Raw genomic sequence first — 57,671 nt, 5'->3', positions numbered from 1 at the left:
CATGCCGCCGACGGGCCGGGTGGCGCCGGCGGTGTGGCCCGCGCCGACGGCCCGGGCGGTGGAGGCCCGGGCCGTCGAGGCGCGGGCGGTGGAGGCCGAGCGGGCGGCGCCGGTGGCGGGGAGCGAGGCTCGGAAGAGCTGGGGGAGCGGCCGGTAGGGAGGTTCCCCGGCCGGGGGCGCGGCGGCCCCGGCCGGGGTCAGGCGGCCGGGGCGGTGTCCGGGCCGTCGGTGCCCGGGCCGTCGGGGTCCTCGGGGATTCCGGGGCCGTCGGGGGCGGTGGCCGGCGGTTCGGGGGTGTCGATCTGGACGCCCGGGGTGAGGTGGAAGCGTTCCGGGGCTTCGGCCCGGGGGCGTTCGGCCGGGGGCATCGCCGCCCGCCGCTCCAGCCAGGCGCGCAGGCGGGTCAGCGAGTTGCGGTTGCGCTCGGAGGGATCGCCGCCCGATTCGCGCAGCAGCACGCAGGCCGGACGGTCGCCGTCCGCCGGTACCTGGCCGACCACGGTGAAGGCGGTGCCCGGCGGGAACGCCGCCTGGGCCGGGCCGTCGGTCGGATCGAAGACGGACGTGCGCCGGCCGGTGGCCGACCAGACGAGGAACTCGACGGACGAGCCGGGGAGTTCGGCCCCCGGCGCGGTGAGCCCGGCCAGCGGTGCCGGTTCCCGGAACTGGCGGCCGGTCGGGTAGTGCGCCAGCACGGACTCCGGGTCGAGACCGGCCCCGGCGCCGAGCAGCACCGCGCCGTGGTGGCTCGGCAGCCGGCGCAGACCGGAGCCGAGGCAGCGCAGGAACGGCCGCAGCTCCGCGTCCCCGGACCGCGCGGCCGCGATCAGGGCCGCACGGGTCGCGGGCACGCCGGCGTCGGTGTGGTGGAGCAGGACGGCGGCCAGGTCGGGCTTGAAGTCGTCCTGCGAGGTGGAGCGCAGACCGGGGAGCCGGGTGGCGAGCAGTTCGACCCGGCCGGTGCAGCGGTGGTAGTGGTCGCCGAGCTGCGCCCGGACGGTGTCGCGCTCGGCGGGACTGCTCGCGGTGACCGGGGCCGGGCTGTCGTCGAGGCCGAAGTACCGGGCCGGGGCCGGTTCCGGGACGGCAGCCGGTGCCTCGGCGGCCGTGACCGGCGGTGTGGCCGGCGGTGCGGTCTGCGGCGCGGCCTTCGGCTCGGCTGTCGGCTCGGACGGCTCCTCCGGTCCGACGGGCCCGGACGGGGGCTCGGGCTCCGGTCCGACGGGCGGTGCGGACGGTGCGGTCGGTGCGGGCGGGGGGACTTCGGGGGTCCGGCGGGGCGGCGGCGCGCCGTCCGGCCCGCCCGTCCGGCCGCCGAAGTCGGGGCCGGAACCGGCGGTGGCGCTTCCGGCCGAGGGCGGTGCGCCGGGGCCGGTGGCGGGATCGGTGGCCGGGTCGGCGCTCGCCAGGGGGACCCGCCGGGTCGGCGCTCCGGCCGCCCCGGCGACGCCGCCGGCGGCACTGCCGGTGGCGGGCGCGGCGGTGGCCCGGACGGGCGTGGGCAGGGGCAGCGGAACCGGTTCGGCCCCGGCCCCGGGGTCCAGGCCGGCCCCGGTCCCGGGATCCGCGGGGACCTGGAGCCGGGCCCGGGGATCGGCCTGGGACGCGTACGGGGTCTCCTCCCCGGGTTCGGCGGAGGGGTCGCCGACGGCGGGCGTCCGGGGCGGCAGCGGCGGTTCGGCCCCGGACGCGGCCTCGGGCTCGGGAACGGGCGGCATCCGGTGCCGGAGCGGGCCTTCGGCCTGCGACTCGAAGCGGCTCCCGGCCCCGACCCCGGCCCCGACCCCGGTCCCAGCCCCGGTCCCGGTTCCGGCCTCGAGCCCGGCTCCGGCCCCGGGCGCACCCCCGGTGTCCGGCACGGGCGGCACCCGGTGACCGGTCGGCAGTTCGCCGCGCGAGGCGGTCCGCGACCCGCCGTGGGCGACCGGCGCGGGCACGGCCGGTGCCCGGTGCGCGGAAGAAGCGGCGGCGCCCGGTCCCAGGGCGGCGGGCGCCTGTGCCCCCGGTCCGCCGACCGCGGCGGCGGACCGAGCGGCCGTGGGTGCGGCCGTGGCCGCCGCGGCCACCGGCGCCGGGCGCCGGGCCGCGTCCGTGCCGCCGATGCCGTACGACACCGGCGCCACGGCGGGCGGGCCGCCCGCCGGCTGCTCGGCGCCGAGCCACTCCAGCTCGTACGTCCGGGCGACGAACCGTCCGACGCGTTCGGCGGTGGGCTCCAGCAGCCCGTGCACGAGCAGGCCGAAGCCCTCGGCGCCGACCGCGGGCAGCCGGTCGAGGAGGGCGCCCAGTTCCTCGAAGGCGTCGGCGGGCACCGGGCGGTCCCGTTCCCCGACGATCAGCAGCGGGCGGCTCGGCTCGGGCCGGCGGAAGCGCGGGGTGAGCACGTGCGGCGGTTCGGGGCGGAGCCAGAGCCCGGCCGGGACGGCCTCCAGGGCCCAGTACGGGAACGCCTGGAACACCCCGGGCCCGGCGGTCCGCCAGTCGGCGCCGCCGTTGCGCCAGGCGGCGGGCGTGGTGGGGCAGCCGGGGGCGGAGGAGAGGCGCAGCAGGAACGGCTCCCACCCGATCCGGCCCTCGCGGTCCAGCACCCGCGAGGTGGGGCCGCCGTGGCCGAGGACGGGCAGGCCGATCGCGGCCTGCACCGGCCGGGCGGTACGGGCGGTCAGCGCGCCGATGAGCGCGGAGAGTTCGTCGGGGGCCGCCCACGGGGCGCTGATCAGGGGGCGGTCGGAGCCGAGCGGCAGCGAGAGCACGGCCTCGGCGAAGTCCTCGGGCAGCAGGACGGGCCGGGTCGGGGTGCCGATCACGATGACGGCGGTGCCGGGCGGGGCGGCCGCCAGCCGCAGGTCGGGCAGCGGGGTGGTGGCCGGGTCGGCCGGGTCGGTGAGCCAGAAGCCGGCCGGCAGCCGCAGGACGCGCACGGCGGCCGCCCGGCCCCGGGCGGCGGCGGGGGCGGGAACGGCCGGGGGTTCGACGAAGGCGGTCGGTCGGCTGCGCCGCGGTTCCACGGGGGCGACGGCGCCGATCGTGCCGGCCACCCGCCGGGGCTGCTCGCCGGGTTCGCACCGCCACCAGGAGGAGCGTGCGACCGCGCCCTCGGGGTCGTTGACGGTGAGGTGGCCGGCCGCGGTGATCTCGACCAGGCCGTCCGGGGCGACGACCGGTACCCCGGAGCGTTCGGCGACGACCTCGGCCGGGCGGCGGCCGTTGGGGGCCAGGGCGGCCAGTCCGGAGGCGGCGAGCACCAGGTGGGTGGCGCCCCGGGCGCGGGTGATCACGCCGAGGTCGGTCATCCGGTCGCGCAGGACCTTGGCCGAGTCCGGTGCGGCGGCGATCACCACGACGGCGTCGGGGACGGGCCGCAGGGCGCCGATCGCCGCCTTCAGCTCGCTCGGACGGGCGGTGGCGGAGGCGATCACGAAGTGCGGGCCGACCTCGCGGAGCACCGACGGGCCCGGCTCCGCGGTGCGGGCGGGCGCCGGCACCGGGAGGGGCGCGGTGGGGCCGGGCGCGGCGGGAGTGTCCCCGGCGGGCAGCGCGCGCTGCGGCCCGCGCCGCAGTCCGAAGCGGCGGCGGGGCTCGGCCGGGGGTGCGGGGTCGCCGGAGCGCGCACCGGTGCGGGAGAGGCTCATCGTCCAGGACTACGGCCCCGGCCGGGCGCCCGGTTCACCCGGGGGCCCGGCCGGGGCCGTGGTCGGTCGGTCCGACGGCCGTCAGGCCCGCGCCGACGGGTCCGCCGCCCCGGCCGGCTCAGGCTCCGGGTCCGGCTCCGGGTCGGGCATGAGACCGGTCTGCACCTGGACCGTCCGGCGCCGGGTGATGTGCAGGCCGCGGCCGGGCGGCAGCACCCGTGGCTTGACGCTGCCGAACAGCGTGCCCTCGCTGGGCGGGCAGGAGAGCAGGGTGACGGGCGTGTTGATGTCCTGCAGCCGGCGCAGCAGCTGGTCGCTGTAGGCCCGGCCGATGCCGTTCGCGGAGCGGGCGACGATCAGGTGCAGGCCGAGTTCGGCGCCCTGCGCCAGGTGTTCCAGGAGCGGGCCGAACGGGCCGGCGCCCATCTGACCGGGGACGAGGTCGTAGTCGTCGACGACGACGAACAGCTCCGGCCCCGTCCACCAGTCGCGCAGCCGCATCCGGGCCGGGCTGATCTCCTCGCCGGGCAGCCTGGCCTCCATGGCCCGGGCCGCGCCGGTGACGACCTGCTTGAGCACGTCCACCGAGACGGCGTAGCCGAGCCGGTACTCCTCCGGGACGCTGTCGTAGAGCCCGCGCCGGAAGTCGACCAGCATGATCCTGGCCTCGGACGGGGTGTAGGCGGAGGTGATGCCGTCGACCAGCAGGCGCAGCAGGTTGGTCTTGCCGCTCTCGCTGTCGCCGACCACCAGCAGGTGCGGCGACTCCTCGAAGTCGTGCCAGAGCGGCGAGATCGCGGTGTCCTCCAGGCCGAGGGCGACCCGCAGGCGGCCCGTGGGCGCGGGCAGCGAGGAGGCGTCCAGCAGCAGCGGCAGCATCCGCACCTCGGGTGCGCGGGGGCCGCTCCAGTGCTCGTTGAGGGCGTCGACGAGGTCCGCGATGCCGTCGGCGAGGTCCTCGGAGCCGCCCTGGCCGTCGATCCGGGGGAGGGCGCTGAGGAAGTGCAGCCGTTCCTTGGTGAGGCCCCGGCCGGGGCTGTGCGGGACGGTCTCGGCGGCCCGCATATTGATCATGGAGTCGATGGGGTCGCCGAGCCGCAGCTCGAACCGGGTGCCGAACTGGTCGCGCACGCCGGTGGACATCTCGCCCCAGCGGGCCGCCGCGACGACCAGGTGGACGCCGTAGTTGAGGCCCCGGGAGGCGATCGGGGTCAGCGCGGCCACCAGGTCCGCGAACTCCTGGCGCAGGGTGCCCCAGCCGTCGACGACCAGGAACACGTCACCGTGCCGGTCGTCGGCGAGCTCCGGGTCGCCGGCGGCCCGGCGCCGGCGGAAGGTCGCCATGGAGTCGACGCCCAGCTGGGCGAAGCGCAGTTCGCGGCGCGCGATGACGGCGTTGACCTCGGCGATGGTGCGCCCGACCCGCTCCGGGTCGTGGCGCCCGGTGACGCCGCCGACGTGCGGCAGGCCGCGGAGCGAGGAGAGCGTGCCGCCGCCGAAGTCCAGGCAGTAGAACTGGACCTCCTGCGGCGTGTGGGTGAGCGCCAGCCCGGTGATCAGGGTGCGCAGCAGGGTGCTCTTGCCGCTCTGCGGGCCGCCCGCGATGCCGACGTGCCCGCCGGCGGCCGACAGGTCGGCGGTGAGCAGCTCGCGCATCTGCTGGAACGGGCGGTCCACCACGCCCACCGGCACGGTCAGCGTGCCGACGGCGGGGCGGCCGTCGGGCGCCAGCCCGTGCCGCGAGGTGGGGGTGAGCGGCGGCAGCAGCTCGTCCAGGGTGGGCGGGGTGTCCAGTGGCGGCAGCCAGACCTGGTGGGCGGGCGGACCGGCGTCGAGCATCCGGGCGGCCGCCAGGTCCAGCAGGTTCGGGGCGTCCTCCTCGGCCGCCTCCCTGGCCTCCTCGGCGGCCAGGACCTCCGGGTCGGGGTCGCGCGGGGCGACGTACTCGGTGCCGTAGGCCACGATCTGGCCGGCCACGGCGGCCTGCTGGACGGCGCCGCGCCGGCGCCGGTAGGGCCCGGAGACGTACGCGGCCTTGAACCGGGTCAGGGTGGCGATGTCGCTGCGCAGGATGCCGTTGCCGGGCTGGGAGGGCAGCTGGTAGGCGTCGGGCACGCCGAGCACGCCGCGGCTCTCCATGGCGGAGAAGGTGCGCAGGCCGACCCGGTAGGACAGGTGGGACTCCAGCGCGTGCATCCGGCCCTCGTCCAGCCGCTGCGAGGCGAGCAGCAGGTGGACGCCGAGGGAGCGGCCGAGTCGGCCGATCATGATGAACAGGTCCATGAAGTCGCGGTGCGCGGACAGCAGTTCGCTGAACTCGTCGACCACCACGAAGAGCGTCGGCAGCGGGTCGAGCTGGGTGCCGGCGGCCCGCGCGGTCTCGTAGTCGAGCAGTGAGCTGTAGTTGCCGGCCGAGCGCAGCAGCTCCTGGCGGCGGTTCATCTCGCCGTGCAGGGCGTCGCGCATCCGGTCGACCAGGGCGGCCTCGTCGGCCAGGTTGGTGATCACCGCGGAGGTGTGCGGCAACTGGTCCAGGCCGAGGAAGGTCGCGCCGCCCTTGAAGTCGACCAGGACGAAGTTGAGCGTCTCGGAGGAGTGGGTGAGCGCGAGGGCCAGCACCAGGGTGCGCAGCAGCTCGGACTTGCCGGAGCCGGTGGCGCCGATCAGCATGCCGTGCGGGCCCATCCCGCCCTGCGCGGACTCCTTGATGTCGAGCTCCACCGGCTTGCCGTCCGCGCCGACGCCGATCGGCACCCGCAGCCTCCGACTGCGCGGGCGCTCCGCCCAGCTGCGGGCGATGTCGTGCTGGTACAGGTCGTTGACGCCCAGCAGCGAGGTGAGGTCGAAGTCGGTGCTGAGCGGCTCGGAGACGTCCATCGCGTCGCCCAGCCGGTACGGGGAGAGCGTGGTGGCGTAGCGGCGGGCGGCCGCGAGGCCGAGGGCGTCCGGGCGGCCGAGCGCGGTGATCTCGTCGCGCCGGTTGCGGTCGGCGGTGACGAGGTCGAGCTGGTCCCCGGTGATCCGCAGCCGCATCCGGAACGGCGCGTGCTTCCACTCCACCGCCCCGGAGACGTCCAGCAGCACGGCGTTGCGGTAGCCGGCGAGCAGGGCGCGGCTGCCGCTGGGCAGCTTCACCCCGTCCAGGACGATCAGGGTGAACGGCTCGTCCCGGCCGGGCTGGGTCTCCGGCTCGAACGGCGGCCGGTCGGCGAACTCCGGGCCCAGCAGCTGCTCCAGCTCCAGCAGCGAGTCGGCGACCAGGCGCACCGGCCCGGCGCCGTCCGTCTCGGTGGGGTGCAGGGAGTGCGGCAGCCACTTCAGCCAGGCCCATTCCGCGCGCTGCGCGGGGGCGACGGCGGCGGCGATCCGCAGCTCGTCCGGGGCGTGGAAGAACGCCAGCTGGGCGATCATCGCCCGGGCCAGCGCACGGGCCGGGCCGGGGTCGGCGGCCTCGCCGGGCTCCGTGCCGGCGGGCGCGGGGGGCAGCTGGTCCTCGCCGTCCGCCGGGTCGGCCGCCGGTTCCGGTGCCGGGTGCTCGCAGCGCATCAGGACGTGGGCGTAGCCGCGCACGTGGACGGCGATCGGCTGGTCGGCGATCGAGCCGTAGGCGTGGATGAAGCGGCGCAGCGCGTGCGCGCAGAGCGGTTCGAGGTCCTCCACCGGCTGGGTGGCCAGCGGGGCGAGCTTGACCGCCAGCCGCTGCGAGCCGGTGGCGATCCGCACATCGCCGAAGTCGGGGTGGGCGGCGCGCCGCTCCCACAGCCGCGAGGTGCGCACCAGGGAGGCGAGCGCGGCCGGGTCGGGGTGGCGCCAGGCCAGGGCGAGCCGCTGGTTGACGATGTGGCGGCGGACCTGGCGGCGCACCTGGGAGAGGTAGCGCAGGTAGTCGCGGCGCTCGCCGCGCAGCTGGCGCTTGCGGTCGCTGGCGCCGCGGATCAGCTGCGTTACCAGCATGCCGACGGCGGACAGGCCCATCATGCCCATCGCCACGTAGGTGAGCGGCCCGCCGCCGGACTGCGGGTTGAGGAAGATCATCACCATCGAGAGCGAGCTCAGCGCCATCGGCGCCATGGCGATCATGTTGGACATGCCGCTCTGCTGCTCCGGAAGGACCGGCGGCTCCTGCAGCTGGAGCTCGCCGTCCGGCATCGCCGGTCCGGGGCGCCGGGGCGGACGATCGACCAGGACCACGCTCAACGGGGGATCTCCTCTCGCGGCGCCCGGGGCGCCGCCGGTGACGGGCAGTCCGGCGGCCCGGGCCGTGCCGCCCGCGGACCACGCCGCACTCGGGCCTACGGCCCGCGGGGGCCCGCCGGTTCACCGCGCCCGCCGGCCCGGCGACCTGCCCGGTGAACCGGCGGACGGGCGGGCCCGGCGGTCCGCCGGGTCGAAACGCCCCGGTGAACCGTCCGGCCCCCGCCGTCCGTACCTGTGACGGGAGAGCGGGCAGGCAGATTCCACAGGAGGACGCGACAGGTGAGCAGCAGCACGGTGGCGACAGGGCTGGTGCGGCTGAGGTTCCGCGCCCCCGGGACCGCCTTCGAACTCGCCCTCCCCGGCGACGTCGTCCTCGCCGACCTGCTGCCGGCGGTCCTCGGCTACGCCGGCACCGACGTCACGGAGAGCGGCACCGAGCACTCCGGCTGGATCCTCCAGCGCCTCGGCGGCGCAGCCCTCGACGAGGAGCGCACCCTGGAGGAGCTGGGGCTCGCCGACGGCGAGGAGCTCTTTCTGCGCCCGGGCCAGGGCGCGCTGCCCGAGGTGCACTTCGACGACCTGGTGGACGGCGTCCGTGCCGGTACCGCCGCCCGCGGCGACTCCTGGCGGCCCGCCGTCACCCGCCGGCTCGCGCTCGTCCTCGCCCTGGTCACCCTGGCCGGCGGACTGCTGCTGCTGGCCCTGCCCGGCCCGGAGGCGCCCCGCTGCGCCGCCGCCGCGGTGGTGGCGCTGCTGCTGCTGGCCGGCGGCACGGCGGCGACCCGGCTGATCGGCGACTCCGCGGCCGGCACGGCGCTGGCCGCCGCCGGCGTGGCCCACGCGGCGGCGGCAGCCGCCCTGGTGCCCGGCGTCACCGGCCCGGCCCGGCTGCTGGCGGGCGGTTCGGCGGCGGTCGGCGCCACCGTGCTGGCGCTGGCGCTGGTCGGCTCCGGGCCGTTCTTCGCCGGGCTGCTGGTGGCGGCCTCGCTCGCCCTCGCCGCCGGGGCGCTCGCCGCGTCCGGCGCGCCCACGACCCACATCGCGTCGGCGCTCGCCGCCGTCGCCGTGCTGTTCGGCGCGTTCGTCCCCGGTCTGGCGTTCAAGCTGGGCGGGCTGCGGCTGCCCGCGCTGCCCCGCAACGCCGACGAACTCCAGGAGGAGATCGAGCCGTTCCCGGCCGAGGACGTGCTCGCCCGCAGTCTGGTCGCGGACAGCTACCTGGCCGGGTTCTTCATCGCGGTCGGCACCGCGTGCGCGACCACGGTCTCGGTGCTGGCGTTGGCCCGGGACGGCGGCTGGGGCCCGACGGCGATGGCGGCCGACCTGGCGGTGCTGCTCCTGCTGCACGCCCGCGACATCGGCGGGCTGCGCCAGCGGCTCGCCCTGCTGCTGCCGGGCGCGCTGGGCCTCGGCCTGCTGGCCGCCCGCACGGGCTGGGACGCGGCGCCGGGCGCGCGGCTGGTCGTGTTCGTCGTGCTGCTGCTGGCGGCGACCGGCCTCTGCGCGACGGCGTGGACGGTGCCGGGCCGCCGGCTGCTGCCCTACTGGGGCCGGGCCGGGGACCTGCTGCACTCGCTGGCGGCGCTCGCGCTGCTGCCGCTCGCGCTCCAGGTGTTCGGCTTCTACGGGGCGATGCGCGGCCTGGCGGGCTGAGCCGCCCGTCGTACCCGCTTGTCGCTCCACCACCCGCCCGCCGTAGCCGCACCCCGCACCCGCACGCACCCCGCACCCGCACCCCGCACCCGCACCCCGCACCCCGCACCCCGCATCGAGGAGGACCACCGCATGCAGTCCCGACGGGACCAGGTGCAGGCCCACCTGTTCGTGATGAGCCGGGTCGCCGCCGGCGTCCTGCGCGCCGAGCCGGACGCCCCCGACACCCCCGTGGGCCGGACCAACCGGGGCGCCGCGATCGGGCTGGCCGTCGCGCTGCTGATCGGTGTCGGGGCCGGCGTCTACGGCCTGGTCAAACCCGGTGGCGCGACCGGCTGGAAGCAGCCCGGCACCCTGGTGGTGGTCAAGGAGTCCGGCGCCCGCTACGTCTACGCGGGCGGCCTGCTCCACCCCGTGCTCAACGAGGCCAGCGCGCGGCTGCTCGCCGGTGACCAGCTGAAGGTCGACCAGGTGTCGGCCCGCTCGCTGGAGGGCGCCCCGCGCGGCACCCCGGTCGGCATCGTCGGCGCGCCCGACGGCCTGCCGGCGCCGGCCGCCGCGGCCGGCGCCGACTGGCTGCTCTGCACGATGCGCACCGCGACCGCCGGGACGGCGGCGGCCAAGGCCGCCCCGCAGCTCTCGGTCGCGATCGGCACCCGGCAGACCGGCCGCCCGGCCGGTGAGCAGGGCGTCCTGGTCGCCGGTCCCGACGGCGCCGCACACCTGCTCTGGCACGGCCGCCGGTTCGCGGTGGACGCGGCCGGCGGCGCCGTCCGGGCGCTCGGCTGGTCCGCCGCCGCGCCCGCCCCGGTCACCGCCTCCTTCCTGGCCGCGTTCCCGGCCGGTCCGGAGCTGCGGGCCCCGGACGTGCCGGGCCGGGGCAAGGACGGCCCGGCGCTCTCCGGCCGCCCCACCAAGGTCGGCCAGCTGTTCACCGGCACCGGCGAGGAGCGGTACGTGCTGGCGGAGCAGGGCCTGGTGGCCGTCACCGCCACCCAGTTCGCCCTGCTCCAGGGGGATCCGCGGACCCAGCAGGAGGCGTACGGCAACGGCCAGGTGGCGCCCGCCCCGGCCGGGGCGGGCGACCTCGTCGCCCACACCGCGCCGGCCTCCGCCGCGGCGGCGTTCGCCCCCGAGGGCCTGCCGGGCCGCCCCCCGGCGCTGCTGCCGCCCCGGGCCGAGCAGGCCCTGTGCGCGGCGCTGCGGCCGGCCGCCGACGGCGGGGACCTGGACGTGTCCGTGCTGGACGCCTCGCCCGTGCTCGGCCTGCCGCCGGTGCTCCAGCCCGGGGTGCTGCCCAGCTGCACCCCGGCGGACCGGATCGCGGTGCGCCCCGGTGGCGGCGCCCTGGTCCGGGCGGTGTCCGGGGCGGGCTTCGGCGGCACCCTGTACCTGGTCACGGACACCGGCGTGAAGTACCCGCTCGCCTCGCCGGCGGTGGCCGAGCGGCTCGGCTACGCGAAGGCCGCGCCGACGGCGGTACCGGGTCGGGTGCTGTCCCTGCTGCCCACCGGTCCCAGCCTCGACCCGGGTCCGCTGGCGGGCGGCATCGTCCAGCCCGCGGTGACCGGCGAGGGCCGCTGCACGCGCTGAGCCGCGGCGGCGGCGGCCGGTGTGAACCGCCGGGCCGGGTCCTCCCGTTCACCCTGGCGGGCCGGTCCGACCGGCCCGCGGCGAATCCCGCCGGCCGGGAGCGGCCGGCGGCACCGGAGGAGGTACGCACGTGGCGCAGCAGACGACGGTCAGCCAGCAGGTCCTGCAGGACATCAGGACCCAGGTCGAGGCGAAGTACGGGGCGATGAGGGCGACCGCCACCTACATCGAGGACATCAACTCGGCCATCCGGGACAGCTTCCAGGGTGCGGCCAGCACCACCTTCCAGAACAACATCAACGCCTGGCTGGAGCAGTACGCGGCGGTCAGCCGGGACTACGACGCCTTCCACGCGAAGTTCGGCGACACCGGCCAGATCTTCGCCGCGACCGGCGACCACACCCTGACGATCGCGAACACCAGCCTGGACGGCAACCCCAGCAACCCCGGCTACATCGAGGGCGTCCTGAACCCGCCCAAGTAACAGGCCGACCTCCGCACCGACCGCTCGACCCGAAGGGAACCATCATGACCGACGGCCACATGTCACTCCACTACGCCGGTGTCGACACCGCGATCAACGATCTGGAGGCGCATGCCAAGACCATGCACGACCAGATGGAGGACCTGAGGACCTACCTCAACAGCAAGATCAACGTCGTGCTGCAGGGTGACTTCTCGGTCGCCGCGGGCACCCTCGCGACGACGCTCCACAGCGCCGACGTGGCGATGGGCGGCAAGATCGTCAACGCCCACAACGCGCTCACCGAGATCCGCACCGCCATCCGGGACGCGGACATGCGGGCCAGCACGCACTTCGACCACGTCCAGGGCTGACCGGTATGGCGGACGACGAGGACAAGGGCGACGGCGGAACCGTCAAGGTCACCGACAACTTCCTGAAGAACTTCTACGAGACGGCCATCAAGAAGTTCCTCGAGGATGTGAAGAAGGCGGAGCCGGTGCTGTCGCTGAGGGCCTACAGCGACGGGACCACACCGTTCCTGACCGGCAACAACTCCGGCAACTTCACCGCGCCGGGGACACTGGCCACCACGCTCAAGACCTATGACGCGTCGGTCGCCGCGATGCTCGGGACGGTCGTCGACCAGTTCGGGACCCTCACCGTCGACATCCAGCTCGCCGACCGGCTGCTGAACAACTCGCTGGACGAGTCGCTGGACTACGCGCAGTTCATGAAGCTGGCCGGGCGGACCCTGAACCCCGGTAAGTAGATCCGGCGGGGGAGCACCCCCGCCACCACCGCGGAGTCGGCCCGGGCACGGGCCGGCCCCGCGCCACGTCCGGTCGGGCGCGGCCGAGAGAGGGGATTCCATGGGGCACATCTGGGAAGACGCGCTGACCTTCGTCGGGTCGTCGGCCGACGCCAAGCCGACCACCCGTGAAGCGGTGCGCGACGACGAGAAGCCGTGGCTCAAGCCGGGTGACCGGAAGCACCAGGCCACCGACGGCTGGCAGGGTGTCAAGGGCGACGGCACCCAACTGACGCTCGACAGCTGGGTGGCCTGGTACTTCACCTACACCACGAGCACTTCGAAGGTCTATCACGCCAGCTACGTCGTCGGCACCAACATCCACTACCCGAACCTCGACGGTGCGGGGGCCAAGTTCGCGGGGTGGACGGGCAGCAGGGCGCCGTTGGAGCGCTTCAGCGACGGCACGATCAAGGCCAATGACAGGCTCGACACGGCCGGCCTCGTCAAGGCGGCCGACACCCTCCGCGACTTCACCTATTTCCTCGACGGCTGGATCACCAAGATCGGGACGGAGTGGGTCAAGGGCATCGGGGACGAGGACGGCGACTGGCAGGGAAGCGCGGCCAACGCCCTCCGCGCCCTTCTGCTGGCGTTCCGCAACGAGATCGACGCCGACAACCGCATGATCCGGCTGGCTGATCTCCAGTCCTATCTGAGGACGTGCCAGACCACCGTCGACGCGCAGCTCCCGGTGCTGTGGAAGGGCTTCCAGGACTGGTGGGCGTCGACGCTGGCCTGGCCGACGAACGCGGTGACCGCGGCGATCCTGGACGGCCTCAAGGGCGCGACGGTGACGGTCGACCTGATGGATCCCAAGTCCCCGGCATGGCAGCACTGGGACGACAAGACCACCCAGGAGACCAAGGACCAGACCGGCTCGATGGGCAGCATCGGCGCCGTCAACCTCCTGGAGTTCACCGTCAAGGGTGCGGCGTTCGGCGACCCCGCGACCGAGAGCTTCTGGACCCAGGTGGACAAGCGGGCCCGCCAGATCTGGGTCGACAACGTCGTGTCGATCCTCGACAAGGCGGCCAACGACGCGCTCACCGCGATCGGCAATGCCTACGGGACCGCCTCGGGGGTCGCCACGCCCCTGAAGCCGTTCCCGCTGATGATGCCCGATGCGAAGACCCCGGGGCCGGACGACCCGACGAAGGGCCCGAAGGACGGGCCTCCCGACATCAAGAACCTCGGCGGCGGGCCGGACACCAAGGAGGGCGGCCCCGACCTCAAGAACGGCGGCGGCGGCCCCAACATCAAGGACCTCCAGAACCTCGGCGGCGGAGCCGGTGGCAAGGGCGGCAGCAACACCCCGGACCTCAACCTCGGCGGAGGCGGCGGCAAGGGCGGCGGAAACACCCCGAACCTCAACCTCGGCGAGATCGGGGGCGGCAGCAACAACCCGAACCCGAACCTCAACCTCGGCGGAGGCGGCGGCAACACCCCGAGCCTCAACCTCGGCAACAGCGGCTCGGGCAACTCCGGCAGCGGCCCCAACCTCATCGGCAACCCGTTCCCCGACCTCAACTCCGGCCCGCTGCCCGACAGCCTCCTCCCCGGCGGCCCCGGCTCGAACCGGCCCGTGGTCGTGCCCCCGACCTCCATCATCACCAAGGACGGGCGGATCGTCGACGAGAGCGGCAACCCCGTCCTGGACTCCAACGGCAACCCGATGGTGGCGGGCCCGGACTACACCATCGGCCCGGACGGCATCCTGCGCGACGGCAAGGGCGAAACCGTCTCGCAGTACCGCCAGTTGCTCGCCGACCGCTACTCCGCGGCCGGTGACGACAGCGGCAGTGACAACCTGCTGTCGCCGAACAGCTTCGGCGCCGGCGGCTTCTCGTACAACACGATGGGCCTCGGTGCCGGCGGCTCGGGCGCCGGAAGCTCGCTCGGCCTCGGTGGCGGCCCGATGCTCTCCGGCATGGGCGGCGGCCTCAGCAACCGGGCGCTGGCCGCCGGCGGCGACCCGTCCGCCACCAAGGCCGTGGTCGACCAGGCCAACGCCGAGCGCGTCGCCGCCGAGCGGGCCGCCCGCGCCGCGGCGCAGGAGCAGGCCGCCCTGACCGGCCAGCGGACCGCGACCTCGTCCGGCGGGATGCCGCCGATGATGCCGCCGGGCGGCGGCATGGGCGGCGGCGCGGGCGGAGCCGGCAACGAGAAGGACCGCCGCCGGACCACCTGGCTGGCGGAGGACGAAGAGGTCTGGGGCACCGACTCCGGCGCCGTGAGCGGCGTCATCGGACGCTGAGGACGTTCAAGACGTTCAAGACGTTCAAGACGTTCAGGATGTTCAGGACGTTCAGGACACTGAGAACGCTCAGGACGTTCAGGACGCCGACCGCACCCGGGTGCCGCCCGCTCCGCCCGCCCCGGCGGACCGGGCGGCACCCGACCACGAGGAGAAAAGAGGAAGAGCGCATGAGCAACCCCTTCGCGGACCAGATCGCCCAGGCGATGGCCGAGATGCAGACCGAGCTGGCCAGGGCCGAGGAGATGCAGCAGGAGATGAACGAGCTCACCGGCTCGGTCACCTCCAAGGACCGGATGGTCACCGCGAAGGTCGGCTCGCAGGGCCAGGTCGTCTCGCTCACCTTCCACACCAACGACTACCGCGACATGGCGCCCGCCGAACTCGCCAAGATCCTCACCGACGTGCTCAACGAGGCCCGGGCCGACGTCGGCAAGCAGGTCGCCGACCGGATCTCCCGCTTCGACGGGATCGGCGAGACGCTGCGGCTCTCGATGACCGGCGGCAGCGAACTGGACGAGATCCTCGAACCGCTCTGGGCGATGCGCCCGGGCTACGACGCCGACGAGCGGAAGAAGAAGGCCGACCGCCAGGAGGAGTTCCGTGGTTAGCCCGAACACCACCTCCAAGACGGCGATGCTCAAGAAGAGCTTCGCCGAGTTCTTCGAGCTCAAGGACTTCGTCGCCAAACTCACCACCGAGGCCGATCACATCAACGCGATCAACCTCCAGGTGGGCGGCCACGACGAGGTCGGCAAGCAGTACCACGCCCAGGTCGACGACGGCACCAAGAACCTCTACGAGCTGCTGGTGCGGATCGGCTCCACCGTGGGCTCGGTCGGCGAGAACGGAGAGCTGCTCGCCGTCACCCTCGACCGGGCCGGCGACCACGCCAACGAGATCGCCAACGGCTTCTGACCCACCCGCGGCCGAAGGCCCGAACCCCCCGCACAACCGGAAACGGCAGGCAGTCCCCGTGGCCCACTCCTCGATCGAGGTCAACGAATCGACCGCGCGGTTCTTCACGATCATCACCGGCATGCCCTGGCCGGAGGTACGTGAGGGTGACCTGCGCGATGTTCGGGACGCCTACGAGCAGTTGGCCACGGAACTGCCGGAGCTGCGGGCGCTGATCGAGAAGGTGGCGATCTCCTGCGCCCGGCAGTTCAAGGGCCAGGCCGCCGTCACCTTCGCGTACCAGATGAACTCGTTCATCGGCCGCTCCAGCACCGGCGCGAAGGCGGGGGAGGACTACGTCTCGGCGGCGGCCAAGACCGCCAAGGCGCTGGCGGACTGCGCCGGCGAGGTGGCCAACACCGTCGAGTACACCAAGTGGATGGCCATCGCCCAGCTGGTGCAGCTGATGGTCGAGATCGCGCTGGCGATCTTCTGGGCGCCGTTCAGCTTCGGCACCAGCCTGTCCGGACTGGTGCTCAAGAAGCTGCTCACCAAGGTCGCGCTCACGGCCCTGATGAAGTACCTGCTCAAGACGATCGCGATGCACACCTTCTCGGGCATCGTCGGCGGTCTGCTGATGGACGGCATCATCCAGAACCTGCAGATCGGCCAGGGCAACCGCAAGGAGATCGACGGGGAGTACACCAAGCAGGCGGTGCTCTTCGGTGTCATCGGCGGCATCCTCGGCGGTCCGCTCGACCTGCTCGGGCTGGGACTGGGCAAGCTGCTGGGCCGGCTGCTCGGCAAGAGCGGTGGGCGGCTGCTCGCCGACAAGCTCAGCGACTACCTGGTCGACGGTGAGCTGAAGAGCCTCAAGGGCACGCTGAAGACCGCAGCCGAGGCCGCCGCCAAGGCCGGCGAGAAGGGCCCGCTCGGAGTGGTCGGCAAGGAGACCTCGAAGGGGCTCGCCGACCAGGCCCTGAAGAAGGCGGAGGCCAGGGCCTTCGCCCGCGACCTCGGCGGCCTGATGGAGGCGTCCGCCGAGCAGCTGCAGGCGGGTTTCGGGAAGACCACGCAGGGCTCGCTCTCCTCGACCTTCGTCAAGGAGATGGAGAAGACCTTCGTCAAGCACCTCGGCGAGCAGGTCGGCAAGAAGGAGGCCGCGGCGCTCGGCCGCGAGCTGGGCGAGGCGTTCGCCGAGAAGTGGGTCGGCAAGGCCCAGCAGACCGTCGCGGCCCGGGGCGCGGCCAGCGAGGGCCTCAAGGACGCGCTGGGCACCGTCCTCAAGCAGGAGGGCAATGCCGGCCGGACCCTGACGTCACATCAGATGGACGCGCTGGGCAAGCACCTGCCCGATCTCGCCGACGGTCTGACCCAGGGCAACAAGATGTTCAAGCTCGGCCTCGGCCTCGGCAACTACATCCAGTCCGGTACCCAGAACGTGCTCAGCGAGGGCTTCTACAACCTCATCTTCGGCGAGAACCACGAGTTCACCGTCACCGCGGGCAGCTTCGTCGGCGGCATGATGACCGCGATGATGGGCCACGTCATGCACCTCGGCTCGGCGCCGCTGATGCACCGCTACGCCGACTGGGTCCAGCAGACCCAGTTCCAGGCGGTCGGGCAGGGGGCGAGCAAGAACTTCCCGCTCTACCACCCGATCAGCTTCGCCGCGCTCGCCAGTATGGCGTCCGGCAAGCTCGTGCCCTTCCCGGTGCCCAGGATGGGCCACCCCGAAGCCTTCGAGTTCGCCAAGAGCTTCCGGATCAACTCGCTGGACGACATCCAGAAGGGCATATCGAACGCCGCGGGGGTGGACATCAAGACCCCGCCGGCCGACCGCGAGGTGGCCGAGTGGATGCAGCAACTGCTGCCCTACGTCGACCTCCTGGCGGAGGAGCGCGGCGACCACGCGCCGTCCCTGCTGGAGACGCTGACCCGGACCGTCGGCGGCAGCACCGACACCCTGGTGCCCGCCCACGACGAGCCCTCGGCCCGGAACGAGCAGGGCGGGAAGAAGGGCGGCGAGGACAAGGCCGGCGAGGAGCACGCCCCCGCGACGCCGGTCAAGGTCCAGTCGGAGGACGCCCCGGCCGTCGCGCCGAAGCCCCGGACACCGGACGCCGAGCAGAAGGCCGCGGAGCAGCGCACCCCGGAGCAGAAGCCCGGGGAGCAGAAGGCCGGGGAGCAGAAGGCGACCGAGCCCAAGGCGCCGGAGCGCAAGCCCGGGGAGGCGCCGGGCCAGGAGCAGCCGAAGAAGAGCACCCCGGGCCGGCAGCGGCCGGTGCCCCCGGTGTCGACCGAGTCCTCGGGCGACGGGCTGACGGCCCCCCGCAACCGGACCGGAGCCCAGAACGAGACCGTCGCCCCCGCACCCGGTGCGGCCGCGACCGCCAACACCACCGGCGGCCCCGGCCGTCCGGCCATCAGCTCCGCGACCACCGCCGACCACACCGCCCCGAACCACACGCCGAACCACACGCCGAACCACACCCCCGACCACGTCCCGGCGCACGACCCGAAGCCGCCCGTCGCGCCGCGCCCGCCGGCCGGCAGCGACGACACCGGGCGCCACGACGTCCAGGAGCCGACGCCGAAGGCCCCGCGGCAGACCAGCAGCCTCGCCTCGCTGCTCCTCGGCCAGGACACCACCGTCACCCGCGACTCCGACCGGACCGAGGCCCCCGCACCGCCGCCCCGGACCGGGGCCGGCGACCTCCCCTCGCAGCCCCGCACGCCCGGCCGGGACGAGACCGACCTGCCCCTGGCGCCGCACCAGCAGCCGCTCGCCGACTCCCTCACCGAACTCCGCCCGAACCCGGACACCCGGCGGGTCGAGCCGCTCGCCTACCTCCGGATCGAGGGCACGCCCGCACCGCCGCCGCTGCGCCCGTACCAGGTCCGGCGCGGCCAGTCGCTGAACGGCGACCCGGTCACCGAACTCGTCCTGCGGCTGCACCTCGACCACACCGGCGTGCCCCAGGGGCAGTCCGGGCAGGTCACCGCGCTGCGCGAGCGCGTCGGCCAGGCGGTGGACGCCGCCTACAACGGCGGGCACCGGCTCCCCGACGGCAGCCGGCTCCAGGTGCGGGTCGAGTTCGCCGACTCGGCCGCGAACGCCGACCACACCGTGCGGGTGCGCCGGGGCGCCGTCGACCAGGACGAGGCCAACTGGGGTCTGCGGGCCGACCGGGAGATGATCGGGCACGAGCTGGGGCGCGTCCTGGGCCTGGTCGAGGGCCCCCGCGAACCGCACCGCGCCCCGGGCGCCGACCGCCCCGCCGTCGACCGCCCCGCCGCCGACTGGCCGCGTCGCCTGCGCACCCTCGGCGACACCGTCGACGAGGCCTTCGCCCCCGAGAACGCCTCCGCCGACCACACTCCCGCCCCGCCGCGGATCACGGTCCAGGTCCGCGACACCGCGCTGTACGGCCAGGGCGGCGACGGCGGCATCGGCGGTTCGCTGCTGCGCCCCTCCGTCGACGCGGCGTACGCCGGACAGCTCCGCACGAACGCCAACGACACCGTCCGGCTGCCGGCCCGGGACGGCTCCGGTGCGCAGCCCCGGACGTTCTTCCCCCGGCACTGGACCGTCGACCACATCGTCTACGCGGTCGAGCAGGCGCACCTGGCCTCCCGGCGCTCCGGCACCGACGACGCCTCGCGGGTGTGGGTCGGCGAGTACGCCGGTGTGACGATCACGGGTACCCAGCGGGACGGTGTGATCACCGGCTTCCGGCCGCACCACGAGCAGGTCGACGCGCCGCCGCCGCCGTACGCCCCGCCGCGGCCGCTCCCGCCGCACCGGGGCGACCTCCCGCCCCTCCGGGACACGGTGCTCGACGGCACCGGGCCCGTCGAGCTGTCGGCGCCCGCGCACCCCGGCCGCACCGACCTCCCGCAGCCGTCGGCGCACGACACTTCGGCGCACGACACCACGACGGCCGACACCACGACGCTCCCGACCAACGACACCGCCGCTCCGCTGTACCCGGGCACCGCCTGGCAGGCCACGGGTCCGGGCGGCAGCATCGCGGATCCGCTCCGCGCGCCCCTGGCCGTGGGCGACCTGCGGCAGACCGTGCTGGCCAACGGCACGGTCCGGGTCTTCTCCGCCCAGCGGTCCCCCGGCATCGAGCCGGGCGCGCCGATCGAGGACTTCCCCTCGCGCTGGCACCGCACGCTGGGCGACACCGGCACGGTGTACTACCCGGCGTCCTGGAGCGCCACCGACGTGGCCACCCACGTGGACGCGGCGGTGCGCACCTCGCAGATGAGGAATCCGCAGCCCGACGGCACCCTCTTCGTGGTCGGCGAGTCGGACGGCGTCTGGATCGAGGCGGTGTACCACCCGGACGGCACGCTGCTGTCCCACCGCCCGTCCCCGTGGCAGACGGACGCCCAGCACACCGAGGGCGCCGAGGTCCAGGTGCCGGAGCTCGGACACGTCCGGATGCGCCGTGACCGGACGGCCGACGGTACGGAGGTCCTGCGGGTCACCGCCCGGGTCCGGCTGGTGGGCGACGAGCAGAGCGACCCGGCGGACCTCCGGCAGGCCCGGATCGCCCTGGAGAGCGATGTCGCCGGCTACCTGGCCGGCCATCAGGACTTCAGCGACACCAGGCTCGACTTCCGGCTGGAGTTCACGACCGACCAGGACGCCACCGAGGTCCGGACCGGCCCCGGTGCGGACCTCACCGTCCTGGGCGCCCTGCCCCGGCTGCGCGACGCGGCGGGCTCCTTCGACCTGGCCATGGCCCTGGAGCGGGTGGCCCAGCAGCCGCCGGAGGCGCCGTGGACGGTGTCGGGCGCGGCGCTGGTCGAGGTGTCGCGGCAGCACTTCGCCGACGCGGTGTGGGACCGCCCGACGGAGGGCCGCCACCTGCCGGGCGAGTGGAGCGCCGAGGAGGCCCGCTACGCCGCGCACCGGATCCGGGCCACGGGCCGGGCCGTCGAGGCCGGCCCGGTGCCGCCCGGTGGCACGAGCGCGCCGCAGCTGCACCACGGCGAGTTCGCCGGGGTGAAGCTCACCGTGCGGGTGGAGGACGGCCGGATCACCGACTTCTGGGGCCAGCCGGACCAGCGGATGCCGTACCAGCTGGCCGCGCCGGTGGCCGAGCAGCACCAGGTGCTCGGGACCCGCGAGGTCGTTCCTCCGACGGACGCCTTCGACCGCGCCATGGAGGCGCGGAAGACGCAGGGGTTCGAGGTGAGCCGGATCCGGCTTCCCGACGGCGACACCGAGTCCGTGATCACCGTCCGGGTGCGCCTGGACACCACGGACCTGCCACTGGTGGAGCTGCGCACCGCCGAGCGGTTCGGAGAGCTGCTCGACCGGGCCCGGGCCGGGGTGGCCGCCACCTACGACGTCGGCCAGCGGCTGCCCAACGGCGACCGGCTGCGGGCGCGGATCGAATTCGTGAACGATCCCGCCACCGCGCACCACACCGTGAAGATCCACCCGTCCTCGGACCGGGAGAACCACCGCGCATGGGGCCTGAACACCAAGGCTGATGTCATCGCCCACGAGGTCGGCCACCTGTTCGGCCTGCCCGACGAGTACCGCGAAGCGTCGTGGAGAAGCCGTCCGGTCTACCTCGACGGCGGGCTGATGGCGGCCCGGGCCCGGGAGGAAGGCCACGGCCTGATCGCGGTCGACCAGGACCACCAGTCCAGGGGCAACTACTCCGTCGGCCCGCACCAGGTCCTGCCCGCGCGCAACCTGCGGCAGCTGGGCGCCGTGATCGACCTCGCCTTCGGTGCCGACCGCGGTCCTGCCCCGGACGCCACCCACCCGCCGCGACCGCAGGTGAACGAGGACGCCCGGCGCACCGCGCTGTACGGCGACGGGCGCGGGGGCGGCCACCTGTTCCCGCCGCCGGGTTCCGACCGGCCGCGGCCGGAGCGGGTCGCGGGGTCGGAGAACCGCAACGGCACCTTCCGGGTGCTCGGCGGTCCGGCGGACGACGTGGCGACGGACCACCGGGCGACGGTGAACGGGCGGCAGGCCGGCGACCTGGCGACCGGCCGGGCCCCCCGGACCGCCGACTTCACCGCCGAGTTCACCGCCGGCCGGGCTGCCCGGACCGACGACCTCGCGACCGTCCCCGCTCCCCGGACCGGCGACCGCCACCGCACCATGTTCCCGGAGCACTGGTCGTCGGACGACGCGGTGTACGCGGCGGAGCAGGCGTACCAGCACGCGCTGCGCCGTGGCCCGGAGGCGTTCACCGAGGTCGCCCCCGGTGTTCGGACCTTCACCGGTGAGTACGGCGGGGTGCGGATCGAGGGCCGGGTCGAGAACCGGACCGAGTTCCGGCCGGAGAACCCGGCCGAGAACCGGCGCGGCGGCCAGGTCGAGGTGGTGGAGATCGTCTCCTTCCGCCCGTCCGACGACCAGAGCGGCCTGGGCGCGGCCGCCCACCTGCCGTGGCGCCCCTCCGAGGGGGCCTTCGGCCGGCGCGTCGAGGACCTGGTGCGCTACGGCGACCGGCTCACCCTCACCGGCCTGCACCACCAGCCGGTGGACGCGGCCAAGGCGGTGCACGGGATCGACATCGGGGAACCGGTGCACACCAACCCCAACGGGACCTACCGCGCCCCGGTCTGGTTCCTCGACCCCGTCGCCTCCCCGGGCTCCAGGCTGGCGGAGTTCGACTCCCGCTGGCACCGGCGCGCGGACTCCCCGGACAACATGTTCTACCCCCGGAGCTGGGACCCGCTGCGGGTCCTCGGCGCCGTCGACTCGGCCTACCGGAGCTCGACCGACCGACGCACGGTGAACGGCGCCGTCCACTGGACCGGCGTGGCCGACGGCGTCCGGATCGAGGGCATCACCCGGGACGGCCGCCATCTGATCCACCGTCCGGCGGACGACCAGCCCGGCGCTCCGGCGGCGGACGGGCACCGCTCCTACCCGCTCGCCGAACCGGCGCCGCCCGGCACCGGCGAACGCCCGGCGACGGTGGCCCGGCCGATCGCGGACCCGGTCTCGGCCGACGTGGTCAGCCCGTCCCTGCGGCCCGACGCGGGCCGGGGCCTGCCGCCGCAGTGGACCCGCGAGGAGATGATCCACGCGGCCGCCCGCGGCGATCAGATCGGATCCCAGACGCAGGTCGGGGCCGAGCTGATCCAGCAGGTGCGGTTCGGCGACGTCCTGATCACCGTGGTCCGGGACTGGCACAGCTACAAGATCATCGACTTCCGGGCCGCGGACGGGCACACCCCGCCGCCCCAGGGCTCCCGACCGCTGCCCCGGCGCGGTGCCGAGCCGGTGCCCGCCACGGACGGCGAGGGCCCGCCGCTGCACACGCCGCACGCCGGTGCCGCGAACGTCCCGGTCCTTCCGCAGGCGCACCCGAACTCCGATGTCCCCGTGCCGGCCGCGCTGCTGTCGAACACCCTGCAGTCGAACACCCTGCTGTCGAACACCCCGGTGGCGGAGGTCTCTCCCGTCGCGGCGGCGCAGGCCGGGCAGGCCGGGCAGGCCGGAGCGGCCCGGACCAACCCCTGGCACCCCACCGCGACGGACGGCACGCTGCGGGACGGCCCGCGCCGCCCGCCCGCCCTCCAGGCCGACGAGCGGCAGGAGACCCTGCCCAACGGCACCGTCCGCGTGTTCAAGGCGCGGCTGGACCCCGTGGTGGAGGCGGGCGCGCCGGTGGCGGCCTTCCCCTCCCGCTGGAGCCGCTCGCTGCTCGACCCCGGCACCGTGTACTACCCGAAGGCCTGGACCGCGGCGCACCTCGGCGAGCGGGTCACCGAGGCGCTCGGGAACACGCTGTTCACCCGGGTGGAGAACGGCGTCACCTTCAAGCTCGGCCGCGCCGACGGCGTGTGGATCGAGGGCATGTACCTCGCGGACGGCAGCTTCCTGGGCCACCGCCCGTCCCCCCACCAGTCGTTCCGGGACCCGCGGTACGACCTCGGCTCGGCACCGACCGTCGGCCGGGGCGAGGAGGTGGACCTGGCCGGCTTCGGGCCGGTCCGGGTCCGCCGCGAGCTGATGGCCGACGGCTCCGAGGTCGTCCGGCTCACCGCCCGGGTCCGGATCGAAGGCGCCGAGGGCGTCGCCCAGCCCGACCTCCTGCGCGCCCAGGCGACGCTGCACCGGGCCGCCGGCCAGCTGCTGGCGGGCCACCGGGACGGCAGCACCCGGATGGAACTCGGGCTGCGGTTCACCCGGGAGGCCGACGCCACCGAGATCCGGTTCGTCCCCGGCGAGGGCTTCTCGCTCCAGCAGGCCGTGCCCCGGCTGCACGAGGAGGCGACCGGTCCCGGACCGGCCGCCGTCCTGGCCGCCGCGCGGGAGCAGGCCCCGCCGCCGCCGCACACCGTGTCCGGCGAGACGATGCTGGACGGGGCACGGCAGCTCTTCCACCAGGCCGCCTGGGACCGTCCGACCGAGGGCCGCAACCTGCCCCGGGAGTGGACGCCCGACGAGGCCCGCCACGCCGCGAGCGTGGTCGCGCGCTCCGCGTTCCGGGCCCAGGCCGGCCCGGTGCCGCCCGGGGGCACGGCCGCGCCCACGCTGCGTCACGGCGAGTTCGCCGGGGTGCGGCTGACGGTGCGAGTGGAGGACGGCCGGATCAGCGACTTCTGGGCCCAGCCGGACCAGCGGGTCCCGGACCAGCTGGCCGCGCCCACGGCCGAGCGGCGCCGGCTGCTCGGGACCCGTGAGGTCGTCCCGCCGGTGGACCTCTTCGAGCGCGCGCTGGAGGAGCGGCGGCTCCAGCGGTTCTCGGTGAGCCGGATCAGGCTCGCCGACGGTGACACCGAGTCACTGGTGACCGTCAAGGTGTATCTGGACACCAGTGACCTGGACATGACGAAGCGGGCCACCAGGGACAGCCTCAAGGAACTGGCCAGGAACGCCCGCGCCAGGACGGCGGAGATCTACGACCTCGGCCAGCGGCTGCCCGGCGGCGACCGGCTGCGGGTGCGGATGGAGTTCGTGAAGAACGCCGGCGCCGCGCACCACACCGTGGCCGTCCACCCGACCCAGCCCCGGCCGAACGCCTCGAACTGGGGCCTGGACACCCCGGCCAAGGCAGTCGTCCACGAACTCGGCCACCTGCTCGGGCTGCCGGACGAGTACCGCGAACTCTCCCGTCCCGGCCGGGTCCGCCCGGTCCACGACGACGGCGGCATGATGGGCTCCACCTTCCGGGACCGCTTCGACCGGATCACGCTCGACTCGGACCACCAGCCCGGCACGCCGACCACCGAGGACCCGCGGCCGGTCCTGAAGGCACGCAACCTGCGGCAGCTGGGCGGCGTGATCGACAGCGCCTTCGGCACCGACCGCGGCCCGGGCCGCGACGGCACCCACCCGCCCCGGCCGACCGTGAACGAGGACGCCCGGCGCACCGCGCTGTACGGCGACGGACGCGACGGCGGCCACCTGTTCCCGCCGCCCGGCTCCGACCGGCCGCGGCCGACCCGGGTCCCGGACTCCGAGCACCGCAACGGCACCTTCCGGGTGTACGACGGCCCGGCCGCCGAGGCGACGACGGGTCAGCACCGGCTGGCCGGCGACCTCGCGACCACGCCGGCCCCCCGGACCGGCGAGCGCCACCGCACCATGTTCCCGGAGCACTGGTCCTCCGACGACGCGGTGTATGCGGCCGAACAGGCGTACCAGCACGCGCTGCGCCGGGGCGACGCGGCGTTCACCGACGTCGCCCCCGGCGTCCGGACCTTCACCGGTGAGTACGGCGGCGTGCGGATCGAGGGGCGGGTCGAGACCCGGACCGAGGTCCGGACGGCGAACCCGGCCGAGAACCGGCCCGGCGGCCCGGTCGAGGTGGTGGAGATCCTCTCCTTCCGCCCGTCCGAGGACCAGGGCGGGCTCGGCCCGGCCCCGCACCTGCCGTGGCACCCGTCCCCGGACGCCTTCGGGCAGCGGGTCGTGGACCTGGTGCGCTACGGCGACCGGCAGACCCTCAGCGGCTTCCACCACCAGCCGGCCCAGGACCGCCCCCAGGAGGGGCAGTTCTCCAAGGTGGAGGTGGCCGGCTTCCGGCGGGGCGTCAGGATCGGGAACCGCTCCTTCCACTCCAACGACAACGGGACCTACCGGGCCACCGCCTGGTTCCTCGACCCGTTCATCGCCCCGAGGGCGCACCTGGCGCAGTTCCCCTCCCGCTGGTTCCGGCACGCGGACCACCCGGGGCGGATGTTCTACCCGGCACACTGGCAGGCCGGTCATGTTCTCGACGCCGTCCAGCACGCGTACGAGAACCGGACCGCGACGCGCCTCGTGAACGGCGCCCAGCACTGGACCGGCGAGGCCGACGGCGTCCGGATCGAGGGCATCACCCGGGACGGCCGCCACCTGGTCCACCGCCCGGCGGACGTCCAGCCCGGCGCCCGGGTGCGGGGCAGGTCCGCCCCGCTCACCGAGCCCGCGGCGCCCGGCACCGGCCGTCGCCCGGCCGTCGTCGCCGACCTGGGCGCGATCGAGCTGCCCGCCGGAGAGGCCGGCGTGCTGCGCGCCGGCGCAGGCCGCGGCCTGCCCGAGGAGTGGACGGCGGCGGAGCGGCTCTACGCCGCCTACGCGGGCCGGCCGCTGGAGCCCGCGACCGCGCTCGACGGTGGCTCCAGCGTCCGGGTGCGGTTCGCCGGCGTCGAGCTCACCGTGGTGCGCGACGCGAGCGCCCGGATCGTCGACTTCGCGGTCGCGGACGGCCACACCCCGCCGCCCCAGCGGGCCGTGCCGATCCCCGAGCGCGGCACCCGGCAGACGGCCCCGCAGCCTGTCGAGACCGAGCCGCTGCCGCACTACCCCGGCTCGGACCAGGGCTCCGAGCACGACCTCGGTTCGCCGGGCGGCCACCGCCGCTCCGACGAGGACGAGGACATGGAGCTGTACCAGGACACGGACGAGGAGACGTTCTCCCGGGCCGACACCCTGGACCTGCTGTCCTCCGACGACGAGCTGATGGACTGGGAGGACGGCTCCGACGCCGGTTCCGGCCGCCGCTCCGAGGACATGGACGCGGACATGGACGCGGACCTGCTGATGGACCTGGACGAGGTACTGGCGGTGCGGCCGGTCCGGCCGGCGCACGAGGCGCCGGCGCCGGACCTCGGGTTCGCCGCCGTCCTCGACCCGGTCGAGGTCACCGCGCCCGCCGACCGGGCCCTGCACAGCAGCACCAGCACCCACCTGCGCCGCTTCCAGGCCGCCCGCGGCTTCCTGCTGGACGGCTCGCCGGCCGTCGAGGTCGTGGTGCGGGTCCACCTGGACACGACGGGGCTCCCGGCCGGCCAGGACCACACCGAGTCGCTGGCGGAGCTGCGCGCCCGGGCCCGGCGCAGCGTCGACGACTACTACAACACCGGCCACCGGCTGCCCGAGGGCGATGTCATGGTGGTGCGGCTGGAGTTCGTCGACGACCCCGACGCCGCGCACCACCGGGTCGAGGTCCTGGCCCCGGAGCCGGGGGTGCCGATCCGCGAGAACTCCGGCCTCTGGGGTCTGGACACGAACGGCACCGTCCTCGCCCACGAACTGGGCCACCTGCTCGGCCTGCCCGACGAGTACCGGGAGCGGCGCCTCCACCAGGAGACCGTCGACCAGGACGGCAACCGCACTGTGGAGCCCGGGATCCCGCCCCGGCCCTCGTACACCGACGCCGGGCTGATGGGCGGCACCCACGCGGGCAACAACCGGGTCCGTTTCGACCAGGACGCCGGGATCGTCACCGACGGCACCGACATCCGGTTCGCGCTCCAGCCGCGCAATCTGCGGGAGTTGGGGGCCGTGATCGACCAGGCGCTCGGTGCCGTGCAGCCGGTGCCGAACACGCACGACCTGCCGCACCGGGCGTCGTTCGACCTGGACGCCCGGCAGTCCTCGCTCTTCGGGGGCACCAGGAATCCTGGTGGGCACCTGCTGCCGCCGGCCGGCTCGGACCGGCCGGCGCCGGAGCGGGTGGTGCGGGTGGAGCGCAACGGCGTCGTGGTCGCCGACTTCTCGTCCGACGCGGCGCTGCCGCGGCCGCGACAGGTGGCCACCTCGTCCGCCGCCGGTGACCTGCTGAGCGCCGGTGACCTGCTGGGTGTCGGGCCGGTCTACCGCCGGATGTTCCCGCGCAACTGGACCAGTGAGGACGCGCTCTATGCGGCCGAGCAGGCGTACCTGCACGCGCTGGGCACCGACCAGGTGGTTCCGCTCGGGGGTGCCCGCTACCGCTGGACCGGCGAGTACGCGGGCGTGCGGATCGAGGGCGAGGTCCAGGGCGACCGGTTCCTGTCCTTCCGCCCGGCCGACACCCAGCCCGACGTCGACCCGCCGCTGAACGCCCCGCACCGGCCCGACCCGCTGGCCCTCACCGGGCACGACCCGGCCCGCAGCGACAACCCGGCCCAGGGCTACGGCGCCTTCGGCCAGCGCGCCGAGGACATCGTCCGCTACGGCGACCGCCAGCACCTCACCGGCCTCCACCACGAACTGAACCCCGGAAACGTCACCGACCCCGCCAACACCCTCCGGGCCCACGGCGTCCGGGTCGTCGAGACCAGCCCGCCGATCCACAACGGCACCTACCGGGCCCGGGTCGCCTTCCTCGACCCGACCGTCGCGCCCAACTCCCCGCTCGCTGACTTCCCGACCCGCTGGCGCCTGCGCGGCAACGCCGACGGCGGCAGCGGGCGCACCATGTACCCGCGGACCTGGTCGTCGGCGGACCTGCTGACCCGCGTCGACGAGGCCCACGACGGCGTCCCGGCCGAGCGCCGGGTCTACCTGGACGACGGCCGGACGTACTACTGGACCGGCGAGGCCGACGGGGTCCGGATCGAGGGACTCTCCCGCGACGGCGCCCACCTGGCCCACCGCCCGACCGACACCCAGCCGATGACCGACTGGAAGCAGAGGCGGGTGGTGAGCACCTCCCCGGACACCGGGACCTGGATGGGCGACCGCCCGCTGTCCGTCTCCCGGGTGCTGTTCGACTCCGGGCAGGAGGGCCTGCGGATCACCGTGCCCGTGCGCACCGTCGTCGAGGGCCCGGTGACGCCCCAGCACCGGGCGTTCGCCGAGGAGGCCGTCCAGCAGCGGGTCAACGACTACGTCCGGGACCGGATGCTGGAGACGGCGGGCCCGGACGGGGTGCCGCCGAGGCTGGTCGCCGTCGTCCTCGACTTCACCCCCGGCCGTCCGAAGGTCTTCTCCGAGGTGCTGGTGCGCCCCGACGCGGCGTCGGACGTGTCTGACGTCCTCGGCCCGCTGGCCTTCCAGGGCCAGGACCAGGTGTTCAACGCGATCGTCGCCGCCCTGGGCGACCTCGCCACCCCGCACGCCGACCTGGTCGCCCAGCAGGGCGCCCCCCGCGTCCCCGCCGACCTGCGCGAGCCCGGCCCGCTGCGGCCCGGCGAGCACCGGCCCGCCGAGGTGGCCGGCTGGGACCAGCAGACCGCGCTGCAACTGCGCCACCTGGACACCCGGTTCAGCCAGGAGGCGCTGACCGCCGACCCGCGGAACCTGCCCGTCACCCACAGCCTGCCCCGGGAGTGGACGGCCCGCGACGCGCGATGGGCCGCCCTCCAGGTCCTGCACGAGCACGACGGCCAGTACGGCCCGACCGCGACCGACATCGTCCGCGGCTCCTACGGCGGCGTCGACCTCGCGGTCCACGTCGAGAACGGACAGATCGTCCTCGTCACCGGCGTCGGCCACCAGCGGGACCTGCCGCAGCTGCACGTCCCGCCGCTCGGCGCGGACGCCGGGACCCAGCCCGCACCCGCACACGCACCCGTCGCACAGCGGCCGGCCGCCTCCGCCTGGCAGTCGGCCGACCTGGACGGGACGGTGGCCGGGGCCCCGCGCCGCCCGCCCACCCCCGGCCCCGGCCAGCTGCGGGTCACCCTGCCCAACGGCGCCGTCCGGGTCTTCGCGGCCCACCTCGACCCCGCGGTCGCCCCCGGCGCCCCCGCCACGCTGTTCCCCTCCCGCTGGCACCGCTCCGCGCTCGATCCCGGGACGGTGTACTACCCGGAGCACTGGAGCGAGGCGCAGCTGACCGCGCACGTCACCACCGCGCTCGACCACCCGCTCCGCACCCGCGACGAGCCCGACGGCTCCCGGGTCGTGCTCGGCCGGGCCGACGGGGTGTGGATCGAGGGCCGGTTCGGCCCCGACGGCGCCCTCTACTACCACCGCCCGGCCCCGCACCAGGGCTTCGACAACCCGGACTACCAGCCCCCCGCCTCGACGACGGCCCACCGGGGCACCGAGGTGCGGCCGACCGGCCTCGGGCCGGTCCGGGTCCGCCGCGACCTGATGTTCGACGGCTCCGAGGTCCTCCGGGTCACCGCCCGGGTCCGGCTGGTCGGCGGCGAGCACGCCACCCCCGCCGACCTGCGGCGCGCCGAGACGACGCTGCGGCAGGCCGCCGCCGAGTACCTGGAGGGCCACCAGCGCGGCAGCGACACGCCGTTGGACCTCCAGCTGGAGTTCACCCGGGACCGCGACGCCACCCCGGTCCGGCTCGTCCCCGGCCAGGACCCCACCATCGAACAGGCCCTGCCGAGGCTGCACCGGGCGGCCGGCACCGACCGGCTGGCCGAGGTGCTGGCCTCGGAGCGGCAGCCGCAGGCGCCGTCCGCCCCGGACACGGTCTCCGGTGAGACGATGCTCGACGGCCGGCGGCGGCTCTTCACGGCCGCCGTCTGGGACCGCCCGACCGAGGGCCGCAACCTGCCCCGCGAGTGGACCGCCGACGAGGCCCGCTACGCCGCCAGCGTGGTCGCCGGCTCGGCGCACCGCGCCCCGGCCGGTCCGGTGCCGCCCGGCGGCACGACCGCGCCCGAACTGGTCCACGGCAGCTTCGCCGGGGTCCGGCTGACGGTGCGGGTGGAGAACGGCCGGATCAGCGACTTCTGGGGCCAGCCGGACCAGCGGATGCCCGACCAGCTGACCAGGCGCGGACCCGAGCGGATCCAGGTGCTCGGGACCCACGAGGTCCACCCGCCCACGGACCGCCTCGAACACGCCATGGAGGACCGGCGGTTGCAGCGGTTCTCGGTGAGCCGGATCCGGTTCGCCGACGGTGACACCGAGTCCCTCGTGACCGTTCGGGTGCACCTGGACACCGCCGCGCTGGATCTGGCCGACCCCACCACCGTGCGCGGCCTCGACGACCTGGCCAACCGGGCTCGCGCCGGGCTGGCGGCCACCTACGGCGGAACCCAGCGGCTGCCGGGCGGCGACCGGCTGCGAGTCCGGGTCGAGTTCGTGAACGACCCCGGCGCCGCGCACCACATCGTGGCCGTCCACCCCGACCAGGAGCGGGCGAACCACCGCAACTGGGGCCTGGACATCCGGGCCGAGATCATCGCCCACGAGATCGGCCACACGCTCGGGCTGGCGGACGAGTACCGCGAGGGCTCCTACGACGGCCGGTCCCGGCCGGTCCACGTCGACGGCGGACTGATGGCCTCCACGACGCGGGACCGCTTCGACCGGCCCCTGGTCGACAGCGACAGCCTGGCCGACCGCCCGGGCTACACCGACCGGCGACCCGTTCTGACGGCGCGCAACCTGCGGCAGCTGGGCGCCGTGATCGACCTCGCGTTCGGCGCCGACCGCGGCCCCGCCCCGGACGGGACCCACCCGCCGAGGCCGCGGGTGAACGAGGACGCCCGGCGCACCGCGCTCTTCGGCGACCTCGACGGGACCGGCGGGCGGTTGTCGAGCGGCGGCCGCGACGGCGGCGGCCACCTGGTCCCGCCGCCCGGTTCGGACCGGCCGCGGCCGACCCGGATCCCGGGCTCGGAGAACCGCAACGGCACCTTCCGGGTGTTCGGCGGCCCGGCCGACGGCACCGCGACCGGGCAGCACCGGCTGGCCGGTGACCTCGCGGCCGGCCCGGCCGGCCGCGACCGGGGCCGCACGGTGTTCCCGGAGCACTGGACGTCCGACGACGCGGTGTATGCGGCGGAGCAGGCGTACCAGCACGCGCTGCGCCGCGGCGGCGACGCGTTCACCGAACTCGGTTCGGGTTCCTGGGCGTTCACCGGCGAGTACGGCGGCGTGCGGATCGAGGGCCGGGTCGAGTCCCGGACCGAGTTCCGGCCCGCCAACCCGGCCGAGAACCGGCGCGGCGGCACGGTCGACGTGGCGGAGATCGTCTCCTTCCGCCCGTCCGAGGACCAGAGCGGCCTCGGCGCCGCCGCGCACCTGCCCTGGCACCCCTTCCCGGACGGCTTCGGCCAGCGGGTCGAGGACCTGGTGCGCTACGGCGACCGCTACACCATGACCGGCGCGCACCACCAGCCGCCGGAGCCGCCCGGGCACCGGCCGGGGGAGCCGTCCGCGGTGGAGCTGGCCGGCCAGCGCCGGGGGATCCGGATCGGCGCCCCGTTCGGCGGGCACCCCAATGGGACCTACCGCGCGCCCGTGTGGTTCCTGGACCCGGTGGTGACGCCGTCCTCCTGGATAACGGACTTCCCCTCCCGCTGGCACCTGCGCGCGGACCACCCGACCAACACCTTCTACCCGAGGGACTGGCCGGCCGGCCGGGTCCTGGAGGCCGTCCGGACGGCGTACGAGAACCGGACCGCGACCCGCCCGGTGAACGGTGCCCAGCACTGGACCGGCGAGGCCGACGGGGTCCGGATCGAGGGCATCACCCGGGACGGCCGGCACCTCGTCCACCGCCCGGCGGACGAGCAGCCCGGCGTCGTCCTGCCGCCGGACGCGCACCGCTCCGCCCCGCTCACCGAGCCCGGGGCGCCCGCCACCGGCCGCCGCCCGGCCACCACCGACTCGATGGCGCCGGACGCGGTGCCCGCCGACCGGGTCGCCCCGAACCTGAGCGACACGGCCGGCCGGGGCCTGCCCCGGGAGTGGACGGCGGCGGAGCGCCTCTACGCGGCCCACCACGGGCGGCCGATCGGCGTCGAGGAGCCGGTCGCGGACGGGTTCCGGAGCCTGGTGCGGTTCGCCGGGGTCGAGATCACGGTGCTGCGGGACGCGGACTACCGGATCGTCGACTTCTCGGTCGCGGACGGCCACACCCCGCCGCGCCAGACCTCCGTCCCGGTGCCCGAGCGCGGCCCCGTCCGGCCGGCCGGCCCGGGCGAGGCGGCACCGGCGCCCGTGGCGCGCGCGCCGTACTTCGCCGGTTCGGACGAGGGCTCCCGGCCCACCACGCCGGGCGGCGACGACAACGCCCTGCCCAGGACACCCGGCCACGACGGGGACTCCCGGCCCACCACCCCGGGCGGCGACGACAACTCCCTTCCCCGGACGCCCGGCCACGACGAGTCCGCCTGGCCCACCACCCCGGGCCGGGACGAGGACCTGGACATGGACCTGGACAGGGACATGGACCTGTACCGGGAGTCCGACGAGGAGATGGGCTCCTACACGGACTCCACGCTCGACTACCTGTCCTCCGACCACGACATGGAGTCGGTGTACGGCTCCGACTCCGGCCGCTCCATGGACACGGACTCGCGCCGGGACACCGACAGCACCACCGACAGCACGACCGACACGGACGGCGGGGCCGACCGGGTTCGCCCGGCGCACCAGGCACCCGCCCCGGACCTGCGGATCGCCCGGGTCTTCCCGACGGTCGAGGTCGAGGCGCCCGCCGACCCGGCGCGGCACACCAGCACCAGCACCGACCTGCGCCGCTTCCAGGCCGGCCGTGCCGTCCTGCTGGACGGCTCGCCGGCGGTCGAGGTCGTGGTGCGGGTGCACCTGGACACTACGGGGCTGCCGGCCGGCCAGGACCACACCGGGTCGCTGGCGGACCTGCGCGCCCGGGCCCGGCGCAGTGTCGACGACTACTACAACACCGGCCATCGGCTGCCCGAGGGCGATGTCATGGTGGTGCGGCTGGAGTTCGTCGACGACCCCGATGCGGCGCATCACGAGGTCGAGGTCCTGGCCCCGGTGCCGGGAGAGCCGCCGATCCGCGAGCACTCCGGCCTCTGGGGTCTGGACACGAACGGCACCATCCTTGCCCACGAGCTGGGCCACCTGCTCGGCCTGCCGGACGAGTACCGGGAGCGGCGCCTCCACGAGGAGACCGTCGACGAGAACGGCGACCGCACCGTCCTGGAGCGCGGGATCCGGCCCCGGCCCTCGTACACCGACGCCGGCCTGATGGGCGGCACCCACGCGGGCAACAACCGGGTCCGGTTCGACCAGGACGCCGGGATCCTCACCGACGGCACCGACATCCGGTTCGCGCTGCAGCCGCGCAATCTGCGGGAGTTGGGCGCGGTGATCGAGCAGGCGCTCGGCCCCGTGCCCGCAGTGTCGAACGCGCACGACCTGCCGGGCCGGGCGTCGTTCGACCTGGACGCCCGGCAGTCCTCGCTGTTCGGCGGGACGCGGAATCCTGGTGGGCACCTGCTGCCGCCGGCCGGTTCGGACCGGCCGGCGCCGGAGCGGGTGGTGCGGGTGGAGCGCAACGGCGTCGTGGTCGCCGAGTTCACCTCGGACGCGGCGCTGCCGCGGCCGCGACGGGTGGCGACCTCGTCCGCCGCCGGTGACCTGCGGACGACCGGTGACCTGCGGACGACCGGTGACGTGCTGGGTGCCGGGCCGGTGCAGCGTCGGATGTTCCCGCGCAACTGGGCCAGTGAGGACGCGCTGTACGCGGCCGAGCAGGCGTACCTGCACGCGCTGGGCACCGACCAGGTGGTTCCGCTCGGGGGTGCCCGCTACCGCTGGACCGGCGAGTACGCCGGGGTGCGGATCGAGGGCGAGGTCCAGGGCGACCGGTTCCTGTCCTTCCGTCCCGCCGACACCCAGCCCGACGTCGACCCGCCGCTGAACGCCCCGCACCGGCCCGACCCGCTGGCCCTCACCGAGCACGACCCGGCCCGCAGCGACAACCCGGCCCAGGGCTACGGCGCCTTCGGCCAGCGCGCCGAGGACGTCGCCCGGTACGGCGACCGCCAGCACCTCACCGGCCTGCACCACGAACTCGACCTGGGCCTGTCCGGCCGGGAGAACGCGCTCCGGGCCCACGGCGCCCAGGTCGTCGAGACCATGCCCCCGGCCCACAACGGCACCTACCGGGCCCGGGTCGCCTTCCTCGACCCGACCGTCGCGCCCAACTCCCCGCTCGCCGACTTCCCGACCCGCTGGCGGGTCCGGGACAGCGACGACGGCCTGCGCACCATGTACCCGCGGACCTGGTCCTCGGCGGACCTGCTCCTCCGCGTCGACGAGGCGCACGACGGCGTCCCGGCCGAGCGCCGGGTCTACCTCGACGACGGGCGGACGTACTACTGGACCGGCGAGGCCGACGGCGTCCGGATCGAGGGACTCTCCCGCGACGGCGCCCACCTGGCCCACCGCCCGACCGAGGACCAGCCGACGGCACCGATGCGGGCCTGGGACGACCTCCGGGTCCGCCACACCGTCCGCGGCGAAGAGGTCGACCTCGACGGCCGGACCGTCACCGTCTCCCGGGTGCTGTTCGACTCCGGGCAGCTCGGCCTGGAGATCACCCTCCCCGTCCAGGTGACCGCCGAGGGCGGCCTGACCCGCCGGGAGCAGCTGGCCGCCCAGGGCGAACTCCAGCGCCGGGTGGACGCCTACGTCCGCGAGCGGGTCCGGGACACCGCGGACCCGGACGGCATGCCGGAGATACTGGTCGCCGTCCGCCTCGACTTCGCCGACGAGCACCAGGACCCCTACGCCCGGGTGATCGTCGACCGCGACTCGCTGCCCGACCCGGAGGACCTGGCACTGGTCGACACCGCCGAGAACCTCCGGCACCTCCTCGGCCCGCTGGCCCACTTCGACGGCGCGGACGTCTTCCACGAGACGGCCGTCCGGCTGGAGGAGGAGGCACCCACCCGGGTCGACCTCGTCGCGGACCTGCACGCCGCCGGGGGCGGCCCCCGCGTCCCCGCCGACCTGCGCGAACCCGGCCCGCTGCGGCCGGGCGAGCAGCGGCCCGCCGTCACCGCCGGCACCGACCGGGACAGCCAGCGGGCCGTGGACGCCATGGACTTCCGGTTCAGCCGGACGGCCGTCGACTTCGACCCGCGCAGCCTCCCCGCCGACCAGAGCCTGCCCCGCGAGTGGACCGCCCGCGACGCGCGATGGGCCGTCACCCAGCTCGTCGACCGGGCCGGGGTCCGCCCGACCGAGAGCAGCGTCGTCCTCGACGAATTCCGCGGCGTCCTGCTGGAGATCGACATCGTGGACGGCCGGATCACCGGCTACCGCGGCATCGGCGACCAGCGGGACCTCCCGCAGCTGCACGTCCCGCCGCAGACCCGCCCCGCCGGTCCGGCCCATGCCCCCGTCCTGCTCACGCCCGGCACCGACGGCCCGGTGCTGGAGGCCCCCGACCCGGCCGGGCTGCTGCGGACGGTCGTCGACGCGCACCCCGACGGTCTCCGTGAGCGCTACGGGTTGACCGAGCACGCCGAGCCGGCGGAGGTGCACCGGCTGATGATGGAGGACGTCGCCGACTACCTCCAGCGGACCCGGCCCGAGGACCTCCCGCGCGAGGTGGTGGCCGGCTTCCGCCCGGACCAGGAGCCGAACTCCGCGACCGCGACCGCTCTGCGCGGCCTGCGGCACGGACTGCTGGACTGGGATCCCGCGCGCGACGGCGACGGCGGACTCGGCGGGGCGCTCGCCCCGCTGCTGGCGCACACCTTCCGGGTGCGGATGGTCGTGGTCGACGAGGCGGGAGCGGTCGTCGCCGGGTTCGGTCCGCACAACACCGCCACGCACGTCGTCCTCCGCGACGACGGCCCGACGGCCACCCCGGAGCGGGAGACCGTCGCCCCGCCGCTCACCGACCAGGAGGCCCCGACGCCGCCGGCCCACCTCGACGGACCGGCCCCGCGGAGCACGGTCATCGGGGAGCGCGTCCGCGCCGACGGCGTCCGCGAGCTGACCCTCGGCCACCTCGACACCGCCGTGGCGCCCGGCGCGCCGCTGTCCCAGCTCCCGTCCCGCTGGTGGACACCCCGGGACCCCCGCGGTCCCCTGGACTACCCCGAGCACTGGGACGCCGGCACCATCGACGGCGCGGTCCGCGCGGTCGCGGACAGCCCGGCCCGGCGGCTCGACCTGGGGGACGGCCGGACCCGCTGGTCCGGCGTCCACGATGGTGTGGAGATCACCGGGATCTCCCGGGGGGAGAAGATCCTCGTCCACGGCCCGGCCGACCACCGCGACGACACCACGACCCGGGAGTGGGCGGACTCCCGCCAGCTCTTCATGTCGGAGGAGGCGGAGGTCGACCTGGGCGGCGTCCGGTTCGCCGCGTGGTGGGGACTGGTCGACAGCGGCCACGAACTGCACCTGCTCAGCCTCGCCGTCCACCACGACCCCGCCGGACTGACGCCTCAGCAGGCCGACGTCCTGCGCGACCGGCTGACGCAGCACGTCGAGCGGCTCTTCGAGAACTCGGACGACCACCGGCAGCTGCGGGCGACCCTGACCTTCACCGACCGGCCGGAGGAGGCCGACTGGCACATCGCCGGCGATCGCATCTCCCTTCCGCAGGCGCTCCACCCCGAGCACGAGCGCGGGCTGATCGACGCGGTGTTCCGCGGCACCGAGCACGTCCGGGACGGCCTGGACCGCGATTCGGCGGCCATGCTGCGGTTCCCGGACCCCGAGGATCCGCCGGCCGCCCCCGAACCGCAGCCGCCGGCGGCCCCCCGCTACGACCGCCACCTGTTCGAGCCGCAGGCCCTGGCGCACGGCGGGCTCGGTCTGCCCCGGGAGTGGACGGCCGACGAGCGCCACCACGCGGCCCAGCAGGTGCTGACGGGGAGCGAGTACCACCAGCAGCGACGCCGGAACCAGGCGATCGTCGAGGGCGAGTCCGGCGGCGTCCGGATGAGGCTGCTGGTCGACAACGGCCGGATCCTCGACTACCACGCCGCGCCCGGGCAGCGCCTCGGCGACCAGGCCTCGGCCGCGCCGGCGCCCCCGCCCGGCCGGGTGCTGCGCACGGTCGAGGTGGAGCCGCCCGACCCCACGACGCGCCGCGGTGAGTTCCTGTCCGGCCTGCAGGCCCAGCGGGTGCAGGCCTTCGAGGCCCAGCGGGTGGTGGATCACGACGGTGACACCCGGACCGTCCTGACCGTCCGGGTGCACCTCGACACCGACGGTGTGACCAGTACCGGAGTGCGGCGCACCTGGGACCTGGAACAGGTGCGGATCTCCACCGAGACGGGCGTGCGGCAGCTCTACGACCGGGGCCAGCGGCTGCCCGACGGCGACCGGCTGGAGGTGGCCGTCCGGTTCGTCGACGCGGACCAGGATCCGCACCACACCGTCGAGCTCTGGGACGGCCGCGTCGCGGAGGACTCGGGGAACTGGGGCGTGGAGAGCGACCCGCGGGTGATCGCCCACGAGATCGGCCACCTGCTCGGCCTGGACGACGAGTACCGGCGGCCGGGCACCCGCCCCCGCCCCGTCTACCCGGAGCTCGGCCTGATGAGCTCCCCGGCGCTGGACCGGTTCGGCCGGGTCTCGGTCGACGCGGCCCACCCCCGGCTGGACGACGGCACCGACCTGCCGGAGACGGCCCTGCGCCCGCACAACCTCGACCAGCTGGGCGCCGTGCTCGACCGGGCGTTCGGCACGCCCTCGCAGGTGACGCCGCCCGGCACGCTGCCGCGGCGGGCGGAGTTCGGCGAGGACGCCCGGCGGGCCTCGCTGTACGACGGGACGGACGGCCGGGGCGGGCACCTGCCCGCGCCGCCCGCGTCCGGACGCCGCCGACTGCCGCCGGTGCCCGGCTCGGAGAACCCCAACGGCACCTACCGGACCGACGTCGGCGAGCTGTCGGACGGCCGCCGCGACGGCGGCCGGTACCGGACGATGTTCCCCGACACCTGGAACGCCGACGACGCGGTGTACAACGCCAAGCAGGCGTTCCTGCACGCCCGGCGGACCGGCGGCGTCACCGGGACCGACGGCGGTCGGCAGCGGTGGACCGGTGAGTACGCCGGCGTGCGGATCGAGGGCGAGATCCGGGCCGGCGAGTTCACCTGGTTCCGGCCCTCCGACAACCAGCACGGACTCGACGCGGCCACGTTCGTCCCCCACGCCCGGCCCACCCCCTTCGGCCACCGGGTCGATGAACTGAACCGCTACGGCGACCGGCACACCCTCACCGGCTTCCACAACGACCGGCCGGGGGCGACCACCCTCGCCGGGCGCGGCCTGCACGTCGGGCCCGACCTCGCGACGCACCGCAACGGCACCCGGCGGGCGCACGCCTACTTCCTGGATCCGACCGTCGCGCCCGGCTCGCCCATGAGCCAATTCCCGTCCCGCTGGCACCGCCGCGCCGACGAGCAGGGCCACACCTTCTACCCGAAGGACTGGGGCCCCGAGGAGACCCTGGAGAGGGTGGACCGGGCCTACCGGGCCCGGACGAGCTGGACGGAGCTGCCCGACGGCAGCGTGCACTGGATCGGCCGGGCCGGGGGCGTCCGGATCGAAGGGATCGTCCGGGACGGCCAGCACCTCGTCCACCGGCCGACCGACGACCAGGCGACCGACTCGGCCGCCCACCCGCCCACGTCCACGCTCAGGGCCCCCGTCACTCCCGGTACCGGTGAGCGTCCGCCGACCCGCACCCGAGAGCAGGACGAGAACCCGGCGGAGAACACACCGCTGTTCCACGAGGATCTCGCCGAGGACGCCGGGCGCGGCCTGCCGCCCGCGTGGACCGAGACCGAGCGCCGGCACGCGGCCCGGATGGTCGCGGACGATTCGCCCGGCGGCCCGAACGACCCGGTCGACGGCGAGTTCGCCGGAGTCCGGATCCTGGTGACGCTGCGGAACGGGCGGATCACCGACTACGAGGGGGCCCCCGGCCAGACGTTCGCCCCCCAGCGGCGGCGGCCCCCGGCCGCGCGGCAGCCGGCCCAGCCGCAGCCGCCCCTGCAGGCGCTGCACCCCTCCGGGTCGCAGCAGCACGAGCAGCCGAACCAGCAGCCGAACCAGCAGCCGCACGAGCAGTTCGACGACGCGGCCTCGGACACCTCCATGGACACCCACTCGGACACCTCCATGGACGGGGCCGAGTCCTTCCTCGACCACATCACCGGCTCCCGGGAGGTCAGGCCGCCGGCGGACTTCTTCCGCCAGACCGTCTCCGCCGCCGCCCTGCGCGGCTACGAGGCCCGGCGCGGCTTCCTGGAGAACGGCGAACCCGCCACCGAACTCGTGGTGCGGATCCACCTGCTGCCGGCACTGCTGTCCGACACCCCCGGCATGGACTTCGACCGCCGCTCCACGGACTCGGAGAGCGACTACGACTACAGCGACGCCCCGACCGAGCAGTTCACGCCCGAGGAAATGGACCGGGTGATCGAGAACGCCTGGCAGGGCGTCGAGGAGGTGCTCAACATCGGCCACCGGCTGCCCAACGGCGACGTGCTGCTGGTCCGCCCCGAGTTCGTCGACCACATGGACGACGAGAACCACCACATCCACATCGTCGACCTCCACCGCACCATGCCCAGGGAGAACCACGAGGCCTGGTCCCTCGACTCCGCGCCGCACGTCGTGGCCCACGAGATCGGCCACCTGCTCGGCCTGCCCGACGAGTACCGCGAACGGCACCGCCGCAACCCCGTCCACACCGACGCCCGGCTGATGGGCTCCGACAGTGTGGAGTACGGCCGGGTCTCCGCCGACCAGCAGGCCGGGATCGGCGGCACCCGGGCACCGGGCCGCGGCACCCTGGCCCCGCGCAACCTGCGTGACCTGGGCGCCGCCGTCGACGGCGCGTTCGGCACCCAGCCGTCCCGGCTCGGCGACGGCGGCGGGCAGCCGCCACGGGCCTCCTTCGGCCCGGAGGCCCGGCAGACCTCGCTCTACGGCGACCGGCACAACCCCGGCGGCCACCTGATCCCGCCGCCCGGCTCGGACCGCCCCCGGCCGACCGGCGTGGTCGGCCGGCACTCGAACGGCGTCCTGCACGTCGAGTTCGAGGCCGCGCCGACCGGCCGCGGCGGGACCAGGCACGCCGCCGACGTCCGCCTCACCAGTGACGCCGGCGACCTGCACAGCTCCGACACGGCCGTCCGGCGGCGGATGTTCCCGCAGCACTGGACCGAGGACGACGCGCTGTACGCCGCCGAGCAGGCCTACCTCGACGCCCGCCGCCACGACCGGATCGTCCCCACCGGGGGCGGTGGCCACCGGTGGACCGGCGAGTACCAGGGTGTACGGATCGAGGGCCGGATCCGGGCCGGTGAGTTCCTCGACTTCCGGCCGTCCGACACCCAGCCCGACCAGGACGGCCAGCCGCCCCAGCCGACGCGCCACCGGCCCACGGCCAGGGCCTGGGACGGACTCTCCGACCTGTCCCCGCAGCAGCCCCACCCGGACATCCCCGCGACCGCGCCGTCGCGGCCCGCCGGCCTTCAGCGCTACGGGCAGCGCGCCCAGGACATCGCCCGCTACGGCGACCGGCAGAGCATGACCGGCCTCCACCACGAGCCCGCCCTGTTCCAGAACGGCGACCTCCCCGACTGGCAGCGCCGGCGCGGCGTCGAGGTGTTCGAACGCGGCCCGGAGGCACCCAACGGCACCTACCGGGCCCGGGTGCGCTTCCTCGACGCGACCGTCGCCCCGGACAGCCCGCTCGCCGCGTTCCGCAACCACTGGCGCGAGCCGCGGGAGACCCACGGCCGCACGATGTTCCCGCGCACCTGGACACGCCCGATGCTCCTCGACGCCGTCGAGACCGCGCACCGCTCCGCGCACACCCGGGTCCGGGTCGACGAGCGGACCTACCGCTGGATCGGCGAGGCGGCCGGCGTCCGCATCGAGGGCCTCTCCCGGGACGGCCAGCACCTGGCCTACCGGCCGTCCGACCGGCAACCCGGTCCGGTCCTCGCCCACTGGGACCCGGCCCGGGTGACGGGCGCCGGCGGGACCGTCGAGCTGCCCGTCGGCGGCGCCCGGCTCCTGGCCCGGCGGGTGCTCTTCGACTCCGGCCAGCACGGCCTCGACGTCACCGTCCCGCTCCACCTGACGGCCGACCCGGGCACGACCCCCCAGCAGGTCCGGGACTTCGTCCTCCGGGTGAACGCCGTGGCCGCGCAGGCCTGGGACCAGCACAGCCAGGGCGGGCAGCCCCTGCTCGTCAAGGTCAACGTGGTATCGGTGGCCGACCCCGCGGGCGCCGTCCGCAGCATCGGCATCCAGGCCGCCAACGCCCTGGGCCTGCACGGCCTGCTGGGCTCACTGGCCCCCGCGCCCGGCTGGAACCGCCCGGACGGCCTGTTCCCCGGCCTGTTCCGGGCCGCCTCGCCGGTGAACGCCTTCACCCACGAGGCGTTCCCGCTGCACGGCCCCACCGCGCTGCGCGAACCCGGCCCCCTGCGGCCGGACGAGCGGACCCCCGTCGGCACACCGGACCTGGACGTCGACACCCTCCGGCCGGACTTCACCGCCCGGGCCTGGAACGACCCGGCCGGCCCCGGCCTGCCGCGCGAATGGTCCACCGACGACGCCCGCAACGCCGCCGCCACCGTGCTCGTCCAGCTGCGCGCGGCCGGGCAGAACGTGCCGGACAACGGCGTCGTCCAGGGCACCGTCGCCGGGGTCGTCGTCCACGTCCGCCGCGAAGGCGGTCTGATCGCCGAGTACTGGGGCCGACCCGGTCAGCAGGACTCCCGCCAGCACTCCACCCCCGGCAACGGGGGAGTCCTCGGCCCGCGGCACACCGCCCAGATCGAAGGGGACGCCCCGGCGACCGGTTCGCCGCTGCTGCGCGCGCTCGTCGAGGACGACCCGGGAATGCTGCGGGAGCTGTTCGGCGACGAGGAGGGCGGGCGGCTCGCCGCCGACCCGGCCGCCGCCGAGCGGGCGGTCCGCGAGCTGGTGCAGCAGCGGTTCCGGGACGACCCCGAACTGGCGCGGGAGGCACACGAGTTCTATGCCGCCGGAGCCCGCCGGAACGGGTCCGGGGCGGCGGACTGGCCGGCCTTCGTCGAGGACCTGCGACGGGAAGCCGCCGCCCGGCGCGGGCAGGACGAGGGCGGTGCGACCGATCCGCGCGTGCGCGACGCCTACGACATGCTGGCGGCCAGCGTGCTGAACCTTCGGATCGAGCGCGTGGACGTCGGCGCCGACCGGGAGGTACTCGCCGAGTTCGGTCCCGCGAACGGCCGCCGGATCATGCTCGACCACAACGAGGAGGACGGCTACTCGACCATCCGCGCCGCCGAACTCCGGGAGGAGAAGGCGCGCGAGCGGAGGGAGGAGGCGAGCCGCGGCAAGCAGAGGGCCGAGGACCAGGGTCCCGCGCCGACCGACAGGAGCGAGACGGTCGGCGGGAACCCCTTGCGCGAGCACCTCGCGCAGGACACGCGGGTGGTCGAAGAGGCGGACATGCCCAAGGTCAACCGGCAGATCAACGAGTCCGTGGCCGCCGAAGCCGCCAGGAAGAAGCCGGGACAGGGCTCCGGCGCGCCGCCGTTCGTCCGGTCCCAGGACGAGACCTCCGGACCGGTGCGGAAGCCGGGCGACGAAACGGAGCCCGCGCTCCTGCCCAAGGAGGAGGAGCCGAAGGCCCCGTCCAAGAGCGAGATCGAGGAACTGCCCCCGCTCCCGCCGAAGGTCGAGCCCGTCGTGGCGCCGTCCTCACCCAGGACCGATCAGCGGACGCCGCTGCAGCCGCCGCGGACCGTCGCCGAGTCCGGCCTGCTCTCCGGTTCGCACATGGTGACCGGCATCGGCGGGCCGAACAGCGACCTGGTCGTCAACCTCGCCGCGCGGATCGCCGACGCCCTGCCCGCGGAGACCGTCAACCGGCAGGCCCTGGCCAGGACGCTCGCCGAGAGCCTCTTCGGCGACTCGGGCCTGCGCGCCCAGGTGTCCTCCCTCTCCCGGGGCGAGGTCCTGCACATCCCGGTCGGGACCGACGCCCGGCAGGGCACCATCACCATCCGCGGCGAGGTCGCGGAGCTGACGCACCGGGCGAAGGACAAGGCGAAGGCCAAGTTCGAGTACGAGGGCGGCAGCGACCGTGTGGTGACGCTCGGCACGACCACGGGTGGCCGCAAGCGGCTCGGGCTCGGCCTCCAGGGGCGGTTCGACTTCTTCAAGCTGCTCCGGGTCCAGGCCGCGGGCGGCGTCCAGGGCGACCTGATGTCCTGGGAGGGCCTGACCACCCGGGCCCGGTTCTTCTCGCGGTCCAAGACCACCGAGCTGACCGAGATGTTCCACGGTCAGCTCCGCCTGGAGGTCGGCTACCAGCCGGTCGGCCGGCGGGGGACGGAGGACCTGTCGGTCCGACTGGACCCGGCGGCCGCGAACGTCGTCACGACTCCGATCGAGGTCGGCATCCCGCAGCGGGAGACCCGGGCCTCCGCCGACGACCCCGACGCCGCGCACCTCGGCTGGCCGGACAGCTTCGACCCGGCCCGCCGGACGCAGCCGCGGCTGCACCTGTCCCACGTCATGCTGGACGTCCACGCCAAGGGCGAGCCGCGGCTGCGCGGCACGCCGGGCGAGGACGCGGGCGGGAACGTGGAGATGCCGACCCTGAACACCCCGCCCGGCCCACCGCTGCGACGGCAGGTCATGGCGGGCGTGGTCGACCTGCTCGCCCGGAGCCCCGAGGTCAGGCAGGCATTCGGGGGCAGCACCAGGACGCTGTCCGACCGGCTCGTGGCGGAATTCGGCTACCAGCGCCTCCAGCAGGACTTCAAGGGCATGACCAACGGCGAGTCCGTCGTCCTCCGGATCCCCGGGAGCGATGTGCGGATCGAGGTGAAGGCCGCCAACCGCGAACTGAACGTCCTGGCCCTCACCAAGGAGACCGAGTTCAACACCGGCGCGGGCGACATGGTCACCAGGCTCCGGCGGAAGGTCGTGAGCGGCCTCCGCCAGCTCCAGGGCGGCGGCCGGATCGGCGTCGACAACCTCAACATCGGCGGTTCCTACGGCGGCCGGAAGGGGTCGGACTCGATCCACATCTCGGGCCGGACGCTGGAGACCGCGGTCACCACCAAGACCAAGGAGCCCGGCGCGGTTCTCGACGGTGACGGCTACCTGGAGGTCGTGGTCCACAAGGGCGACCAGCAGCTGGGCGACGCCGTCGAGATCCCGGTCGGGTTCCGTACGGTGATGCCGCAGTCCGACCTGCTGACGCCGACGGAGCACGATTCGGCCGCGGCCACGGCCGCGGTGGCCAGGATCGTCGAGAACGGGCTGCCGGAGTCCACGGTCGTCCGCGACATCGGCTCCGTCGACAAGCTGCGGACCGATTTGGAGGCGGCCGGAAAGGAGTACTACGGGAGCCTCTGGCCGACCGTGCGGGACGAGGTGATGCAGCTCGTCACCCAGCCCGCGCTGGCGTCCCGGCTCAGCGCGATGACCCGCGGTGAGGCGTTCGAGCTGAACTCCTTCGACCAGGGCAAGCCGGGCGTCCTCAAGGACACGGTGCTGGGACGCAACCTCAAGGTGACCGTCACCGCCACGCTCGAGCCCGGTCCGAGGTACCTCAGGCAGAGCGCCAGTGCCGACCTCAGCCGGCAGAACGAGACCAGCACCTTCAGCTCGGAGCGCCGGCAGACCGGGAAGCACAAGGTCGGGCAGGGCGGCCTCGGCTTCCCCCTGGGCGCCGACCAGCCCTACGCCAACGTGGAACTCGGCCACCAGGACCGGGTCCGGGTCGGCACCCGCGACTCCGCCGCGGACAAGCTCTACGCGAACAGCAAGATCCGCGACGCGCAGGACATCCTCGGCGGACAGGTGAGGCTGACCCTGACCCTGGAGGGCAGGGGTGCTCCACGCCCCGTCACGGGAGACGTCAGCACCGAGTTCAGCGTGCGCGCCCCGAAGGCCGAACTGCCGCTGGAGCCGCACCTGCGGCGCCACACCGTCCTGCCGCGCAACCAGCTCAGCGCCTCCTCGGTGGTCTCGTTCAAGGACCTGCCCGACGGGCGGAGCGGGGGCACCCAGGTGCTCACCGACGTCCGCGCCGCCCTGCAGAAGCGCTTCGCCGGGCGCGGGGGCGTCTCCCGGCAACTGGAGCGCACCCTCGCCGAGGAACTCGGGCCGAGGACGCTCCAGGCCAACCTGTCCCAGCTCACCCGGGGCGGGGTGCTCAAGGTGCCCGTCAGTGGCGCCGGCTGGTCGGCCGAGGTGATCGTCCGGGCCCGGTTGCGGGAGGCCCCCGTGCTGCGCCGCGAGGTGAACGACGCCGAGATCGAGGTCGGCACGCAGAACCGGGCCGGTCACGGCGTCTCCTACGACCAGCGGGAACGCATCACCGGCACTGCCGGCCTGACCGGCAAGCCGGGTTCGGACGGCAAGAGCGTGCTGACGGTCGACTACTCCTACCGGCACGACTCGGCGACGGGCATCGCCCTGGAGACCGCGGGCACCACGGTGAACCGGGCGAAGAACGTGTCGAGGGCCGCCGTCTCCGACGCGGACGTCACGTTCGAGGTGGAGATCCGGGGCTGGACGGGCGGCCTGATCCCGAGCAGGACGAAGCTCGGCGAGATCCGGGCGGAGGCGGAGGTCATCACCCCGCAGTACAGCCCGGTGGAGACGCCGCGCGCCGTCCCGGACCGCATCTGGCAGACGCATCGGCTCGGATCCTCGGACGTCGTCACCAATGTGTTCGTGCCGGACGCCCGGAACAACGGCGCGTCGTCCTCCCACCGGAGCACCGGCTCGGTGTCCTCCGACCGGAACTCCGGTGCGGGGCACGTCAACGAGAACAGCGCCGGCGGGAACAGCCTCGGCGCGGACAGCCTCGGGACGAACAACACCAGCACGAACACCATCGTCGCGAACAGCGCCAACGCGAACCGAGCCGATGCGAACGGCGCCAACGGGAACACCGGCACCAGGACCCTCGACTTCGCCAAGGCCCTCCTGCGCGGACAGGGCGACCCGGGGGAGTTCGGCGGGCGGGACATCACCAAGTGGCTGGCCGGGACCGGCAGGTCCGGCCTCCGGCACAAGCTCTACGACGTCCTCACCCCGAACACCCTGCACGACCAGCTCAAGACCATGATGTCGGGCCGCGAACTGGTGGTCTCCGACGGGGGCGTGACCATCCGGATCGGCGCGTCCGTCCGCACGCTGGAACACACCGGCAGCACCAAGACCACCGAGTTCAACACCGGGACCCAGAACGAGCACAGCCACTCGGCGGCCGACGGGGCGACCGGTGGCGGGGCGGGCTCCGGCCACCAGCTGCGCGCCACGCTGGGTGTCAGCGGCGGCCCCTGGTACGCGGGCGGGGCGCTGACCGGGGCGACCGGACACGACACCCAGGAGACCTGGTCCCACCGCGCGGGCTCCGGCAACACCACCAAGGTGAAGCCCGCCGACGCGAGCATCTTCAGCGGCGAGGCCGATCTGCACTTCCGGGTCGAGTGGAAGGAACCGATCAGCACCACGCCGCCCTTCGTGATGGCCACCAAGCACGCCTATTTCCGGCGCGCGCTCGGCTTGGAGACGGTCATCGACGTCGCCGAGACGAGGGCGCAGGCACCGGTCGGCGACACACCCAACCCCCGCAACGTCTTCGACGCCGCGACCGCGCCGCGCGGAGCCGCCCTGCGCGGCCTCACCGACCACACGCCCGCGGACCAGGTCGTCCTGATCCCGCCGGAGCGGGTGTGGACGCACGGGCTCGTCGACACGGACGTGGTGCGGAAGGTCGAGATGGGGCCGGACGCGCGGAAGCAACTGACGGCGGGGGCGGAGGAGTTCCTGGGCGCGGACACCTGGGACCGGATCCGGGGCACGGTGGACCGGATGATCGACCCGGTGGCGCTGGCGAGCCGTCTCAGCAGCCCGGTCACCCCGCTCCCCCCGCGCACCCCGCCCACGGCGGCGGAGAACGCGGGCGCGGCTCCCGATCCGTCGGTGCCGACGATCACGCACGGCCCGGGGAACTCCACCCTCCTGATCGGACCGACCGACCTGGCCGGCGACGCCCGGGTGGAGGTCAGGGTGAGGATCAAGCAGTTGGAGTTCGTCCGGACCGACGCGACCTCGGAGTCCAACCCCACCAACACGACCTCGGTCACCGACGGCGCCAACGCCCAGCGCTCGGTCCAGGCGGCGGTCCGCCTCACCGGCGGCGGCAAGGGCGAGATCAACGAGCACGTCGGCGGTCGCGCCGGCGTCTACGTCGACGGTGCCTACCAGTACCGGACCGACCTCGCGACCGGCGAGGGCGGCCAGATCGTCAACAACGCCAAGATCAAGACCGACACCGCCCGGTACCGCGGCTTCGCCGAGGTGGAGGTGGTCTACCACAAGGACGGGAAGACGCTCCCCCGCATGGAGCTGATGGCGATCGAGATCGACATCCCCGCCGACCAGGTGAAGGGGAGCGACGACGTCCCCGCCGGCGGCTACCTGAGGTTCGACGAGAGTACGCGCGACGGTGAACTCCGCCTGCACGGTGCCTCGTCGGGGTCGGTGGAGTCGGTGGCGGGCGCGCTGGGGCTGAACCCGGCCGCCCCGGGCGACCGCCCCCGGATCCTGGGCGTCGGCCGGGTCGCCCGGGAGCTGCTCGCGGGCTCCCTCACCACCGAGGGGCCCCGGGCCGTGCGGTGGCTCAGGGGCCTGGACCGGATGCTCGTCCTCGCCGTGGACGAGTCGAACGGAGGGGTCTTCGACCACATCCGCCAGGTGCGCGACGGCGGGCCCGTCCCGGCGGCGGACCGGCGCCGGCTCCAGGACCTGGTCGAGCACGTCGGCGAACGCGTCGACATGTCGGCGGCGGACGTGAACGCCCACTGGGACGTCCAGGGCCCGCCCCAGGGCGGGGACCTGAGCCTGCGGGAGCCGTCGGCCGGCCCGGACACGACGATCCGGCTGGACGCGGACGCCAGCAGCAACGGCAGTCTGAACAGGCTGCTGGAGAACGTCCGCCGGAGGGTCCTCGCCGCGGAGGGCGACGCGCCCCAGGTCGTCGAGATCACCCTGGACGTGTCGGCGGAGCGGGCCGTGCGGGAGACCGACCGTCTGGAGCGGACGCTGCGCGGAGTGCTCCGGACCAGCCCGCGCGAGGTGGAGGTGGTCATCGTGGCCACTGCGGCGCGGGTGGAGCGGGCGGAGGCACCCGAGCCGGGCCGGCCCGCCGGCGGTGTCAGGAAGTTCCGGGTCGTACCGCCGTCGAGGGAGGCGGTGCAGGAGACGACGACGGTGGTGGAGGAGCCGGTCACGGTGGTGGAGCAGACGACCACGGTGGTGCAGGAGCCGGTCACGGTGGTGGAGGAGACGACGACGGTCGTGGAGGAGCCGGTCACGGTGGTGGAGGAGACGACGACGGTCGTGGAGGAGCCGGTCACGGTGGTGGAGGAGACGACGACGGTCGTGGAGGAGCCGGTCACGGTGGTGGAGCAGACGACGACGGTCGTGGACGAGCCGGTGACGACGGTGGTGGAGCAGACGACGGTGGTGGAGCAGACGACCACGGAGCAGGTCGTGCGGCCGGTGCAGGCCCAGCCCGTTCAGGCCCAGCCCGTTCAGGCTCAGCCCGTTCAGGTCCAGCCGGGGCGGCGCGCGCCGGCGGTGGATCTGTCGAACACTCCGGTGGGCGAGTCCCTGACGTCGGATTCCTCCTCCCTGTCCTCTTCCTCGCCGTCGCGGGACGAATCGGTCAACGACATTCCGGACCTGGTGCAGGACGGCGACGAGTGGCTGCCGGGCTTCGGGCCGTCGTCGTTGCGCAACCCGCTCCGGCAGCCGATCCGGCCGCTGGAGGGGCCCGGGAACAACCGGGCGGACGATTCGTCGTCGGACGACGGATCGGGGAGCGTCTCCTCGGAGGACCTCTCGCGCGAGCGCCGGCGGGAGGCCACGGACGCCTCGTACGTGACGGCCCCGCTCTACGAGGAGCAGGAGAATTTCTACCTGCACGAGGGTGCCCGGTTGGGGAGCGAGCCGGACAACTTGTCGGTGCACACGGACGAGCTGGACCTGCCGGAGGTGCCGCCCGAGCGCCGGCGGGAGGCCACGGACGCCTCGTACGTGACGGCCCCGCTCTACGAGGAGCAGGAGAATTTCTACCTGCACCCGGGGGCGCGGCTGGGCGAGGAATCGGACAACATCTCGGTCGACTCAGACCTGACGGACCCGACGGACCCGACGGACCTGTCGGACCTGTCGGACTCCCGGAGCGAGACGTCCGAGGACTCCTGGGTGGTGGTCCCGCCGCCGCACGTCCAGCCGCCGCACGTCCAGCCCCCGCTCGTCCAGCCCCCGCACGTCCAGCCCCCGCAGGGCTCGACCGCGCACGCCCCGGCCCCGCAGGGCCCGACCCCGCCGCTGCCCCCGCACGAGGCCGGCGGACCCCCGCGGATCGAGGAGCCGGAACCCCAGGAATCCCTGGCGGACAGCATTTACGGCGCCCTGACGCAGTGGTTCACCGGCGGCGGTGAGCGGCCGTGAACCGTCCGGCCGGGTCCGGCCGTAGGAACGGAGTAGGAGCACCCGAAGTCCAGTCGGCGGGGTGGTCCTGTCGACTGGGACTGCATGCGAGGCCGGAGGAGCTGCGGTGAGCACGAGTACGGGCGGGAACGGGGCTCGGGGCGGGGCGGCGGGGATCCAGCTGCCGTCGATGGACTGGGAGATGGAGGAGGAGCCGGCCGCGGCGCCGGCGGGCGCCGGGGCCGCTTCGGCCGCTGCGGCGGCCGTCCCCGCGACGGCGGAGGCACCGACCGAGCAGGTCGCCGTGCCGCAGTACGGGCCGGTGACGCCGGCGGCGACCGCCGCCGCCGTCCCGCCGGTGGCGATCGCCCACTCGGCCGCGGCCGACCCCGGGTTCGGCCCGGGCGAGGAGCCCGGGGCACCGGAGCCGGTCGCCGAGGCTGCGGAGGGCGACGACGGGGAGCCCCGTCGACCCCGGTTCAGGCGGCCCGCGCTGATCGCCGCCGCCACCGCGGGCGTGGTGCTGATGGGCCTGCCGTTCCTGATCACCGACGGTGCGGACAAGCACGGCGACGACCGGGGAGTGAACCGGGCGGACCTCCAGCTCGTCGACGGCCCGGAGATCGACGACGTCCAGCCGCCCGTGCCGACCGACCCGCCGACGACCGGCGTCCCGGCACCCGTCGACCCGCCCGCCACCGGAGACCCGGCTACGGCCCTCGTGCCGCCCGTCGACGGCTCGGGCACCGTCCCCGGGCTCGCCCTCGGCGGCGGCACCGCCGGCACCCAGGCGGTGCCGGGTGGCCAGCCGGCCGGTACGACCGTCCCGGCGGGCAAGGCGCCGCTCAGCGGGACGCAGCAGAACACCGGCGGCAGCACCGGCGGTACCGGAGGCACTGGAGGCAGCAGCAGCGGCAAGACGTCGCAGCAGCCCGGCACCGGCCAGCAGCCCGCCCCGGGCCAGCCGGCCCCGCAGCAGCCCGCGCCCGGTCAGCCCGCTCCCCAGCAGCCCGCGCCGGGTCAGCCGGCTCCGCAGCAGCCCGCGCCCCAGCAACCCGCACCGGGCCAGCCGGCCCCGCAGCAGCCCGCGCCCCAGCAGCCGGCGCCGCAGCCGCCGCCCGCCCCCCAGCCCCCGGTCCAGCCGCCCGCCGCCGCGAAGGCCACCTACAGCGCCATCGGCGGCGGCAACTGCAGCACCGCTTCGGTCGCCTACGCCCAGCACGGCTACTGGGAGCAGGGCTCCACCGGCTGGCTCACCAGCTCGACCGGCGGGTACAGCGGTTCGGGCTGCAACGGCAAGTACGTGTCGATGCCGATGTCCGGCTCGGCGACCAAGGACGACAACGACAACTCGGTGGTCTGGACGTTCTCCACCGCACCGGTCACGACCGGCAACTGCACGATCTCCGTCTATGTGCCGAACAACTCCGACATGAAGGCGGTCGGGGCCTCGGCCGCGTACTACACCGTCCAGAACTCCTCCACCCCCAACTCCGGCGTCATCGGCGACTTCGAGGTCAACCAGACCGGCAACCGCGGGAAGTGGGTCAACAGCAAGACGTTCACGGTCTCCGGTGGCAAGATCTCGCTGATGCTGCACTCCCGGGGCCTCGACTGGGCCGGCACCGCCACCGAAAAGGCGCACATCGCGGCCTCCGCCGTAAGGGCCGACTGCACGGCCTCCTGACCGCGCGGGGGGCGGCCCGGACATCCTCCGGACCGCCCCCCGCCGCCGCTACCCCGTCCGACCTGCCCGGCCCTGTCCGACCCTGCCCGGCCCGCCCCACGACGACGTACCGATGAAAACCCAGGAGAGGACGGCCATGTCGCGCCATGTGCTGACGGTGTGCCCGGAACAGCGGGGCGGCCCGTACCGCACGATCGGCGACGCGCTCGCGGCGGCCCGCAGCGGAGCGGTGATCTCCGTCCGCCCCGGCCGCTACGAGGAGAACCTGGTCATCACCAAGATGGTCACCATCACCGCCGAGGAGCCGCGCGGCAGCGTGCGGATCACCGCCCGGCGCGGCTGCGTGGTCCAGGTGGTGGCGGAGGCCGTCCAGCTCACCGGCCTGGTCGTCCAGGGCCAGGACGAGGAACTCCCCGCCGTCGACGTGCCCCGGGGGCAGGCCGCGCTGTCCGACTGCGAGGTGGTCGGCGCCTCCTGGACGGCCGTCCTCACCCGCCAGCAGGGCTCGCTCGCGATGCGCGACTGCCGGGTCACCAACCCGGCCGGCGCCGGCATCGTCGAGACCTCCACCGGCACCAGCGTGATCGAGGACTGCGTCATCGAGCACCTCGGCACCTCCGCCGTGGTGGTCGGCGAGCGGGCCAACCCGCTGCTGCGAAACTGCGTCCTGCGCGACGCCCGGGGCAACGGCATCTGCGCCAACGGCGAGGCCCGCGGCACCTTCGAGGACTGCGAGATCTCCGTCACCGACAAGCCCGCCGTCGCCCTGGAGGAGCGCTCCACGACCCGGCTGGTGCGCACCGCCGTCCGGGACACCGCCATCGGCGTGTACATCAGCTCCGAGGCCCGGGTGGTGCTGGAGGACTGCGTGGTGAGCGCCACCAGCGGCCACGGCATCGCGCTGGCCGCCGGCACCGACCCGGAGCTGCGCCGCTGCTCCACCGCCCGCACCGCCGGGCACGGCATCCACATCACCGGCCGTTCGCGCGGCCACTTCGAGAACTGCGAGGTCGCCGACGCCGAGGGCACCGGCATCTGGGTCGGCGAGCACGCGGGTCCGGTGCTCAAGGGCACCGTGGTGCGCGGCTGCGGCGGGGCCGGTGTCGAACTGGCCGAGGAGAGCGCCGCCGACATCGACCGGCTGGAGATCCGGGACGTCACCGGGCCCGGCCTGTCGATCGGTAGTGGCGCCAATCCCCGGGTGCGCCACCTGACCGTCACCGGCGCGGGCGCCGACGGCGTCGAGGTGCTGCGGGACGGCCGGGGCCGGCTGGAGGGCGTCGAGGTGACCGACGCCGGGCGGGCCGGCCTGCGGATCACCGACGGCGCGGACACCTTCGTCGGCGCCGCGGTGGTGCGCGGCTCCAAGGGCTCCGGCGTGGTGGTCGGCAAGGTGGGCCGGGCCTCGCTGCGCGACTGCGAGGTGAGCGGCTCGGGCGAGGACGGGCTGTCCGTCGAGGACGGCGGCGACCTGACCTGCACCCGGGTGCGCAGCCACGGCAACCGCCGCCACGGCCTGCGGATCGGCGCCGGCGGGCGAGCCGCCCTGGCGCAGGTCGACGCGGTGGAGAACATCGGCGACGGCGTGCGCCTCGACTCGGTGGAGGCGGTCCGGCTGACCGGCTGCAAGCTGTCCCGCAACCGCGGCTCCGGCCTGCGGCAGACGGCCGCGAGCGAGCGGCTCGCGGTGGAGCAGCTGACCAGCGAGGAGAACGGCCTGCCGGACGCCCACGGCACCGCCGCGGCGGCCACCGGCAGCCCGCGCGCCGAGGGCGCCGCCGCCGCCGGGCCGGCCGCCGCCGGGAACGGCGCCGCCCAGCCGGGTTCGGAGCCCGGCCGCGCCCCTGCCCCGGCCGCGCCGCCGGGACCGCTGGAGGTGCTGGAGTCGCTGGTCGGCCTGGCCGGCGTCAAGGAGCAGGTCGCCACCCTGGTGAACCTCAACAAGCTGGCCCGCCGCCGCGAACTGGCCGGCATGCCGGCCCTGCCGATGAGCCGCCACCTGGTCTTCGCCGGTCCGCCCGGTACCGGCAAGACCACGGTCGCCCGGCTCTACGGCGCCATCCTCGCCGAGCTGGGCGTGCTGCGCAGCGGGCACCTGACCGAGGTGGCCCGGGCCGACCTGGTCGCCTCGATCATCGGCGGAACCGCGATCAAGACCACCGAGGTGTTCCAACAGGCGCTCGGCGGCGTGCTGTTCATCGACGAGGCGTACACCCTGTCGGCCGGTTCCGGCGGCTCCGGCCCGGACTTCGGGCGGGAGGCGATCGACACCCTGGTCAAGCTGATGGAGGACCACCGCGAGGACGTGGTGGTGATCGTGGCCGGCTACTCCGCCGAGATCACCGAGTTCCTGGCCTCCAACCCCGGCCTCGCCTCCCGGTTCAGCCGGACCGTCGAGTTCGCCAACTACGAGGTCGACGAGCTGGTCACCATCGTCGAGCGCGCCGCCGCCGGCCACGGCTACGAGCTCGGCGGCAGCACCGGCGACGCGCTGACGCTGCTCTTCGAGCGGATGCCGCGCGGCGAGGACTTCGGCAACGGCCGCGCGGCCCGCAAGGTCTTCGAGGAGATGGTCGACCGGCAGGCGACCCGGCTGGCGGAGCAGGCCGAGATCAGCGACCAGGACCTCGCGCTGCTCGTCCCCGAGGACGTCGGCGTCGAACTCGAACCGCCCGTGAAGGAGGCCGACGGCACCGAGCCGCTGGCCGAACTCCAGGCCCTGGTCGGCCTGCCCGCCGCGAAGGAGCAGGTCGCGGACCTGGTGAACCTGATCCGGCAGGTCCGCCGCCGGGAGGAGGCCGGGCTGGCGACCGCCACCATCAGCCACCACCTGGTCTTCGCCGGTCCGCCCGGTACCGGCAAGACGACGGTCGCCCGGCTCTACGGGCGGCTGCTGTCCGAGCTGGGCGTGCTGCCCGGCGGCCAGCTGATCGAGACCGCCCGTTCCGACCTGGTCGGCCGCTACGTCGGCCACACCGCCCAGCTCACCAAGGAGGCCTTCGACCGGGCCCGGGGCGGCGTCCTGTTCGTCGACGAGGCGTACACCCTGACGCCCCGGCACGGGGGCGGCGGGGACTTCGGCCAGGAGGCCGTGGACACCCTGATGAAGCTGATGGAGGACCACCGGGACGAGGTGGTGGTGATCGTGGCCGGCTACGAGGACGAGATGCGGCACTTCCTCTCCTCCAACCCCGGTCTCGCCTCCCGCTTCTCCCGTCAGATCGACTTCGGCCACTACTCCGACGCGGAGATGGTCACCATCGTGCGCAACCACGCGGTCAAGGCCGGGTACGAGTGCGCGCCGCACACGCTGGCCGCGCTGGAGCACCTGTTCGCGGGGGTCGTGCGCGACCGTACCTTCGGCAACGGCCGCTTCGCCCGGCAGACCCTGGAGGGCATGATCACCCGCCAGGCCGGCCGGCTCAGCCGGCTGGAGGTCGCCGACCTCTCGGAGCTGAGCCTGCTGCTGCCCGAGGACATCGCCGCGGACCGCTCCGGCAGCCCGGTGTGAGCCCCGGCCGAGGCCGCGGGCGGCTCGCCCGCCCCGCCGCCGCGGTGGCCTGCGGCCTGGCCGCGCTCGCCGCCCTCGCCCCGGAGGTCGCGTCGGGGGCGGTGGTGGCGGCGGGAGCGTCCGTCGGCAGTGCGTCCGGCGCTGGTGCGTCCGGCGCTGGTGCGTCCGGGGCCATTGCGGCCGGGCCCGCGGCGCCGGGAACGGCCCCGGGTGCTGGTGCCGGTGGGGGTACCGCCGGTGGGGGAGCGGCTGCCGGTGGGGGCGCGGGCGCGCAGCCGGCGGAGTTTCCCCCCCTGGGGCAGACGCTGTCCGACGTCCGGCAGAACGGTTGCCGCAAGCCGGCCGCCCGCGCCGCGGACCGGCCCAGCTGGTCGCAGGTCTTCCTGCGGCCGGAGGCCGTCTGGCCGTTGAGCCGGGGCGCCGGAGTGACGGTGGCCGTGATCGGCTCCGGGGTGGACGCCGCGGCCGGTTCGGGCGCCGGTGCCCTGGCCGGGCGGCTCACCCTCGGGCCCCGGCTGCACGGGGACGGCGACGCGGGCCGGGACTGCGTCGGCCACGGCACCGCGCTCGCCACCCTGGTGGCCGGCCGCCGACCCGCCGACGGCGGTCCGTCCGGTGTCGCCCCCGCCGCGAAGGTGCTGGCCGTGGCCGCCACCGACGACGCCGGCAGCACCAACGCCGACCTGCTCGCCCGGGGCATCCGCGCGGCGGCCGACGGCGGTGCCCGGATCGGCCTGGTCGCGGCGCCGATCGCGGAGCCCGCGCCCGCCCTCGCCGACGCGGTCGGCTACGCGACGGCGAAGGGGATGCTGCTGGTCGCCCCGGTCGGGCCGGACAACCAGGCGGTGAACGCCCCGGTCTACCCCGCCGGGTACCCCGGGGTGCTCGCGGTGGCCGGGATCGGCGCGGACGGCGGCCCGGCCGGTGCCGGGGGCTCCGACTCCGCCGGCGGCTCGGCGGGTTCCTCCGGCGCTGCGGGCCAGGCGGGTGGCGCGGCTGCCGCCGTCGCCCCCGGGCGAACCTCGCGGGTGGACGTGACCGCGCCGGGTGAGGGCCTGCTGGCCGCCGGTCCCGGCGGCGGCACCTTCACGGTCTCCGGGCCGAGCTACGCCGCCGCGCTGGTGGCGGGGACGGCGGCCCTGGTGCTCGGCCGGTCGCCGTCGCTGACGGTCGAGCAGCTCGCCGACCGGCTGCGTTCGACCGCCTACCGGCCCGGTACGGCGCTGCCCGATCCGGCCGTGGGCTGGGGAGCGGTGGACCCGGTGACGGCGGTCGGCGCTCCGGCCGCCGCCGGACCGGCCGCGGCCCCGGGGCCGACCTCGGCCGCCACCGCCGAACCCGTGGTCGTCCCGCCGCCGCCGGACGGGAGGCCGGTGCGGTTGGCGTCGGCGGTCACCGGGGCGAGCCTGGGCGGCGCGGTGCTGCTCGGCCTGGCGGCGGCCGCCGCCAGGGTCGGCCGCAACCGGGCGGCCGGGCGGGCCGGTGCGGGTGCGGGTGCGGGTGCCGGTGGCGGTACCGGGGAGCGGGACGGCGAGGCGGCTCCGACCGGTCGGTGACCCCGCCAACGTCCCGCCAACGCGGGCGCTCACGGCCGCGTTGGCCGCGCGTTGGCGGGTGCTGCCAGCGTGGCACCGCCCGGGGAGCCGTCCGATCGCGGTGGCCCTGCCCCGGTGCACCGAGACAGCGATCGACCCCGGTACCGACCGACCGAGGTACCGATGAATGGTGTGAGGGGCTCAACAGCCGTGGCCATCGACGCAACCGCCCTGGCCGGGACGACCTCCGGGGACGCCCGGGTACCCGCCGTGCCCGCCCCGCCTGCCGCGCCCGCCGCGCCCGCCGTCCGGCCCACCCTGGACCAGGACGTGCTCGCCGAGCTGTACCGCCTGCACGGCGGCTACCTGCTGCGCGCGATGCTCCGGGTGACCAGCGGGGACCGGGGCAAGGCGGAGGACATCGTCCAGGAGACCCTGCTGCGGGCCTGGCAGAACCCGGCGGCCGTGCAGCGCGGCCCCGAGCACAGCCGTCCCTGGCTGTTCACGGTGGCGCGCCGGATCGCCATCGACCACTACCGGATGCAGGCCGCCCGCGCCCAGGAGGTCGCCGACGAGACCCCGGAGGACCACGGCGGTGCCCACGACCCCTACGACGAGGTGCTCGTCGCCCGGGACGTGGCGGTGGCGATGGCCGAGCTCCAGCCCCACCACCGGGACGTCCTGGTCGAGTTGCACATGAAGGGCCGGTCGATGGCCGAGGTCGCGCAGGTGCTGGGAGTGCCGGTCGGCACGGTGAAGTCCCGCAGCTTCTACGCGGTCCGCGCCCTGCGGCCGATCCTGGCGGCCCACCGGATGGCCTGGACCGGCTGACCGGGCTGTTGGTCGGACGGGGGACCGGCCGGGAGCGCTGCCCTTTCGGGAAACCGCGGCCGGTCCGGGCGGACCCGAACCGGAAGGCCGTGAACCGCTTCCGATCCGCGGCCCGTTGACCATTGTGGCGGCACCGCCACCGGCGTTCGTACCCCCGTTCGGGCGCCGGGCCCGCGGCCGTCCCGGCGTTCGCTCTTGTGGGAGAGCGGACGCC

At 75.1% G+C, this 57,671-nt stretch carries 16 protein-coding genes (1 of these 16 running past the window's edge); 14 read left to right on the top strand and 2 right to left on the bottom strand.

What is annotated here, in order from left to right:
- Positions 1–157: the final stretch of a hypothetical protein gene (locus SM793_RS20815; protein ID WP_320439737.1), read on the top strand. 581 nt of this gene lie to the left of the window's left edge; the window shows 157 of its 738 coding nt (coding positions 582–738); its start codon lies beyond the left edge, outside the window; its stop codon occupies positions 155–157.
- Positions 158–197: 40 nt separating this feature from the next.
- Here the strand turns inward: SM793_RS20815 and SM793_RS20810 are convergent, their stop codons facing one another.
- Entirely contained in the window at positions 198–3,632 is a 3,435-nt protein-coding gene (locus SM793_RS20810) for a hypothetical protein (protein ID WP_320439736.1), read from the bottom strand.
- A gap of 81 nt (positions 3,633–3,713) precedes the next feature.
- Positions 3,714–7,781, bottom strand: a complete 4,068-nt coding sequence (gene eccCa, locus SM793_RS20805; RefSeq protein ID WP_320439759.1) for a type VII secretion protein EccCa — start codon at positions 7,779–7,781, stop codon at positions 3,714–3,716.
- A 327-nt stretch (positions 7,782–8,108) separates the two neighbouring features.
- Between eccCa and eccD the strand changes: the two genes are divergently transcribed.
- From eccD to SM793_RS20740, 13 genes are all read left to right on the top strand, one after another.
- Positions 8,109–9,482, top strand: a complete 1,374-nt coding sequence (eccD, locus tag SM793_RS20800; RefSeq protein WP_320439735.1) for a type VII secretion integral membrane protein EccD — start codon at positions 8,109–8,111, stop codon at positions 9,480–9,482.
- Between the two features lie 132 nt (positions 9,483–9,614).
- Entirely contained in the window at positions 9,615–11,075 is a 1,461-nt protein-coding gene (eccB, locus tag SM793_RS20795) for a type VII secretion protein EccB (protein ID WP_320439734.1), read from the top strand.
- Between the two features lie 130 nt (positions 11,076–11,205).
- On the top strand, positions 11,206–11,559 hold the full coding sequence (locus SM793_RS20790; protein WP_320439733.1) for a hypothetical protein: 354 nt from the start codon (positions 11,206–11,208) through the stop codon (positions 11,557–11,559).
- A gap of 44 nt (positions 11,560–11,603) precedes the next feature.
- A complete protein-coding gene (locus tag SM793_RS20785) occupies positions 11,604–11,912 on the top strand; it encodes a hypothetical protein (protein WP_320439732.1) in 309 nt (102 codons plus the stop codon).
- 5 nt (positions 11,913–11,917) lie between these two features.
- Positions 11,918–12,310 carry a hypothetical protein gene (locus SM793_RS20780; protein WP_320439731.1) on the top strand — a complete coding sequence of 131 codons (393 nt, stop codon included), beginning with the start codon at positions 11,918–11,920 and terminating at the stop codon, positions 12,308–12,310.
- Between the two features lie 100 nt (positions 12,311–12,410).
- Entirely contained in the window at positions 12,411–14,606 is a 2,196-nt protein-coding gene (locus tag SM793_RS20775; protein ID WP_320439730.1) for a hypothetical protein, read from the top strand.
- A 170-nt stretch (positions 14,607–14,776) separates the two neighbouring features.
- The gene (locus SM793_RS20770) at positions 14,777–15,217 is read left to right on the top strand and encodes a YbaB/EbfC family nucleoid-associated protein (protein ID WP_320439729.1); all 441 of its coding nucleotides are present in this window, start codon (positions 14,777–14,779) and stop codon (positions 15,215–15,217) included.
- Positions 15,210–15,524 (top strand): hypothetical protein, encoded by a 315-nt coding sequence (locus SM793_RS20765; protein WP_320439728.1) that lies wholly within the window; start codon positions 15,210–15,212, stop codon positions 15,522–15,524. The genes SM793_RS20770 and SM793_RS20765 overlap by 8 nt, the downstream gene beginning before the upstream one ends.
- A gap of 58 nt (positions 15,525–15,582) precedes the next feature.
- Entirely contained in the window at positions 15,583–49,914 is a 34,332-nt protein-coding gene (locus SM793_RS20760; protein ID WP_320439727.1) for an EndoU domain-containing protein, read from the top strand.
- 106 nt (positions 49,915–50,020) lie between these two features.
- Positions 50,021–51,580 (top strand): hypothetical protein, encoded by a 1,560-nt coding sequence (locus SM793_RS20755; protein ID WP_320439726.1) that lies wholly within the window; start codon positions 50,021–50,023, stop codon positions 51,578–51,580.
- 136 nt (positions 51,581–51,716) lie between these two features.
- Positions 51,717–55,091 (top strand): right-handed parallel beta-helix repeat-containing protein, encoded by a 3,375-nt coding sequence (locus tag SM793_RS20750; RefSeq protein ID WP_320439725.1) that lies wholly within the window; start codon positions 51,717–51,719, stop codon positions 55,089–55,091.
- Entirely contained in the window at positions 55,088–56,647 is a 1,560-nt protein-coding gene (locus SM793_RS20745; RefSeq protein WP_413816002.1) for a S8 family serine peptidase, read from the top strand. The genes SM793_RS20750 and SM793_RS20745 overlap by 4 nt, the downstream gene beginning before the upstream one ends.
- A 189-nt stretch (positions 56,648–56,836) precedes the next feature.
- Entirely contained in the window at positions 56,837–57,457 is a 621-nt protein-coding gene (locus tag SM793_RS20740; protein WP_320439723.1) for a sigma-70 family RNA polymerase sigma factor, read from the top strand.
- Positions 57,458–57,671 lie beyond the last annotated feature (214 nt).

The organism is Kitasatospora purpeofusca (assembly GCF_034043715.1).
GTDB classification, from domain to species: Bacteria; Actinomycetota; Actinomycetes; order Streptomycetales; family Streptomycetaceae; genus Kitasatospora; species Kitasatospora purpeofusca_A.
Note: the sequence above shows the minus strand (reverse complement) of the source record. Positions and strands in the feature narration are given on the sequence as shown.

What these genes read in the sequence shown, in the direction of transcription:
- SM793_RS20775 (WP_320439730.1), top strand. Translation starts at nt 12,411, where the DNA reads ATGGGGCACATCTGGGAAGACGCGCTGACCTTCGTCGGGTCGTCGGCC.
- SM793_RS20750 (WP_320439725.1), top strand. Translation starts at nt 51,717, where the DNA reads ATGTCGCGCCATGTGCTGACGGTGTGCCCGGAACAGCGGGGCGGCCCG.
- eccB (WP_320439734.1), top strand. Translation starts at nt 9,615, where the DNA reads ATGCAGTCCCGACGGGACCAGGTGCAGGCCCACCTGTTCGTGATGAGC.
- SM793_RS20770 (WP_320439729.1), top strand. Translation starts at nt 14,777, where the DNA reads ATGAGCAACCCCTTCGCGGACCAGATCGCCCAGGCGATGGCCGAGATG.
- SM793_RS20810 (WP_320439736.1), bottom strand. Translation starts at nt 3,632, where the DNA reads ATGAGCCTCTCCCGCACCGGTGCGCGCTCCGGCGACCCCGCACCCCCG.
- SM793_RS20780 (WP_320439731.1), top strand. Translation starts at nt 11,918, where the DNA reads ATGGCGGACGACGAGGACAAGGGCGACGGCGGAACCGTCAAGGTCACC.
- SM793_RS20785 (WP_320439732.1), top strand. Translation starts at nt 11,604, where the DNA reads ATGACCGACGGCCACATGTCACTCCACTACGCCGGTGTCGACACCGCG.
- eccCa (WP_320439759.1), bottom strand. Translation starts at nt 7,781, where the DNA reads ATGCCGGACGGCGAGCTCCAGCTGCAGGAGCCGCCGGTCCTTCCGGAG.